Here is a 50,368-nt window from a genome sequence, read left to right as displayed (position 1 = left end):
AGACACACCCGCATCTGTTTCACAAGCGACCATATGATCGTCCGGGATGCGACACGTACCTTGCTTGGCGATCGGCGCTGGAGATTCGAGAGACAGTGCCGTGATAGTCTTCTCGATGCGACCTTTGCTCATGTTCACGCAGGTCATGAGGTCAGGTATTGAAAGTCCTTCCGGTGCCTCATTAAGAGCCCCCAGGACATCGTCTACCTCTTGGCGAGTTGGGAACGCGCTACGGATAAACCAGTCGGTAATTCCTTCTTCTTCATCTCCGCTCAAGAGCACGCCATATGCAGATTCCAGCGCTCTTCCTGCGCGCCCTACTTGCTGGTAATAGGCGACAACTGAGCCTGGCATCTGAAAATGGATAACGAATGCCAGATCCGGCTTGTCGTAGCCCATACCCAATGCGGTGGTCGCTACAAGTGCCTTAACCTTGTTCTCCTGCAGAGCCTGCTCTAGCTCCTCACGCCGATCACCTGTCTTACCTGTATAGGCCTCTACAGCAAAGCCCCGGGCCTTGAGCCAATCTGCCAGTTGATTGGCATCTCGGATAGTGAGTGTGTAAATGATGCCGTGCCCTGGAAGTGAACTGAGTTGCTGCGCGATCCAGGCCAGACGGACAGCCTGACTGGGCAAACGCATCGTTTGCAGCGTCAGAGAATCTCGATTCAGGTCGCCACGCAGCACCTTCATGTTGGGGCCGAGCACAGCCACAAGGTCTTCCATAACCCGATCGTTTGCTGTTGCCGTTGTGGCCAGCAGCCGCAGATTGGCTGGAAGCGTTCTGGCGATACGTTCCAGCAGTCGGTAGTGAGGACGGAAGTCGTGACCCCAATCGGAAATGCAATGGGCCTCATCGATAACCATCAGCGAAATCTGCCCTGCGATACCAGCTAGAACCTCTGTGTTAAACCAGTCGTTACCCAGCTTTTCTGGCGCTATCAGCAGAATGTCCACTTCGTTTCGACGCAGCTTGGCTTCAACCGATTTCCATTCATCCTGGTTATCGGAGTTGATGGTGGCGGCGCGAACCCCCATCCGTTCTGCCGCTGCGATCTGGTTTCGCATCAGCGCCAGCAGCGGCGAGATCAATAACGCCGGGCCGGCTCCAGCTTCCCGCAGCAACTTGGTCGCGATGAAGTAGACAAAGCTCTTACCCCACCCGGTCTTCTGCACGACCAGCAAGCGGCCTTTGCCTTCTACGATGTGACGAATGGCATCTTCTTGGCCGTCGCGGAAAGTGGCATCGGCGCGTCCGGAGCCGATCCGGAGCAGTTCCAGCGCGCGTTTTGGGTCGTAGGCCACCTTATCGCTCTCCCTTGTTTTGGTCGGGCGAGCGGTAGCCCGGCGCCAACACAGCGTTCTTGACGCCGTACAGCGCCAGGTGATCTTTCAGCCAGAGCCTGAATTCGTAACCGCGAAGACTGTGGTCCGGAGAGCAGTCCACACTCCACTGCCGCAAGATGTATCCAGCCGTGGCGGCACGCAGCTTCATCCGCAATGACCCACGAACCATGCCGTAGTCCATCTCCGTAATTTCAGGACGGGGCTGGTCCGGGTGCGGCACCATCTCCAGCTCCACGATTCGGGTCCATTGGATGTCCTGATCACTGCGCTCATGGGTCTGCACATCTGCATCCCTCATAAGGACCGGGCGCTTGATCCGGGTGATGACGAAATCCCGGAACTCCTGGGACTTCCGGTCGAAGGCGCGGACGTGCCAACGGAGGCCGTTGTCGATCAGCGCGAACGGGACGATCTCCCGCTCGGTGCGGCCACTGGAGATGGAGTGGTACTCGATGCCGAGCGGACACTCCTGATGGATCGCCCGGGTCACGCTCGCCAGCACATCCAGATCCGGATGCGTGAGCCGTGACGGGCTCTCGCTGGCCACCCACGCCTTGAGCCGCATCGGCTCACCGTCGCCAAAGCCCTGGGTCAGCCACGACAGCACTCGCTCCGGTGGAAAGTCGAAGACGGGCCGGAAGTCCGGCCCCAGGACGTAGGACTTGCCCTTGGGGTCGTAGTCGATGTTGCCCGGGGCCAACTCTTTGTACAGCGCCAGATCCCTGGATGCGGCGGCGGATTGGATGCCAAACCGCGAGACCAAGTCCTGACGGCGTATCTCCCCGATGAAGCGCACGCGCAACTCCACGAACGCGAGCCGGTCGCGTTGTGGCTGGGTCAGTTCTGCAAGTTGGTCTTTGGGCATTCCTGAGTGCTCTATCGGGTTAACGAATACTTGTGCGGGTTATTGCGGGAAGTATATAAGCTGCTCTAGAATGTGGCAACGCAATGTTTATGATTCTTGTATGCGTTGCATTGTGATTACCACATGACGGGCGGTGCCCGCACTTTGGAGCATGGGAGTGAAAGCAGACAAAGCCATCGCGACCTACCGGCGCATGCGGGCGCAGCCGCTGTGGCGTCTGCTTGCCTCGACTACCGGGCCTACCGTCATTGGCCTGCTTCAATCTCATCTGTATGAGGGCGAGCGAAGCCTCCCTGCCTCCATTTTTCACGAACGCATCGCAAGGGATCTGGAAGAGCTGCGCGCCCAAGGCGAAGACTTTCCCCAAACGGCACAGGCGTATGTCGCCAGCTGGCTCGCCGATGGGTACTTGGAGCGACGCTTCCCGGCTGGCGCTTCAGAAGAGGAATATGAACTCTCCACGGCGGCCGTCGAAGCCATTCGATTCGTCTCTGGCCTGGCGCAACCGCACTCAGCAGCGACTGAAAGCCGCCTGACGCTCGTCATCGAAGCCTTGGCACGACTTGCCGAGGACACCGACACTGACAAATTCCGCCGCATCGACCGGCTCATGGCCGAGCAAGCCCGCATCGACAAGGAGATTGACGCCATCCAGAAGGGGCAGATGCGCGTGCTGCCCCATACAACGGCGCTCGAGCGCACGCGGGAGATCATCACGCTGGCCGACGATCTGGCCGGTGATTTCCGCCGTGTCCGCGATCAGTTCGACCAGCTCAATCGCGATCTCCGTGAACGCATCATGGACAACGATGGCAATCGAGGGGATGTGCTGGATTCGCTGTTCGCCGGAATCGATTTGATTTCAGAGAGCGACGCCGGAAGGACTTTCTCTGCTTTCTGGCGCTTGCTTACGGACCCAGAACAGGCGGCCACGCTTGATCAGGCACTTGATAGCGTTATGTCGCGGGAGTTCGTGGAGCAGCTCGAGGCCAAGGAGCGACGATTCCTTCTGCGGCTAACGCGCACCCTTCTTGAGCAGGGCGGCATGGTTCACGAGGTGCTCCAGACCTTCGCGCGAAGCCTGAAGCACTTCGTCCAGAGTCGTGAATACCTCGAACAACGCCGACTCAATCACCTGCTGAAAGACGCTCAGCGCGCAGCACTGAGCCTGAAGGATGAAGTCAGGGCCACTGAGACCCTCCAGTACACGCTGGAACTCACGAGCAGTCGGTTGCGCTCCTTGTCTCAATGGGTGCTGCACGACCCATCCCTGCAAGCATTGCCTGGGCAGATGGCAGAAGGGGATGCGCCGCCAATCGACCTTGAGTCTGTGAGCGAACTGGTCGCACAGTCCGAGATCGACTTCCGAACACTGAAGGCCAACGTGCTGGCTGTCCTGGAGCAACGCTCCCAGGCATCGATTGCCGACGTGCTGGAGCAGTTCCCCGCTGCACAGGGGCTGGGCAGCGTCGTCGGCCTGCTGGCGTTGGGCAGTCGGCATGGGTTCAAAGCCGACCACAGTGAAACCGTAGGCTGGGTTGGAGGCGACGAGCAGCGTCGTAGCGCCCGAATTCCAAAGATCTTCTTTTTGAGGGAGCGGGCCCATGAACTGGTCTGAGAACGACGAAGCGGCAATCCCAGCCGAGGCACAAGCACCCGATGCTGCTCAGGCACCTGCCAACACCCTGTTCCTGGGCGACAGCGGCGAGTTGGCACTGGATACCCGGCGCGCCTTGGTGCAGCTGCTGGCAGGGCCGTCGCTCGATGGACGTCGACATCCAAAGCTCTGGCCGATCTTGGTAAGAGACGAAGCGGTGATACGTCGGCGTCTTGCCGAACTGTTTCTCGAACTGGTCATCGATCGGGATGTGCAAGTGGCCTTCACGCGTCAGGCAGATACCGGCGACCTTGAAGTGCCCCTCCTGCTGCGTCGCGCCCAACTGACGTTCATTGACTCCATTCTGTTGCTCCACCTTCGCCAGCGATTGACCCAGGCGGACTCGCAGGGGGATCGTGCCGTGGTGTCGACAGATGAGATCACGGAGTTTCTATCCCTCTATGAGCGCGCCGCCAACACCGACCGTGCAGGGTTCGTGAAACGAGTTCATGCCTCCATCGAGAAGATCAAGAAGCACAGCATCCTGCAGAAAATTCGCTCGAGTGAGGATCGCTTCGAGATTTCGCCGACGCTGAAGCTCCTCTTCTCGGCAGAGGAAATACAAGCGCTGACGCACCTGTATCAGCGAATGGCTGCCGGAGAAACGCCAGCGCAGCTGGTTCAGACTGAAGCTGATGAGGAGGCTGACCAATGATCTCGGAACCCCAAACCGCCTCCTTGTTTGCCCGCGAGCAGTTCCGGATGATCCGCCTGCAGGTTTACAACTGGGGTACTTTCTCCGGCCTGCACGACGTACCAATCAGCGAGCGAGGCTTTCTGTTTGTGGGTCGATCCGGCGCAGGGAAGTCGACGCTGCTCGATGCATTTTCGGCGTTGCTGACGCCACCTCGCTGGATCGATTTCAACGCTGCTGCGCGCGAGGCGGATCGCAGTGGCCGTGACCGGAACCTCGTTACCTACATACGTGGTGCGTGGGCTGAACAGAAGGATGGGGAGTCAGGCGAGATCGCGACCCGCTACCTGCGCGCGGGGACGACCTGGTCAGCCTTGGCGCTGACCTACCAGAATGCCCTGGGTCAGTCTGTGGTGCTGGTTCAGGTGTTCTGGCTGCGGGGCAATGCGAATGGCAGCGCCGACGTCAAACGCCACTACCTTGTCATGGAACGGGCCTTTGATCTGCGCGAGCTCGAGGACTTCGGCCAATCCAACTTCGACATCCGTAAGCTCAAGCAGTCCTTCCCGGAGGCATTCGCCCGCGACGAATTTCGTCCCTATTGCGAACGGTTCTGCCGTCTGCTCGGCATCGAGAGCGAAATGGCGCTGCGTTTGCTGCACAAAACCCAGTCGGCTAAAAACCTAGGCGACCTCAATACCTTCCTGCGCGACTTCATGCTCGACAAGCCCGAAACCTTCGAGGTAGCGGATCGCTTGGTCAGCGAATTTGGCGAACTCAATGCTGCCCACCAGGCAGTCGTCACGGCCCGCGAGCAAGTTCAAACGCTCGCGCCAGCGCGGGAGCAATATCAGCGCAGGGATTCGTTGATACTGCAGCGCAATGGCTTGGATGAGCTTCGGCTTGGCGTTGATGGCTACCGGGAAACCCGACGCATTGAGCTCCTCAAGGAGCACGTGGCATCCCTAGAGGTGCAAGCCAACGGCTCAGAGGGTGAAGTGAGGCGGCGTCAAAGTACCCTGGATAACCACGCCGCAATCTTGCGCGATTTGGAGCGACAGCACCGTGAGGCAGGCGGTGATCAGATCGAGCAATGGGAAGCCGAGAAACTGGGGCTGGAGGGCCAGCGCACAGATCGCCTGCGCAAACGCAGTCAGGCCGAAGATGCGTGCAAGAAGCTGGGATGGAGTCTCCCGGATTCGCCTCAAGCTTTCGCTGAACTGTTGGGCAACGCACGACAGGAGGTCGAAAACTGGGAGCAGCGCAGCAACGATAGCCGCGCCGAGCAGTTCCGCCTGGACAGAGAAAAGAAGGATGCCGAGACCGCGTTTTCGCAAGCACTGAAAGAGGTGCAGGCACTTCAGCGCCAGCCATCGAACATCCCAGCGGACATGCTGGAAATGCGTCGAGACATCGCTGCCGCCATCGGGATCTCGGAGTCGGCACTTCCCTTTGTTGGCGAACTCGTCGAGGTGAAGCCTGACGAGGCCGAATGGCAGGGGGCCATTGAGCGCGTACTGCACGGATTTGCGCTCTCACTCCTGGTAGACGAGCGCCAGTATTCGGCATTGGCCAACCACATCAACAACACCCATCTTGGCCAGCGCTTGGTGTATTACCGGACTGGCCGTCCGGAGACGTGGCAGGCCAAGCCTATCGGTGCTAACTCTCTCGTCCTCAAGCTGAACGTCAAGGATGGGACGTATGCCGATTGGCTCCAGGCCGAACTACGGCAACGCTTCGATTATGCGTGCGTCGACTCTATTCAGTCCTTCAGGAGCGCAGACCGCGCCATCACCCGTGAAGGCCAGGTCAAGCACAGCAAAACCCGACACGAAAAAGACGACCGTAGAAGTGTCGGGGACCGACGAAACTGGGTGCTCGGATTTGATAACCGGGAGAAGCTCGGGCTCTTTCAAGCTCAGGCGCAGGAGCTGGCTGACACCATTTCTCGCCTCGGCGGGGAGATCGACAAACTCTCCGAGCAAGACAAAAATCGTGCGACCCGAGCGATGCAGTGCCAGACTCTGGTGAATCTCCAGTGGCAAGAAATAGATGTGCTCCCATTACTGGATCGCATCTCCACCATTGAACGGCAGATCCGCGAAGCGCGGGAGGGCAATACCACCCTGCTGCAAATCAGCGAGCAGATCGGTGAACAAAAGAAGCTCGTTGAGGATGCTGATAAGGAGCTTCGCCAGGCAACACGCGCGCACGACTCGATTCTTGACCAGATCAAGACCAGCACCCAGAAACTGGAATCTCTCCTGCAGGACGCGTCTATCGTTCCATTGACGCCCCATCAGGTGTCGGGTCTCGACGAGCGCTTCGCCAAGCAGTCAGATGCAGTCCGGCTCGAAAACCTCGACAAGGTGACAACCTCTGTAGAACGCGCACTCAATGCGGAGATCGAAGAGGTCAACCGTGGGATTGGCGCATGCGAGAAGGAAGTAGAAGCGCGCTTTGCCGACTTCAAACGGCAATGGCCGATGGACGCGGGCGACATGGACACGAGCCTTGCCAGCGCTCCAGACTTCTTCGCCAAACTGGTTCGACTGGAGACGGATGGACTGCCCGCCTATGAGCAGCGATTCTTTGAATTGCTACAGAACCAAAGTCACCAGAATCTGGCTGCGCTTTCCACCTACCTGAACGATGCGCGTAAGGCGATCCTGGAACGGATGGATCTGGTCAACGACAGTCTTGGCCAGGTGCCCTTCAACCAGAGCGCCAATCAACGCACCTATCTCCACATCGACGCCAGTGACCGGCAGCTTGTCGACGTCAAGGAGTTCAAGCAAGAGATCCAGCGGGCGCTGAGCCATGCATGGACGGAGGATCGAGAGTTTGCCGAGGCGCGGTTCCTGGCCTTGCGACGACTTGTTGATCGACTCGCCAGTCAGGACCCCGAGCAAAAGCGCTGGCGTGAGACTGTGCTCGATGTTCGACAGCATGTCGAGTTCATCGGGCGGGAGATCGATGAAAGCGGCGTCGAGGTCGAGATCTACCGCAGCGGAGCAGGCAAGTCCGGCGGCCAACGGCAGAAGCTGGCCACCACGTGCTTGGCCGCAGCCCTGCGATACCAACTGGGCGGGAACGACCACGGCGTGCCGATGTATGCGCCCGTCGTTCTGGATGAGGCCTTCGACAAGGCGGATAACGAGTTCACCGCTTTGGCGATGAACATCTTTACCAATTTCGGATTCCAGATGGTGGTCGCTACGCCGCTGAAGTCCGTCATGACCCTCGAACCATTCATCGGTGGCGCTTGCTTCGTGGATATCAGCGATCGGCGCGTGTCAGGCGTCCTGCTGATCGAGTACGACGGTGATCGTCAGCGGTTGAAGCTGCCAGAGCACGCACGAGAGGAGTCTGGCGTTGAAGCTTCCTGAAGATGTTCGGCAGTTTCTTGCCCGTCGCTTTCAAAGCAAGCACCGCGAGTGGTTGATCGGTGATCCGGGTGATGGCCAATGGCCATTGGAAGTTACGCTCGGTGTGCCGACGGAGCAGGCTGCACTGAGACAAGTCGACGGCGTTCGTGCTTGGGTGAGCGCATGGCAAGGTTGGCAAGGAGTCGGCTCCTTGTCCTGGTGTGAGCGCCGGTGGAAAGCGCTTGGCGTTCAGCGACTACCGGAGAAGCTAGCGTTGGGTGGCCCAGAGGATGTGGCCATGTGGATTGGTGAGTCCGCACGATGGGAGCGTGCTCAATCTCGCTACCGAACGCTCACCGCTCGCTGGCCGGTACTGGCGCAGCAGTTGCCGAGGTATTTTGATGTTCTGGCGGACTATGGCGATGCCGATTTTCATCGGCTTGCAGAGATGCTGGATTGGATAGCGAACCATCCACAATCCGACCTCTACCCCCGCCAGCTGCCGGTGTCCGGGCTGGATAGCAAATGGCTCGATGGGCGCAAAGGGCTGCTGACGGATCTGGTGGCCGCAATTCAAGAGGACTCTTCCAGCGAACTGGATTTCTACCAGCGCTGCGGACTGAAAGCACCTCCACTCCTTGTGCGAATGCGGGTACTGGATCAGGCGTTGCGAGCCAGGGTCGGTGGCGTGGGTGACATCACTGCACCAGTGGAAAACCTGGCGGGTCTCAATTTGCCGGTCTCACATGTGTTTATTGTCGAGAACCTTCAAACGGGACTGGCAATGTCCGACATGCCGGGCGCTGTCGTGTTCATGCGTCTTGGCTATAACGTCGACGTGTTGGCCCGTTTCTCTTGGCTTGCCCGCGCAAAGTGCATCTATTGGGGTGATTTGGACACCCATGGATTTGCCATCCTGCATCGAGCCCGTTCATACGTTCCAGCGTTGCAGTCGGTGCTCATGGACGAAGACACCTTGCTGCAACACAAGACGCTGTGGGTGGATGAATCGGCGCAGCATCCTGCAACGGAACTGACGCTTCTGACGGAGCAAGAGCAGCAACTCTATCGGGATCTCAAGCAGCAGCGCTGGGGGCAAAACGTTCGCTTGGAGCAGGAGCGGATCGACTGGGCTACCGCATGGAGCGTGTTGCAGCGGGCATTGGCCTAAAGCCACTGGCCCGCAGTGGTTGCCTGCCGATGGCAGAACCTGATCAACGCAGCGCGTTCAGTACTTTTTCGGCTTCCGGCCAGGGCAACCGACGCTTGCCCGACTTCATTCGGTCAAGTGCCTTGAAGGCGTCGTCGACTGTAAGCAGTTGGTTCTCGATCATGGCGCACAGCAGCCCGATGGTGCCCATGACGTTGACCTGCTCCTTGTTGGCAACAATCCGCAAATTGGTGTCGCCGGTCAGCAAGGTACAGGTCTCCTGCTTCGCAAGCGCCAGTGCCAAGTAGTCGTTGTGACTGGGCTTGGGACCGTTTTTCGCGGGAAGCAGATGGTTGTGCTGGCCTGGCAACTGCTGGGCATACGCCACGAAGTCGCCGCTGACCTCCATGACCTGCAAGCCCAGGTCTTCAAGGCCCGGACTGCCCGGTTCAATTTCTTCGTAGTACAGCAGATCAGGGATGCCGAACTGCATCGGAAGCTGGAAGAGCGTCTCCATCAACGCTCCCGCTTCCATATCGATCAAGATGTTCGCATCACTGATGAGCAACCGCATCCGATGACTCCAGCTGGCGTTCTTTGTGGAAGCGCATCATCGGGATGCCCAGCAGTTCCGCCGCCTTGCCTTCGGAAATGTATTGCTCGGCCAAGGCGCGGTACACCAACTGATCAAACAGTCGGGGATGCTCTTTCGGCAGTGGTTCGCCAGGCTCGGTCTTACGCCAGCCCTTGGCCGAAAACCGCTTGAACATGGAGAGATGAGCTGCCTCGGTGATCACGCCACACTGTTTGGCGCGCTGCAGCCATCCGGTCATCGACAGACCGAACTCGTGCTTGAGCACATACAGCTCTTGCCATTCCAGCGCATGGCGTTGTGCCCCAAGCAACTGCAACACCGCGACACGCGGAGCCAGGAAGGCACCGGCGAACCGGTCGCAGGCTTTCTCTTCGTTGATCCCGTCAGCCAGTCGTCCTTCGAGCAGCAAGTGCCCCAGCTCATGCGCCAGCGTGAACCGCTGCCGATCACCGGGCCAGCGCTTGGAAACAGCCACGACCGGATACTCCCGGCCATCTTCGGTCCGTGCCTTGGCCGTCAAGCCAGAGAAGCCTGGGTTTTCTTCGTCGACCACGATGACCAGCAAGCCAAGGCCTTCGAGGGTGTCGGTGAGGTCAGCAATCGGATTCAGGCCCAACAGCCAAGCGTTGCGGACCGAATCCGAGAACGCATCGATCTCATCCAGCGAGGTGATGTGCTCAGGCAGATTCGCGGGCGGTGCAAACGCCGGGAACGGCAGTTCGGGAAATGCGCCGAGCAACTCCACGCGCTTCTCCACCAACTCGACGACCTTGATCTTCAGCGCATCCTGCGCCGTCTTGCCAAAGGTCGAGAGCTTGCGGAACTCGGGCTGCAGCAGTTCAACCGTATGCGTGCGAAAGAAGTATTCGGTCCGGATGCCGCAGGCGCGGGCCAGCTTGAGTAGCTGAGTCGACGACGGCGTCAGCAGACCCTTCTCGTACTTCTGGATGGCGGTGTGAGAAACACCCACCTGTTCGCCCAACGCACCCAGGGTCAGACCTGCCGCCAATCGTGCTTGACGAATGCGATCTGCAATCATGACGCCTCCTCGGGTTGGGTTTAAAACAACCGTCATCCTACCAAATTTTTAAACCAAAGAGAAGCCAGCCCGTCTCGGCGGCCGTGGCGTCAGTCGTGGGCGACTGCTTCCATGTAGGGGCGCATCACGGTGGCGACGCGACAATCCTGAGCGTAGCGCCACAGGTCGTCTGCGGACGCCTTGCGCGTCCTCCATGCGTCTTTCAAGGCCTCCAGCGCCACATCCAGACCGATCTTGTTGCGATGCTTGAAGCAATCGACCACGGTCTTGGCCGGGCTGTAGATCCGCGCCTTCACCCCGTTGCACAAGTGCTCCTCGACGCCTGCCAGATGAGCGCTACCGGCCATCTGAACCATCCGGATCGGCGGATAGTCGATCCGGGGTGAGTGGCTGCCGCGTGGCATGGCGATCCAGACTTGACGCGGTAGTTGGGTGGTCAGCCCGTGAAACTGGAGTGCTGTGAGCAGGCAGAACACGGCTTGTGGCACCCTGGTGGCGACAAGGGCAAGACTCTCAAATTCCGTCACCTGTGCGCCTGGCAGACGGTAAAGACCACGCCCGATCCGTTCCAGCAGTCCAGCTGCAGTCATGCGCGTCAGGATGACCCGGGGCGAGCCGATGGCGTCCAAATCGCTGGCACGCAGCAGCCCTCTCTGGCTGGCCAGATCAAGGATGCGCTGGGTGTGGGTCTCGGAGAGCATTGATGGAGTGTGTTCCATTTATTCTCCAATTTTAATTAATCAACGAAATATCGGAACGTAGGGCAACACACTTCGCCACGGCTCGCCCCAACTACGAGGCATCAGCATTCCCGTTCGCCGGGTACCGGCATGGGCGCAGGTGATGCATCTCCCAGAGGAAGAGCTCCTCGATGCTGAAGCGGATGACGTCACCGTTTGCGATCCGGTAGAACGGGATGCCGAGCCGCAGGCGTTCCTGATTCTGGTGAATCCAGTAACCGGGCAATCCAGTGATGTCGACCACCTCTTTGGCGGAGTAGAAAACCCGATCACGGCGTTCAGGCCGCTTCTGCATCATCTGCTCGATGGCGTCTTCACGTGCCGTGGGAGAGGATTCGGACAAAGGGCGTCCGGTAGGGGATTTCCAAGTGACCCGAGCCTTGCGCTCGAAGGCCTCGACCTCCATCAGAAGGTAACGGACAGATCTGTTGAGGTGCCAGGCGGGCGGGCCGATTCCTTCCGAGCGCCACTTTTGCAGCGTTTTGGGTGAGAGATTCCATCGCGAGGACAAGTGGGTTTCATCGAGGACCGGATACGTGATGACTGGCTCATCCGGGCTGGGCGCAACGCCATGCTTGTTGGCATCAACCTTGGGCTTCATCGCGCGCCTCCGTCAGCGCGGCCTCGGCCGCTTCAAGACTGCCGTACTGCGCGATGAGTGCGAAGGCCTCGCTCAAGTAGTACCGCTTTGGTTCGGGCGCTGCGGGCGCGGGAGATTCGACAACGGACTGCGCTTCGTTCAAGGATGGCAGCGGCACTTCGTGGGACATGCCCTGGCGGATCGCCTGCTCATATTGATCCGGCACGGTTTATTGCAGAGTCCCGATGCCGTTCAACTTGAGCCCGTCGAGGGGCTTCGACACCTCAGCCCGAGCAAGGTTTACGAATAAAGCCTGCCGGATCAATAGGTGACGATCTCATCGACTGGATAGCGGATGGCCTTTGAGAGCTTGATGTACGGCGGGCCGCGTTCTTCGCTGCGCCAGCGTTGCAGGGTCTTGATGCTGACGTTCCACCGACGTGCGAGCTCCGTTTCGGTGAAGGCGGGTACAGTTTGCATGGCATTTCCTTTCGTCGTTCGTGCCGGGCATTACGGCGACAAACGAGAGGAAAGCCAAGTTGCAGCCCCCAGATTCCCTGGCAGTTGCGGCAACTGCGAGGGCCAATCGGCCTCTCTGAACTTACAATCATGGGCATGTGCGGTTGCGCGAAATCCTTCCCCGGAATCGCGCGAGGGTCTCAAGGCTTCCGACCGGGGCTGAGAGACTGCTGATATGTGGGTTTGGTTTTCTGTTAAAATCCACCACCAAACTAAAAAAGCCCTTGATCTCTGGTCAGGGGCTTTTTGCATTGCGCCTTCGGCTGGGCACTCGCTCCAAGCCACCCTGTCAAAGCGCTCGCAATCGTGGCGCTTGCCGCGCACGTTTCCGTTTTCAAACTGCTTCAGGCCGGCGCAATTGGCGCGCTGGTCTGCATTCCCCCCGCTTCAAGATGGCTCTCCTGCAAGACGTCACCCTCGGCATCGACTTCGGTACCTCCAACTCGGCCATGTCCGTGCGCCAGGGGCAAGGCGCAGCGCGCATGATTTCGCTCGAAGGCGATGCACGCACTTTGCCCACCGCCCTGTTCTTCAACGCGGAACAGCACCGCACGCACTTTGGGCGGGATGCGATTGCGCAGTACCTGGAGGGCACTGAAGGCCGCCTGATGCGTTCGCTCAAAAGCCTGCTGGGCAGCGCGTTGCTGCAGGACAAGACGGCGGTGCACCAGCAGTTGATCAGCTACCAGGACGTCATCAGCCTGTTCCTGCGCATGCTGGCCCAGAAGGCGCAGGCCGATCTGGGCGGTATGCCGGGGCGTGTGGTGATGGGCCGCCCGGTGCATTTTGTGGATGATGACCCCGTGCGCGATCAGCAGGCCGAAGATGCGCTGCGCCAGGCCGCTGTGGATGCAGGCTTTGAAAACATCTCCTTCCAGCCCGAGCCGATTGCGGCGGCGCTGGACTACGAACAGCGCATTGACCACGAGGCAGTGGTGCTGGTGGTGGACATTGGCGGGGGCACCTCGGACTTCACCGTGGTGCGCCTGGGCCCAGGCCGCATGGGACGCGCTGACCGCCTGGACGATGTGCTGGCCACCACCGGCGTGCATGTGGGTGGTACGGACTTTGACCGCCGCCTGAGCCTGGAGCTGTTGATGCCGTTGCTGGGTTTTCGGCATCTGGGGCCGAGCGGGCGGGAGGTACCCAGCCGGGTGTTTTTTGACTTGTCCACCTGGCATCTGATCCAGTGGCTTTACTCACCCAAGGCGCTGCGCGACGCCCAGGCTTTGCGCACTGACTACGCCGACCAGCGATTGCATGCGCGCCTGATGACGGTGCTGAACGAGCGCTTGGGCCACAAGCTGGCCAATGCCATGGAGCAGGCCAAAATCTCCGCATCGGTGAGCCATGCAGATGCGCCCATCCCGCTGGACTGGATCGAGCCCGCGCTGGCGTCATGCGTTACGCCTGAGGGGCTGGAGCAGCACCTGGACAGCCCGCTGGCGCAGGTCGTGGCATGTGCACAGCAGTGCCTGCAGCGGGCGGGTCTTCAGGCGGCAGACCTGCACGCGATTTATCTCACCGGGGGCTCCTCGGCCTTGCGGCCTTTACGCGATGCGTTGCGCAAGGCGTTTCCCGACACCGCCCAGGTGGAGGGAGACTTGTTCGGGGGTGTGGCGATGGGGTTGGCTGTGGCCCCGTGATTTGCTATCAAAAAAGAAGCTGCTTGCGCTTGCGGGATAAGCGCTAGAGCCGCTTTTTGCTTAAAGCCTCATCGGCCATTGAGTTGACCGGCGCGCGCCTGCCGATGGGGCTCGGCCCATGCGCCTGTCTCGCTCAAGCGTTGTCGTCGCCTTCGCCATCGCCTTCGCGCTTCCATTCCAGCGCGGTGTCGTACAGGGCGTTGCGCGATGCACCGGTCACTTCGGCCGCCAGCCGCACGGCGGTTTTCAGGGGCAGCTCTTTGAGCAGCAGGCGCAGCACGCGCAGGCTTTCGCCGTTGCCATCGCTGGCCACCGCCACCGGGTGCAGCAGCACCACGAATTCGCCCCGCGCGCGTTGCGCCCCCCCTTCCAGCCAGGCCGTCAAAGCGTGGGCGGGCTGGGTGGTGATTTCTTCAAACTGCTTGGTCAGTTCACGGGCCAGGGTCACCGGGCGTTCGCCCAGCGGGGCCAGCGCCTGCGCCAGTTCCTGGATGCGGTGCGGGGCCTCCAGCAGCACCACGCAGCGCGGCTCGCCCGCAAGCACCTGCACCGCAGCGGCGCGCTCGGCCTGCTTGACGGGCAGGAACCCTGCAAACACAAATCCCCCCTGTTCAGCGCTGTGGGCCACGGCCCCTGCGGCGCTGAGGGCCGTGGTGATGCTGCTGGCTCCTGGCAGCGGCACCGAGCGCAGCCCTGCCTCGCGCACCGCCTGGGCCAGCCGGGCACCGGGGTCGCTCACGCCGGGCGTGCCTGCGTCGCTCACGTACGCCACGCGTTGCCCTTGCTGCAGCCGCTGCACCACCTGCAGGGCCGCCTCGGCTTCGTTGTGCTGGTGCACCGCCAGCAGCTGGTGTGCGCTTTTGTCAATGCCGTAGGCCCGCAGCAGCGCCTGGGTGTGGCGCGTGTCCTCGCAGGCCACCGTGTCTGCCAATTGCAGCACATGCAGGGCACGCAGGGTGATGTCAGCCAGGTTGCCGATGGGCGTGGCGACGACGTACAGGGCGCCCTGCGGATAATGCTGGGCGGCGGCTGCATCGCGTGCGGCGGCCAGTGCTGTTGCGAAAGATGCGCTCAATGAAATTCCTCGGAAAAAGGCCCGCCCCCACGGGCGCTGTGGCAAACGCCACCACCCGCCAACGCGGCAATGCTGCCGAAGACCAGGCGCTGGCGTATCTGCAGGCACAAGGCTTGCAGTTGCTGGAGCGCAATTATCGGACGCCGGGGCGCGGAGGGGGCGAGATTGATCTCATCCTGCGCGAGCGTGACGGTACGGTGGTGTTTGTGGAAGTGCGCAGCCGCAGCAGCAGTGCCTTTGGCGGTGCGGGCTCCAGCATCGGTGCAATCAAGCAGCAGCGGGTGGTGTTTGCCGCACGCCACTACCTGCTGCGCTACGCATCGCCGCCGCCATGCCGCTTCGATGCGGTCCTGATCGAGGGACAGGTGCAGTGGATCAGGGCGGCGTTTGATGCGCAGTAATCCCGCGTGGCAGATGCAGCGGCGTGCACCGTGCATCTCGGTGCTGTTGCAAGGTCTGGGGCGGCGGTAGCGCTGGCAGCCCATGCCCGGGGTGCGTTGCCGGCGGCGCGGGTACTGGTGCAGGCTGCAGGCTCTGGGGCTTGCTGCGAGGCAACCCTTTGCTACAAAAGCGATAACAAGCGGCGGGTATCATCGGGCCCTCATGCTTGAGCAACGCATCCAACAACACTTCATCGACAGCGCCGATCTGAAATACCAAGCGGCGCAAGTCTTGAGCCAACCCATCGCCGCCGCCGTCCATGCCATCCTGGCCTGTGTGACCAGCGGTGGCAAAGTGCTGGCCTGTGGCAACGGCCCCTCTGCCGCCGAAGCGCAGCAGTTTGCTGCGTTTTGTGTGGCGGGGTTTGAGCGCGACCGGCCCGAACTTGCGGCGATGGCGCTGACGGCAGACAGCACGCTGTTGACGGCTTCGGCCAGCGGGCCGGACATGTCTTCCCAGCAGTTTGCCCGGCAGGTGCGGGCCTTGGGCCAGGCGGGCGATGTGCTGCTGGCGCTGTCGGTGTCGGGCAACGACGCCAACTTGCTGGCCGCCACAGAGGCAGCCCATGAGCGCGACATGACCGTGATCGTCTTGTCGGGCCGCACCGGAGGCCGTTTGGCAGCCGTGTTGCGCGAGACAGATGTGTTGATCAACGTACCCCATGACCGCGCTGCGCGCGTGCGCGAGGTGCATGCCCTGGTGCTGCATTGCATCAGCGATGGCGTGGACGCCCAATTACTTGGTGACCAGGAGATTTCTTGATGAAGCAGACCTTGAACCGCACCCTTTGTTCTTTGCTGGCCGCCGCTGCGCTGGCTGCAGGCCTGTCGGCTTGCGCACCCCTGGTGGTGGGCGGCGCCGTGGTGGGCACCATGATGGCGGTGGACCGCCGTACCACCGGCACGCAGGTGGAAGACGAGGGCATCGAGCTGCGCTCGGCCAATCGCCTGAGTGAGCTGCTGGGCGACCGTGGTCACGTCAACGTGACCAGCTTCAACCGCCAGGTGCTGCTGACGGGCGAAGTGCCCAGCGCTCAAGACCGTCAACGGGTCGAGCAAGTGGTGTTGGGGGTTGAGAACGTCCGCTCGGTGGTGAACGACCTGGCGGTGATGCCGCCCAGCAGCCTGGGGCAGCGTTCCAACGATACTTTCATCACCGGCAAGGTGCGCGCCAGCCTGGTGGATGCCAAAGACCTGTCCGCCAGCGCCTTCAAGGTGGTGACTGAGCGCAACGTCGTCTATCTGATGGGGCGTGTGACACAGCGTGAAGCGCAGCGCGCGACCGAAATCGCCCGAGGCGTGAGTGGTGTGAGCAAGGTGGTGCGCGTTTTTGAAATGCTGACCGAAGACGAACTGCGCAACATCACTCCGGCCCCAGTGGTGCAAGACGCGCCTCCAGCGTCGACTCCCCGCAACTGATCGCTGGAGAGATGTGTTCGCCGGCCCCTGAGGGCGGCAGGGCGGCGAGCGTAATTTCATCTTTGGGGGAGGCACACATCCTCCGGGGTGGTGTGCCTGCAGGCTCCGCGCTTGCGGAAGTTCAGCGCGGGCCTTGGGGCTGATCTTTACTTGAGCCGCTTGATCAGGCTGGACGTGTCCCAGCGGTTGCCGCCCATTTTCTGAACGTCCGCGTAAAACTGGTCCACCAGCGCAGTCACAGGCAGGCGCGAGCCGTTGCGCTTGGCTTCATCCAGCACCAGCCCCAGGTCCTTGCGCATCCAGTCCACGGCAAAGCCGAAATCGAACTTGTCGTCCACCATGGTCTTGCCACGGTTGTCCATCTGCCAGCTCTGGGCGGCACCTTTGCCAATCACATCCAGCACCTGCTTCATGTCGAGCCCTGCGTTCTGCCCGAACGCAATGGCTTCGGAAAGCCCTTGCACCAGGCCTGCAATGCAGATCTGGTTGACCATTTTGGCCAGTTGACCGGCGCCGCTGGAGCCCAGCAAGGTGAAGGCGCGCGAAAACGCCATGCCGACAGGTTGCACTGCGGCAAATGCGTCGGCATCACCTCCGCACATCACCGTCAGCATGCCGTTTTGTGCACCGGCCTGGCCGCCCGAGACGGGGGCATCCACAAACTGCAAGCCCTGAGCCTTCGCGGCGGCATACAGCTCGCGCGCCACCTCGGCCGAGGCAGTGGTGTGGTCCACAAAGATGGCACCGGGCTTCATGCCTGCAAATGCGCCGTCAGTGCCCAGCGTGACCGAGCGCAGGTCGTCGTCGTTGCCGACGCAGCAAAAAACGATATCGGCGCCGGTGGCTGCTTCTCGCGGCGTAGCCGCACTGCGCGGCGCCGGGGTGGCGGCAAATTCCTTGCACCATGCCACGGCCTTGGCGGCAGTCCGGTTGTACACGGTCACTTCATGGCCGGCCAGGGCCAGGTGCCCGGCCATGGGGTAACCCATCACCCCGAGGCCTAGGAAAGCGACTTTGCGGTTGGCGATGGAATCGTAAGAGCGTGGGTTGGTGCTGGGCATGGTATGGCTCGGGAGGTCAAAGAAAAAACGCCTGCCTTGCGAACGGATTCCAAGGGCAGGCGCCGGGGTGGGGGCGTGGCGCGCCGCAGCGCAGGGGCTCAGACGATGGCGAAATGCTCGGTGCCCGAGGCCAGATCGGGTGACCTGGCGCGCTGGCTGTTGAGCTTGATCTGCAGGCGCAGGTCGTTCAGCGAATCGGCATTGCGCAGTGCGTCTTCGTAACTGATCACATTGGCTTCGTACAAGTCAAAGAGCGACTGGTCAAACGTCTGCATGCCCAGGTTGCGGCTCTTCTTCATGATTTCTTTGATTTCCGAGACTTCACCCTTGAAGATGAGGTCGGAAATCAGGGGCGTGTTGATCATGATCTCCACGGCCGCCGCACGGCCTTTGCCGTCCTGCTTTGCCACCAGGCGTTGCGACACCATGGCGCGCAGGTTCAGTGACAGGTCCATCAGCAGCTGAGCGCGGCGCTCTTCAGGGAAGAAGTTGATGATCCGGTCCAGTGCCTGGTTGGCACTGTTGGCGTGCAGTGTGGCCATGCACAAGTGTCCGGTTTCAGCAAACGCCACGGCGTGTTCCATGGTTTCGCGGTCGCGGATTTCGCCCATCAGGATTACGTCCGGGGCTTGGCGCAGGGTGTTCTTCAGGGCCGCTTCCCAGCTGTCGGTATCAAGCCCCACTTCGCGCTGCGTAACCACGCAGTTCTTGTGCGGGTGCACAAATTCGACAGGGTCTTCCACGGTGATGATGTGGCCGAACGAGTTTTCGTTGCGCCAGTCCACCATGGCCGCCAGGGTGGTTGATTTGCCCGAGCCTGTGGCACCCACCATGATGCACAAGCCGCGCTTGGTCATGGTGATCTCCTTGAGCACCTGGGGCACGCCCAGGCCGTCAATGGTGGGCAGCGTCAATGGAATCGTACGCAGCACCATGCCCACTCGGCCTTGCTGCACGAACGCATTGACCCGAAAGCGGCCGATGCCTGCGGGCGAAATGGCGAAATTGCATTCCTTGGTGCGCTCAAAGTCCGCCACCTGCTTGTCGCTCATGATGGCGCGCGCCAGTGTGAGCGTGTGGGTGGGGGTCAATGGCTGCGGCGATACCTTGGTCACCTTGCCATCGACCTTGATGGCAGGCGGGAACTCCGCCGTGATGAACAAGTCGCTGCCGTTGCGGCTCACCATCAACTTGAGCAGGTCATTGATGAATTTACTGGCCTGATCGCGTTCCATCCGAAATCCTCTCTGGCGTCATTGTCACCCGCTGGTGCGGATGTGATTTGTACTTCTTACGTGCCGTTATTTTTGGTAGTCGCTCAGGCGGGCACTGACCACACGCAAGCGCAGCGACAGTTTACGCGCCAGCAGGGCTACCAGGCTGGCCGCCAGTTGGGGGTCCTTTGACATCATTTCGTCCATGGCTTCAGCGCTGAGCACTGCAATTTCGCAGTCAGTCAACGTGGTGCAGGCCGAAAAGCGGATGCCGCTGTCCAGCAGGGACATCTCGCCCAGGATGTCGCCAGGGCGGGTTTCCGCCAGGCGCAGCTGCTCACCCCAGGGCTGAACGCGGTCCACCGCGATGGTGCCCGTCAGCAGCACCACCATGAAGTTGCCATATTCGTCTTGGCGAATCAGGTCGCGGTTCGATGGCACCGACGCAAACTCAAAGAAGCGCTCCATGCGCTCCACGGCGTCCTTGTCCAGGTGTGCCATGTACTTGTCTTTGGCCCACAAGCCTTGCAGCAGCTTGCCGCCCCGGCTGGCGGGTAGCCGCTTGGCGCCCACTTCTACTGCACGGGCTTCCCAGGGCACCAGCATGGAATCGTCCACGCCCTGGCCAGCGAACGCGGTGGAGAAGAGCATGGAGTCCGTGCTCTCGTCCTTGGGTTTGTTCACCAAGGTTTTAGAACGCAGAAGGCCAAGAATGCCTTTCATAAGTTGCTCCGGTCTGCGGCAGTTTGTGCCGCCAAGTGTGTTCGGGTGGGCTGGCGTGGGTGCCCATCAGCCTGGGAAGTTTTCTGGGATCTTGGCTTTGCTGCGCGCTTCAGCGGGGCTGATGATGTTGCGGCGCACCAGGTCTGTGAGGTTCTGGTCCAGCGTCTGCATGCCCACGCTGTTACTGGTCTGAATGGTCGAATACATCTGCGCCACCTTGGCCTCGCGGATCAGATTGCGGATGGCGCTGGTGCCCAGCATGATTTCGTGCGCAGCTACACGGCCAGAGCCGTCCTTGGTTTTGCACAGGGTTTGGGAGATCACGGCCTGCAGCGATTCCGACAGCATCGCGCGCACCATTTCCTTTTCTTCGGCGGGGAACACGTCAATGATCCGGTCGATGGTCTTGGCCGCGCTGGAGGTGTGCAGCGTGCCGAACACCAAGTGGCCGGTTTCGGCAGCCGTCATGGCCAGGCGAATGGTTTCCAGGTCGCGCATTTCGCCCACCAGAATCGCGTCCGGGTCTTCACGCAGCGCAGACTTCAGCGCTGCCGCAAACGACAGCGTCATCGGCCCCACTTCGCGCTGGTTGATCAGGCACTTTTTGGATTCGTGCACGAACTCGATCGGGTCTTCCACCGTGAGGATGTGGCCGTACTCGGTTTCGTTCAGGTAGTTGACCATGGCGGCCAGCGTGGTCGATTTGCCCGAACCCGTGGGGCCGGTCACCAAGACCAGGCCACGGGGCTTGAGGGCCAGATCGCCGAAGATCTTGGGCGCGTTGAGCTGCTCCAGCGTCAGGATCTTGGAGGGAATGGTCCGGAACACGGCAGCCGAGCCGCGGTTCTGGTTGAACGCGTTGACGCGGAAACGGGCCAGGCCTTCGATTTCAAACGAGAAGTCAACCTCGAGAAATTCCTCGTACTGCTTGCGCTGAGCGTCGTTCATGATGTCGTACACCATCGCGTGCACGGTCTTGTGGTCCAGTGCTTCCACGTTGATGCGCCGCACGTCGCCGTGGACTCGAATCATGGGTGGCAATCCCGCCGACAAGTGCAAGTCGGAGGCCTTGTTCTTGACGCTGAACGCCAGCAATTGGGTGATGTCCACGGGGCTCCCTCTATCGTTTGGTACGCTTGGCGGCCATTATGACCACGATTGCCAACAACCTCCAACAAGTGAACGACCGCATTTCCCAGGCGTGCCAGGCCGCTGGGCGGGCGCGCGAAGAGGTGTCTTTGCTGGCCGTTTCCAAGACATTTGGGGCCGCCGCAGTGGCCGAAGCCGCCGCTGCCGGCCAGCGGGCGTTTGGAGAGAACTACATTCAGGAAGGCGTGGACAAGATCCTGGCGCTGCGTGAGATCGTGCCGTATGCGTTGCAGTGGCACTGCATTGGCCCCATTCAGAGCAACAAGACGCGCCTGGTGGCCGAGCACTTCGACTGGGTGCACACGGTGGATCGTCTCAAAATCGCCCAGCGCTTGTCAGACCAGCGGCCCGCGCATCTGCCGCCGCTGAACGTTTGCATCCAGGTCAATGTGGATGGCGGCGACAACAAAGCCGGTGTGCCCCCCGAAGAAGCTTTGGAATTGGCCCTGGCCGTGGCAAAACTGTCACGGTTGCAGCTGCGCGGGGTGATGAGCATTCCCGAGCCTTATCCCGAATTCGCCGCGCAAAAGACAGTGCATGAGGCCGCCCATGCGCTGTTCGAGAGAATCCGGGTGGCTCTCGCGGCGCATGCAGATGTGCCCAGCGCTCCATGGGACACCCTGTCGATGGGCATGACCGCCGACCTGGATGCCGCCATCCAGGCGGGCAGCACCATGGTGCGTGTGGGCACGGGCGTCTTCGGTGCGCGCACCTACCCGGCTGCTTGAAAGAGACCCCGGCCGGTCAGCCCGGCAGCGTAAAGCGCGCCACGCAGTCGAGCGCAGCCTGTACGTCGGCAGCGTTCACATCCAGATGCGTGACCCAGCGCAGACGCGACTGGCCGCCATACAAACTGCTGGTCACACGGATCTGGTGCTGCGCCAGCCAGGCAGTGAATGCCGGTGCCACATCGGCCTGCACATCGGTGAACAGGATGTTGGTTTGCCAGGGGTGTACGGTGATGCGCCCGCGCAGAACCGGGTGGTTTTCACCCACGGCACGCAGGCCTGACGCCAGCGTGTGCAAATTGGCGTGGTCTTCTGCCAGACGCCTGACGTGGTGCTGCAGCGCGTAGTGGCCCGCCGCTGCCAGCACGCCAGCCTGGCGCATGCCACCGCCCAAAATCTTGCGCGTGCGGCGTGCCTGGCGAATAAAGGCCGCGCTGCCCAGCACCAGTGAGCCCACGGGCGCGCCCAGGCCCTTGCTCAGGCACACCGAGACCGAATCAAAGTGGCTGCACAGCTCGCGCGCTTCCTGGTACACATCGGTGCCGCGGCGTGCTGCATTGGCCGTGGCTGCATTGAACAGGCGCGCGCCATCCAGGTGCAGTGCCAGCCCGCGCTGGCGCGCCAGTTGGGCCACCTCGGCCACGTACTCGGGCGGTAGCACCTGGCCGCCGGTGGTGTTCTCCAGCACCACGAGGCGGGTGCGCGCAAAGTGCGGGTCGTCGGGCTTGATGGCGGCGGCGATGTCGGCCAGGCGCAGTGTGCCGTCGGGCTGGGTTTCGACCGGCTGCGGCTGGATCGAGCCCAGCACCGCCATGCCGCCCGCTTCCCAGCGGTAGGTGTGCCAGCTCTGCCCCACGATGGCCTCGTCACCCCGCTGGCAGTGGCCCCACAGGGCGATCAGGTTGGTCTGCGTGCCGGAGGGGGCGAAGAGCGCTGCTTCAAAGCCCAGCAGCTCGGCCGCGTGCTCCTGCAGGGCATTCACCGAGGGGTCGTCGGCAAACACATCGTCGCCCAGCGGGGCCTTGAACATGGCTTCCCGCATGGCTGGGGTGGGCTGGGTCACGGTGTCGCTGCGAAAGTCGGGCATGGCGGTCCTGCGGATAAAAAGGGCATCGTAACGCCCTGCGTACATCAGGGCTGGCGCAGGTCTTTTGCATTGACTGCGTGCTAAGCTGATCCGTCTAGCCCGCCCCGTGCCGGGGTGGCGTTCCTGTTGATGGAGAGGTTTACATGCCCGGACTGCTGCCCGATGTCGATCCCGATGGCCTGCTCGAATTCTCGGTGGTCTACACCGACCGCGCACTCAACCATATGTCCAAGCGCTTCACGGGCGTGATGCAGGACATTCTGGCCATGCTCAAAGAGGTCTACCACGCCCGCACCGCCGTGCTGGTGCCCGGCAGCGGCACCTTTGGCATGGAGGCCGTGGCGCGCCAGTTTGCCAACAAGCAAAAGGTACTCATCGTGCGCAATGGCTGGTTCAGCTTCCGCTGGAGCCAGATTTTTGATGCCGACACCGGCCTGGGCGGTGGCGCCGTGGTCTGCAAGGCGCGCCGCCAGGGCGAAGGCGCGCAGGCCCCCTGGGCACCTTGTCCGGCCGAGGAGGTGGCTGCCACCATCCGCGCTGAAAAGCCCAAGGTGGTGTTCGCCCCGCATGTGGAAACCTCCAGCGGCATCATCCTGAGCGACGACTACATCCGCACCGTGAGTGCTGCCGCACACGAAGTGGGCGCGCTGTTCGTGCTGGATTGCATTGCTTCGGGCGCGATGTGGGTGGACATGCAGGCCTCGGGGGTGGACGTTTTGATCTCCGCCCCGCAAAAGGGCTGGAGCAGTAGTCCCTGCTGCGCGATGGTGATGCTGAGCGAACGCGCCCGGCAAGCCATTGAAGGCACACAAAGCTCCAGCTTCGCGTGCGATCTGAAAAAGTGGATGCAGATTGCCGAGGGCTATGAAAAAGGCCAGCACGCGTACCACACCACCATGCCCACCGACGCACTGGTTCGCCTGCGCGACGTGATGGCGGAAACGCGGGCGTACGGCTTTGAAAAAGTGCGGCAGGAACAGATGGACCTGGGCGCCAAGGTGCGTGCCCTGCTGGAGTCGCGCGGCTTTCCCAGCGTGGCGGCAGACGGCTTCAAGGCACCCGGCGTGGTCGTGAGCTACACCAGCGACCCCGCCATCCAGAGCGGCAAGAAGTTCCTCGACGTGGGGCTCCAGACGGCTTCCGGCGTGCCCCTGCAGTGCGATGAGGGGCCAGACTTCAAGACCTTCCGCATCGGCTTGTTTGGCCTGGAGAAATGGCACAACGTGGACCGCACCGTGGGGCATCTGAGTGCCGCGCTCGACAAGGTCGCGGCCGCTTGATGCCTGGGATGCGCTGGATGGAGTTGCAGCCTCCGCATGCCAGATAGCGAGCGCGTTGAGTACCCCGCCGGGGTGGTGGAAACCCCGGCGCATGTAGCGCTGCGTCGTGCCAAGCGCCAGGCGCTGGCGCTGCTGCTGGTGGTCACGGCCGTTTTTGTGGCTACCAGCCTGGTGGAGCGCGGCCTGCTGCTCAACTGCATCAAGGCCATGGCTGAGGCGGCGATGGTGGGGGCACTGGCCGACTGGTTTGCCGTGGTGGCCCTGTTTCGCCGGCCGCTGGGGCTGCCCATACCGCACACGGCGGTGATTGCCCGCAACCAGGAGCGCATCGGGCGCAACCTGGGCACCTTTGTGCGCGACAAGTTCCTCGACGTGCCCTCGCTGGTGGCACTGATCCGCAGGCACGACCCGGCTGAGCGCCTCTCGCAGTGGTTGCTGGCCCCCGGCAACGCGGCCTTGCTGGGCCAGCAGGCGGTGCGCCTGGCATCCGCCGCGCTGGAGACGGTGCAGGATGCGCAGGTGGAGCGGTTTGTGCAGAAGGCGGTGCGCACCCTCATTGGGCAACTGGATCTGTCGCGCGCCCTGGCGGCGGTGCTGGGCACCCTCACGCACAACGGGCGCCACCAGGCGCTGCTGGAGGAAGTGCTGCACAAGCTCGTCGAGTGGCTGCAGAACCCCGAAACGCGGGAATGGGTGGCGCAGACCATCGTGGCCTGGCTCAAGAAAGACCACCCCCGCACCGAGAAGTTGCTGCCGACAGACTGGCTGGGCGACAAAGGCTCTGCCATGCTGGCCCGGGCGCTGGAGACCCTGATGTCCGAAGTGGCCGCCAACCCCCAGCACACGCTGCGGGCCCAGTTTGACGGCGCGCTGCAGCGCTTTGTCGAACGCCTGCGCCACGACCCCGAGTGGCTGCGCAAAGGCGAAGAAATCCGCACCTATCTGCAAACGGATCCGACCGTGGGTGAGTATGCGAAGACGCTGTGGGTGGACCTGCGGGCCGCATTGCAGCGCGATCTTGCCGACGCCGATTCCGTACTGGCGCGTCAGGTGGTCAAGCTGGGCGTGTGGTTGGGCGAATCGTTGGCGGCCGACCCGGCGCTGCGCCAGTCCTTCAACACGCGAATGGAAGGCTGGGTGCAAGGACTGGCGCCGGACGTGTCGCAGTTTGTGGCGCAGCACATCCAGGACACGGTGCAGCGCTGGGATGCCGAGCAGATGTCGGCCTTGATTGAGTTGAACATTGGCAAGGACCTGCAGTACATCCGCATCAACGGCACCGTGGTGGGCGGGCTGATTGGCTTGGTGCTGTTCGGGCTGTCTCATGCCCGCGAGATTGCGCGGGCCGTGGCCGGTGGCTGAGTGGCTGTAAAGCGGTTGCTATTAAAAATATAGCTGCCAGCGCTTGTTGAATAAGCGCTGGAGCCACTTTTTATCACTTAAAAAAGCCGAAACACCAGCGGCATCAACACGGCTGCCAGCACCACCTGCAGGCCCAGTGCCAGCCCGGCATAGGCTCCGGCATCGGCATTCACCTGCATGGCGTGGGCGGCGCCAATGCCGTGGGAGGCCGTGCCCAGCGCAAAGCCGCGCAGGGCCATGCCCTCAGCGTCGGTGGGCAGGCGCATCAGGCCAAACAGCCAGCGGGCCGACAGGGCACCCACCATGCCGGTCAGTGCGGCAAACACCGCCGCCAGCGCGGGCACGCCGCCAATCTGCGCGGCCACCCCCATCGCCACCGGGGCCGTGACGGATTTGGGGGCGAGGGACATCAGCACATCCCCCGGCAGGCCCAGCGCCCAGCCCAGCCCCACGGCGCTGGCTGCCGCTGCGGTGCCCCCTGCCAGAGAGGCCAGCACCAGCCGCCCCCAGCGCGCGCGCAGGGCGGCCCGGCGCTGCCACAGCGGCCAGCCCAAGGCCACGACGGCGGGGCCCAGCAAGAAGTGGATGAACTGCGCGCCCGCAAAGTAGGTGGGGTACGCCGTGCCGGTGGCCAGCAACACCCCCGCCAGCACCGCCACCGAGAGCATCACCGGGTTGGCCCATGGGGCATGCCCGGCACGCAGTGACACCGCCTGTGCCAGCACGTACACAGCCAGTGTTGCCGTCAATCCGAACAGAGGGGCCGACGACAGGTAGACCCAGAGTTCAACGAAGTTCTGCATGCTCATTCACCTTGGGCTTCCAAAGCCGCAGTACCCCTGCCGTGACGGCCATGCCCACCCAGGTAGACACCACGATCACCGCCACCAGCTGCAGGCCGTGCGCACTCAGCAGGGCCAGATGCGTCATCACCCCCACGCCCACGGGCACGAACAACAGCGACAGGTGGCTCAGCAAAAAACCGGCCGCCGGTGCCACAGCCGCCTGCACGGGAGACCAGCGCAGAGCCAGCAGCAAAAGCACCATGCCCACCACCGGGCCTGGCACGGGCAATTTCAGGAAGTGGGAAAGTGCCTCGCCTCCCGATTGCATGAGCAACAAGAACGCCAAACCTTGCAAGGGTCTCATGGGCAAGCGTCAGAACCGGGGCAGGTCGGGGTGCTTGATCTGCCCGCCGCGCACCAGCATCTTTCCGTATTCGGCGCACCGGTTCAGCGTGGGAATCACCTTGCCGGGGTTGAGCAGACCGGCTGGGTCAAACGCGTGCTTGAGCCCGAACATCTGCGCGTTTTCCTCGGTGGTGAACTGCACGCACATGCTGCTGAGCTTTTCCACGCCCACTCCGTGCTCGCCTGTCACCGTGCCGCCCATGGCCACGCTGGTCTCCAGGATGTCGGCGCCAAACAGCTCGCAGCGGCGCAGCTGGTCCGGGTCGTTCGCATCGAACAGGATCAGCGGGTGCAGGTTGCCGTCGCCCGCGTGGAACACGTTGGCGCAGCGCAGCTGGTACTTCTTCTCCATCTCGGCAATGGCCAGCAGGATGTCGGCCAGGCGCTTGCGCGGGATGGTCGAGTCCATGCACATGTAGTCGGGGCTGATGCGGCCGCTGGCGGGGAAGGCGTTTTTGCGGCCGCTCCAAAAGCGCAGGCGTTCGGCCTCGTCCTGGCTCACGCTGATGGCTGTGGCGCCCGCCGCGCGCAGCACCTCGCTCATGCGGCCAATTTCCTCTTCCACCTCTTCGGGCGTGCCGTCGCTTTCGCACAGCAAGATGGCTTCGGCACTCAGGTCATAGCCTGCGTGCACAAAGTCTTCCACGGCGGCGGTCATGGGCTTGTCCATCATCTCGAGCCCGGCGGGGATGATGCCCGCCGCAATCACGGCCGCCACGGCGTCGCCGGCTTTGCGCACATCGTCAAAGCTGGCCATGATGCAGCGCGCCAGCTGGGGCTTGGGCACGAGCTTGACGGTGACTTCAGTGGTCACGGCCAGCATGCCCTCGCTGCCGATCACGGCGGCCAGCAGGTCGTAGCCGGGGGTGTCCAGCGCCTCGCTGCCAAATTCCACGGGCTCGCCTTCCACCGTAAAGCCCTTCACCTTGAGCACGTTGTGCACCGTGAGCCCGTATTTCAGGCAGTGCACGCCGCCCGAGTTCTCGGCCACGTTGCCGCCGATGGTGCAGGCGATCTGGCTGCTGGGGTCGGGCGCGTAGTAGAGGTTGTATGGCGCCGCCGCCTCGCTGATGGCCAGGTTGCGCACGCCGCACTGCACCACGGCCGTGCGGCTCTCGGGGTTCACTTCCAGAATGCGGTTGAACTTGGCCAGCGACAGCGTCACGCCCATGGCATGGGGCATGGCCCCGCCCGAGAGGCCCGTGCCCGCACCGCGGGCCACCACGGGCACCTGCAACTGGTGGCAGGTGCGCAGCACGGCCTGCACTTCGTCGTACGTTTCGGGCAGGCACACCACCAGCGGGCGCTGGCGGTAGGCGGTCAGGCCGTCACATTCGTAGGGGGTGGTGTCTTCAGCGTTCCAGAGCAGGGCGTGGGCGGGCACCACGGCAGACAGGGCCTGCACCACACGGGATTGCAGCGCCTGGCGCTCGGCGGGGGAGGGGTGGGGTGTTTCGGTGATCACTTGCGCACTGTAACGCGGTGTACCGCTGCTTGGGAGAGGTCCCGTTTTGAAGTTTTGTCACGCGCCGTGTGACAAAAGCGCGCGGGGCCTTCAGTCGCCTACTAAAGCGTGGCCTTGAGCCACTGCGCAAACGCCGAACACTCCCAGCGCTCCATCGCACCGGTGCGCCAGCACAGGTAGTGGGCGTGGGGGCTGGGGGCTTCGATGGGGAACAGGCGCACCAGCGTGCCGTGGTCCAGCCAGGGCGCGCCCAGCTTGAGGCGCACCAGGGCTACGCCCATGCCGGCAGCGGCTGCGTCGCACATCAGGCCAATGTCGTTGAACTGCGAACCCTCGCTGGGCTCCGCCCAATCCAGGCCGCTGACCGAAAACCAGGTGCGCCAGGGCTCCAGCGGGCTGCGCAGCAGGGGCAGGCCCTCAAGGTCTTCCGGGCGCTCGAAAGGGCCGTGTTCGCGCACAAACGCGGGCGATGCCAGCGGCGTGACCACGTCGCGTGCCAGTTCGATGTGCTCCACATCGGCATAGTGGCCGGGGCCAAAGCGCACCATGAGGTCGGCGTCCTCGGCCACCACGTCTAGCAGTGGAATGGACACCTGCAGCGCCAGGTCGATTTCAGGATACGCCTCGGTGAACTGGCGCAGCCGGGGGATGAGGATGGTGCGGGCAAACGTGGGTGTGACGGCTAGCTTCAGCCGCCTGCGCCCTGGCGCCGAGGCCGCGCCCGGAAAGCGCTGCAGCGCGCCCAGTCCCTCGCGCACATGGGCCAGGTAGGCGCTGCCTTCGGTGGTGAGCGAAAAATCTGCCCGGCCAAACAGCCGCACGCCCAGAATCTGCTCCAGCTGCTTGACCCGGTGGCTCACCGCGCTGGGCGTGACGCACAGCTCGTCCGCCGTCAGCGTCACGCTGCGCAGGCGGGCCAGTGCCTCAAAAGTAAGCAGGCACTGGATTGGTGGGATGCGCCGTGCGTTGCCTGCCTGGAAGGCCAGTGCGCTGCTGCTCACCGGGGGCTGGGCCATGCGGTGGGGTGTTGCGCCGCTGCTTAGCGGAAGACCACGGTCTTGTGGCCGTTGAGCAGCACGCGGTGTTCGCTGTGCCACTTCACGGCGCGGGCCAGCACCTGGCTTTCGGTGTCTCGGCCCCGGGCTGTCAGGTCTTCTACCGTGTCGGTGTGGTCTGCGCGGGCCACGTCCTGCTCAATGATCGGGCCTTCGTCCAGGTCCGCCGTCACGTAGTGGGCCGTGGCGCCGATGAGCTTCACGCCCCGGTCGTGCGCCTGGTAGTAGGGCTTGGCGCCCTTGAAGCTGGGCAGGAAGCTGTGGTGGATGTTGATGGCGCGGCCTGCCAGCTTGCGGCAGAGGTCGTCGCTCAAGACCTGCATGTAGCGGGCCAGCACCACCAGTTCGGCGCCTTCGGCCTCGATGATCTCGAACTGCTTGGCCTCGGCCTGGGCCTTGGTGGCCGCAGTCACCGGGATGTGGTGGAACGGCACGTTGTAGCTGGCGGCCAGTTGGTAAAAATCGCGGTGGTTGCTGATGATGGCGCGGATGTCCACCGGCAGCAGGCCGGATTTCCAGCGGAACAGCAGGTCGTTGAGGCAGTGGCCTTCCTTGCTGACCATCAGCACCGTCTTCATCGGCTCGGCCGTGGTGTGCAGGCTCCAGCGCATCTGGTGGGGCTCGGCAAAGGTGGCCAGGCGGGCCTTCAGGGTGGCGTGGTCGTGCTGGTCGCAGGCAAATTGCACGCGCATGAAGAACAGGCCCGTGGCGTTGTCGTTGTATTGGGCAGCTTCTTCAATGTTGCCGCCGTGTTCCATCAGGAACCCGGACACGGCGTGCACCAGCCCCAGTCGGTCGGGGCAGGAAAGGGTAAGAATGTAGGCTTGGGTCATAGGCGCCCGATTGTCGCAGCACCGGCGCCAGTTTGCTGCGCAAGGCCTATGGTGGGCGCTCGCCAATGGCGGCCTTTTGCGCTGCGTCACTGCAATTGCTGGCGCAGTGTCTCGCAGTGGTCGGGCCCTTCGCGCCAGGGGGAAGCCCACACCAGGTCGGCATCGGCCGGAACGGTGCGCTCAACCGCCTGGGCCATCGCGTCGTCCGCCGGGGCGGGTGTTCCATCACTGGGTGGCGGCGCCTTGTGCTGCATGGCGATCACGATGCGCGCAGTGAGGTCTTTGGGGAGGTGCACTGGCACCCCCGCTGTGCGCAGCACATGGCCGGCGCCGGTGATCAGCACCGTCGTCTGGCCATATTGCCGCTGGGCCTCTACCAGGACCTGGGCCATGCTCTTGTCGCGGGCAATCTGGATGCGCGCCATGGCGGGCACCTGGGTTTCCGCCAGCAGGCGGCAGTGCCCCTGGCGAATGGCCTCGCGCTGGCGCTCCAGGGCGGGGGGCGTCAAGACCAGGTCCAAGGTGTCATCGCGCATCGCACTGCGGTTTTGTGTGCGGGGCAGGTTGCCCCCCAGCACCGGCACACCAGCCCGCACGGCTTCCATGATGGCCGGGGCATAGGCGGCCCAGGGCCAGGCCGCGTCGTTCCAGCGCAAAGCGTTCTGCACCTGGGCGGGCGTGGCATCTGCCGGCAGGGCGGCAGTGCTGGTGCCACGTTCTGCCATCTCCAGCACCACGGCCCCCAACTGGTTGCGGATGGCCAGCCACTGCACGGCAGCGTGCTGCATGCGCTGGTGCTCTGGGTCGTCGTGCTGCTCGCCCAGCAGCAGCACCTCGGCGGGCAATACGGTGCGCAGCACCAGGGGCCATTGCTCCCCCTCGGCCACCGGAGGGCGCTGGGCGCAACCTGCCAGGGTCAGGCCCATCAGCAGGGCCAGCGCGGGGCGGCGCGTTGAAAGAGGGAGGAGAGGCAGACGGAAGAACATGAAGCGCATGCGCAAATGCTAAGCGGTTGCTTTGGTGGATGTGCGGGTGTATGGTCTTGATCCTGGTCAAGACTTACTGGGCAGCCCATGCCTACACTGCGCCGATGCGAAATTCCCCATCCCTCACAACCAAGCTGCTGGCGATGGGTGCAGGCTTCCTGCTCGTGGCCCTCAGCTCCATTGGCCTGACCCTGTGGGTGACCTGGAAGCTGGAAGGCGGTGCCGCGGCCGTGAACGAGGCGGGGCGGCTTCGCATGAACATGCTGCGCATGGTGATGGTGCTGCAGACCGAGCCGGTGCAGGCCGTGCAACAGCATGCCAAAGAATTTGACGCCAGCCTGGAGCTGCTGCGCACGGGCGACCCGTCCCGCCCCCTGTTTGTGCCCTGGAGCGATGAAACCCGCCCCCGCTTCGACGCCATCCGACTCAACTGGGCCCAGCTGCAGCAACAGTGGACGCAGGAGCCGCGCCCTAGCCGGGACCAGGCCCTGGCGCAGGCCGACCACTTCGTCAGTGAGGTGGACCGCTTTGTGGAAACCATTGAGGTCCAGATTGCGGGCTGGACGGCCGCGCTGCACCTGTTTCAGCTGTGCATGATGGCCCTGGCCATTGCGGCGGCGGTGACCTTCATGGCCGTGAGCTACCTGCTGGTGATCAACCCCGTGGCCCGGCTGCAAGGCGCGCAGGCGCGTCTGCGCCAGGGTGATCTTTCTACCCGCTTGCCGGTGGACACCGATGACGAATTCGGCCAGCTGTCTGCTGGCTTCAACCTGATGGCGCATGCGCTGCAGGCATCGCATGAGGGGCTGGAGCAGAAAGTGCAGGAAAAAACGGCCAGCATTGCCGTGCAGAACCAGCGGCTCGAAGCCCTGTACGCAGTGAGCGCCCTGGCCTCGGATGCGGCCAGCCTGACGGAGCTTGCCACTGCGTTTGTGCGCCAGGTCCGGAAAGTGGCCGGGGCCGATGCGGTGGCCGTGCGCTGGTCAGACGAAGCCAACGAGCGCTATGTGTTGCTGGCCAATGACGGCCTGCCCCGGGCCATGGCGGAAGAGGAACATTGCCTGCACACGGGCTCTTGCCATTGCGGCCAGCCCCAGGAACAGGCGCGCACCCGCGTCATCCCCATCACCCCCACATCCATGGTGGCGCTGCCCCATTGCCGCGAAGCCGGGTTTGAGACGATGGTGACCATTCCTGTGCAAATGCAGCAGCGCGTGCTGGGCGAGGTAGATCTGTTCTTCCGCTTCCCGGTGGCGTTGAACGATGATCTGCGGGAGTTGCTCGAAGCCATGACGCGCCACCTGGCCAGCGCCATGGAAGGCTTGCGTGCCACCGCGCTGGAGCGAGAGGCCGCCGTGGCGCAAGAGCGCAGCCTGATCGCGCGGGAGCTGCACGACTCCATCGCGCAGTCGCTCGCCTTCCTCAAGATCCAGACCCAGCTGCTGCGCGATGCCGTGGCCAAGGGCGACGCCGCCAAGCGTGATCGCAGCATCGATGAACTGGATGTAGGCGTGCGCGAGTGCTACAGCGATGTGCGCGAGTTGCTGGTGCACTTTCGCACCCGCACCAGCGAGGAGGACATCGAGGCTGCGCTGCGCGCCACGCTGTCAAAGTTTGAGCACCAGACGGGCATGGCCACTTCGCTGTCCATGGCAGGCCACGGCGTGCCCCTGCCGCCCGATGTGCAGATCCAGGTGCTGCACATGGTGCAGGAAGCCTTGTCGAATGTCCGCAAGCATGCCAAGGCGACGCGGGTGGAACTGCGGGTGGAACGCCATCCGCGCTGGCGCTTTGAAGTCCAGGACGATGGCATAGGCTTTGAGGTAGAGCAGGTTCCGCCCGATTCCTTGCACGTAGGCCTGGGTATCATGCGCGAGCGCGCCCAGCGCATTGGCGCGGTGGTGCAGGTGCAGTCGCACCGCGGGCAGGGCACACGCGTGTGCATCGAGCTGCCCAGCAGCCCCAGGCCACCCGCACCAGTCAGTGTCACCGCCAGCCCGGCCCAGGCCGCGCCTGTGGCTGCCGCGCCCATCGCCCCCCATTCGCCCGCCCCCCTTCAGGAGCTATTGACGTGACCCAGCCCGCTGCCGCCGCCCCCGTGACCTTGCTGGTGGTGGACGACCACACCTTGTTCCGGCGTGGCCTGATCGCCCTGCTGGGGCAGGACGCCGGCCTGCATGTGGTGGGTGAGGCAGGCGACGCCGCCGAGGCCTTGAGGCTGGTGCCCACCTTGCAGCCCGATGTGATCTTGCTGGACAACCATCTGCCCGGCGTGATGGGTGTGGACGCCATTCGCGGCTTGCGTGAAGTGTCTCCACGCTCGCGCGTGCTGATGCTCACGGTGAGCGAAGACTCGCAAGACCTTGCTGCGGCGTTGCGCAACGGCGCCCAGGGGTATCTGCTCAAAACCATCGACGGGGATTTGCTGGCGCAGGCCATTCGCCGCGCCGCGCAGGGTGAGCCTGTGGTCAGCCCGGAACTCATGGGCAAGCTGGTGGCGGCCTTCCAGTCGCAAGGGGCGCCTTCGGCGGCCAGCGCCGCGCCTGCGCCGGAGGTGGCCGAGGCTTCTGGCAGCGCCGCGTCTGACAGTGGCACCCCCCTGTCCCCGCGCGAAGAAGAAGTGCTGCGCGAGATTGCGCGCGGCATGAGCAACAAGGAAATCGCGCGGGTGCTGGACATCGCCGAGACCACGGTGAAGATCCATGTCCAGCACATCCTGCGCAAGCTCGGCCTGACCTCGCGCGTGCAGGCGGCGGTGTACGCATCCGACCGCCAGCGCGCGGAATAGCGGCCACGCGCCGATCTTTCATTCCTTGGCGATGAGCCCCTGCGGGGGCTCTTTTCTTTTTTGCTATCAAAAAAATAGCTGGTGGCGCTTATCTGTAGGCGCTTTCAGCCCATTTTTGCTTGAAATTCAGATGTGCCACATCTTCGTCACGGTGGCGTTCTACAACCAGCGGTGCGGTCAGCCCCTTCGGCGGCGGGCGGGGTAGTAGTTCTTTCGAACGATGCGCTTGCACCCTGACTACTACCTCTGCCGTGCTGCACATGGTCTAGCGAAGGATGGGCAAAACCCTCGGTAACGCGGACGATACCTCCCATACGAAAGAGAGGAACAGCGCAATGGTTAACGAAACCCTGCCCCAGGGCGCAAGCCCCCAGCGCACGCGCCAGGCTTGGTCGGTGCTCATCGTGAGCACCTTCGCCTTCACCGTCTGCTTCATGGTCTGGATGATGTTCGGTGTGATCGGCATCCCCATCAAGAAGATGCTGAACCTGAATTCCACGCAATTCGGTCTGCTCATGTCCATGCCCGTGCTCACCGGCTCGCTTGTGCGCGTGCCGTTGGGCATCTGGACGGACAAGTACGGCGGCCGCATCGTGATGGCCGCTGTGATGGCTGCCACCGTGCCCGCCATCTGGATGATGGGCTACGCCACCGAATACTGGCACTTCCTGACCATCGGCCTCTTTGTGGGTCTGGCGGGCGGCTCCTTCTCGGTGGGCACCCCTTACGTTGCCCGCTGGTTCCCCAAGAATCGCCAGGGTACGGCCATGGGCGTGTACGGCGCAGGCAACTCGGGCGCAGCCGTCAACAAGTTTGTTGCGCCGGTCATCCTGGTGGCCTTTGGCTGGACCATGGTGCCCCAGGTGTACGCCGCCATCATGCTGGGCACGCTGGTGCTGTTCTGGCTGTTCAGCTACAGCGACCCCGCCCATCTGGTGCCCAGCAACGTCAAGTTCACCGACCAGCTCAAGGCGCTGAAGGACCCCAAGGTGCTCAAGTACTGCCAGTACTACAGCATCGTGTTCGGTGGCTATGTGGCCCTGTCGCTGTGGATGGTGCAGTACTACGTGGGAGAGTTTGGTCTGGACATCCGCGTGGCCGCCTTGCTGGCTGCCTGCTTCTCGTTGCCCGGCGGCGTGCTGCGCGCCATCGGCGGCATGCTGTCTGACAAGTACGGCGCCCACAGCGTGACCTGGTGGGTGATGTGGGTGAGCTGGATCTGCCTGTTCCTGCTGAGCTACCCCCAGACCGATTTCACCATCGCCACCGTCAACGGCCCCAAGACCTTCCACATCGGCCTGAACGTGTACGTGTTCACCGGCATCATGTTCCTGCTGGGCATTTGCTGGGCGTTTGGCAAGGCCAGTGTGTTCAAGTACATCAGCGACGACTACCCCCAAAACATCGGAACCATCAGCGGCATCGTCGGCCTGGCCGGTGGCATGGGCGGGTTCGTGCTGCCCATCATGTTCGGTGCGCTGATGGACCTCACCGGCATCCGCTCCAGCGCTTTCATGCTGATGTACGGCGTGGTGTGGGTCTCGCTCATCTGGATGTACTTCACCGAAGTGCGCCGCGCCCCTGTCATGGGTGCGCAAGGTGCCGCGCAAGCCGGCAGCCGCTGATTTTTTCGAAGGAAACCTCACCATGTCTGCCACCACCACCAGCGGGCGCCAGGGGCGTCTGCTCACCATCTGGGCACCGGAGGACAAGTCCTTCTGGGAGCGCGAGGGCGAAGCCATTGCCAAGCTCAACCTCTGGATCTCGGTGCCCGCGCTGTTCCTGGCCTTTGCCATCTGGCAGGTCTGGAGCGTCGTCGCCGTGAGCCTGCCGGGCCTCGGTTTCAAGTATTCGACCAACCAGCTGTTCTGGCTGGCGGCCGCGCCCGCGCTCTCTGGCGCTACCCTGCGCATCTTCTACTCGTTCATGGTGCCCCTGGTTGGTGGCCGCCGCTGGACGGCGATCTCCACCGCCTCGCTGCTGATCCCGGCCATCGGCATTGGTTTTGCGGTGCAGGACAACACCACGGCCTACCCGACCATGCTCATCCTGGCGCTGCTGTGCGGGCTGGGTGGCGGCAACTTCAGCTCCAGCATGGCCAACATCAGCTTCTTCTTTCCGAAGGAGCGCAAGGGCTCGGCACTGGGTGTGAATGCGGGCCTCGGTAACCTGGGCGTGTCGGTGGTGCAGTTCCTGAGCCCTCTGGTCGTCACGGCCGGCATCTTTGGAGTTTTGGGGGGTGAACCCCAGACCATCGTCAAGAACGGCCAAACCATGCAGGTGTGGACGCAGAACGCCGCCTTCATCTGGGTGCCATGGATTGCCCTCACGGCCCTGGCCGCCTGGTTTGGCATGAATGACATTGCCGACGCCAAGGCTTCGTTCGCTGCGCAGGCCGCCATCTTCAAGCGCAAGCACAACTGGCTGATGTGCGTGCTGTACCTGGGCACCTTCGGCTCGTTCATCGGCTATGCCGCAGGTTTTCCGCTGCTCATCAAGAGCCAGTTCCCCAACATCAACCCCCTGGCCTATGCCTGGCTGGGCCCGCTGGTGGGTGCGGTGATCCGCCCCTTTGGTGGCTGGCTGGCCGACAAGCTCGGCGGCGCGCGCGTCACGCTGTGGAACTTCATCGTCATGGCCATTGCCGTGGTGGGCGTCACGGTGTTCCTGCCATCGGGCAGCAACGAAGGCCAGTTTGGCGGCTTCTTCGTGTGCTTCCTGGTGCTGTTCCTCACCACCGGCATCGGAAATGGTTCGACCTTCCGCATGATCCCCGTCATCTTCCTGACCGAAGCCATGCGCGGTGTGGACAAGAACAACGCCGCCGCAGTGGCCCAGGCCAACAAGGAAGGCAACACCCTGGGCGCTGCCACGCTGGGCTTCACGGCTGCGATGGCTGCGTACGGCGGGTTCTTCATTCCCAAGAGCTACGGCAGCTCCATCGCGCTCACCGGCAGCCCCCATGCCGCGCTGTGGACCTTCTTCGCGTTCTATCTCGTGTGCATCGTGATTACCTGGTGGTACTACGGCCGCAAGAACGCCGAGATGCCTTGCTGAGCCGACCCACAGAACCGCACAGAACAGACAAGACAAGGAGCCCCCGATGAGCCATTTTCTCGATCGCCTCACGTACTTCTCGCAACCCCGCGAGACATTTGCACAAGGCCACGGCGAAACCAACGGTGAAGACCGCACCTGGGAAGACGCCTACCGCGACCGCTGGGCGCACGACAAGATCGTGCGCTCCACCCACGGTGTGAACTGCACGGGCTCTTGCTCGTGGAAGATCTACGTCAAGGGCGGCATCGTCACCTGGGAAACCCAGCAGACCGACTACCCACGCACCCGCCCCGACCTGCCCAACCACGAACCCCGTGGCTGCGCACGCGGCGCCAGCTACAGCTGGTACCTGTACAGCGCCAACCGCGTGAAGTACCCCATGGTGCGTGGCCGCCTGCTCAAGCACTGGCGCGCTGCCATTGCCCTGGCCAAGAGCCCGGTGGACGCCTGGGCCAGCATCGTCGAGAACAGCACTTCGCGCAGTGACTGGCAAAAGCAGCGCGGCCTGGGCGGCTTCGTGCGCAGCACCTGGGACGAAGTCAACCAGATGATCGCTGCAGCCAATGTGTACACGATCAAGAAGCATGGCCCCGACCGCATCATCGGCTTCTCGCCCATCCCGGCGATGTCGATGATTTCGTACGCAGCCGGTTCGCGCTACCTGAGCCTGATTGGCGGCGTGTGCATGAGCTTCTACGACTGGTATTGCGACCTGCCCCCCAGCAGCCCGCAAACCTGGGGCGAGCAGACCGACGTGCCCGAGTCGGCCGACTGGTACAACAGCTCGTACATCATTGCCTGGGGCTCCAATGTGCCCCAGACGCGCACGCCCGACGCGCACTTCCTGACTGAGGTGCGCTACAAGGGCACCAAAGTCGTGTCCATCACGCCCGACTATTCCGAAGTGGCCAAGCTGGGTGACTTGTGGATGCACCCCAAGCAGGGCACCGATGCGGCCGTGGCCATGGCCATGGGCCATGTGATCCTGAAAGAGTTCTACTTCAAGGACGGTGGCAAGGGCCGGAGCAGCTACTTTGACGACTACGCCCGCCGCTACACCGACCTGCCACTGTTGGTGGTGCTCAAGGAAAAGACGCTGCCCGACGGTCGCAAGGCCATGGTGCCTGACCGCTACGTGCGCGCCAGCGACTTCCCCAACAAGCTCGACCAGTCGAACAACCCCGACTGGAAGACCGTGGGCTATGACGAGCTGGGCCAGGTCACGCTGCCCAATGGCTCCATCGGCTTCCGCTGGGGTACGGACGGCCGCCCCGACCAGGGCCTGTGGAACCTGGAGAACAAGGACGCCCGCACGGGCAATGACGTCAAGCTCAAGCTGTCGGTGATCGAAGACGGCGAGCAGCCCCACGACGTGGCTGACGTGGCCTTCCCTTACTTTGGCGGCGTGCACGCCCCCAACTTCACCGCCAATGACCAGGGCGGTGACGTGATGGTGCGCCGCGTGCCCGTGAGCCATCTGGAGCTGGATGGCCATGAAGTCCAGGGCCGCGTGATGGTGGCCACGGTGTTCGACTTGCTGGCAGCCAACTACGGCATCGACCGTGGCCTGCCCGGTGAAGAGCCCGGTGGCAGCTACGACGCCGACCGCCCCTTCACCCCCGCATGGCAAGAAAAGATCACCGGTGTGCCGCGCGAGCAGATCATCACCGTGGCCCGCCAGTTTGCCGACAACGCCCACAAGACGCATGGCAAGTCCATGGTCATCATCGGCGCGGCCATGAACCACTGGTACCACAGTGACATGAACTACCGCGGCATCATCAACATGCTGATGCTGTGCGGCTGTATCGGCCAAAGCGGTGGCGGCTGGGCGCACTATGTGGGCCAGGAAAAGCTGCGTCCCCAAACCGGCTGGACTGCTCTGGCGTTTGCGCTGGACTGGATCCGCCCACCCCGCCAGATGAACAGCACCAGCTTCTTCTACGCGCACACCGACCAGTGGCGCTACGAAAAGCTGGGCATGGAAGAGATCCTTTCGCCGCTGGCCGACGCCCGCGCCTACCACGGGGCCCAGATCGACTACAACGTGCGCGCCGAGCGCATGGGCTGGCTGCCTTCCGCGCCCCAGCTCAAGACCAACCCCATGCAGGTGGCCAAGGACGCTGCTGCGGCGGGCATGGATGCGAAGGACTACGTCGTCAAATCGCTCAAGGACGGCAGCCTGACCATGAGCTGCGAGGACCCAGACCACCCAGACAACTGGCCGCGCAACATGTTCGTGTGGCGTTCCAACATCCTGGGCTCGTCGGGCAAGGGGCATGAGTACTTCCTCAAGCACCTGCTGGGCACCACGCACGGCGTGCAGGGCAAAGATTTGGGCAAAGACGAAGCCAAGCCCGAAGAAGTGCAGTGGCACGCCAATGCGCCTGAAGGCAAGCTGGACCTGCTGGTCACGCTGGACTTCCGCATGAGCACGACCTGTTTGTATTCGGACATCGTGCTGCCCACGGCCACCTGGTATGAGAAGAACGACCTCAACACCAGTGACATGCACCCCTTCATCCACCCGCTGTCCACCGCGGTGGACCCAGCCTGGCAGGCCAAGAGCGACTGGGAGATCTACAAGGGTTTCGCCAAGGCCGTGAGCGAGGTCAGTGTGGGCCACCTGGGCGTGGAAAAAGACGTGGTGCTCACCCCCATCATGCACGACACGGCTGGCGAAATGGCCCAGCCCTACGGCGTGAGCGACTGGAAGAAGGGCGAGTGCGAACTCATCCCCGGCAAGACTGCGCCGCAGATCACGGTGGTCGAGCGCGACTACCCCAACCTGTACAAGCGCTTCACGGCTCTGGGCCCATTGATGGACAAGGTGGGCAACGGCGGCAAGGGCATTGGCTGGAACACGCAGACTGAAGTCGGCCAGCTGGGCGACCTGAATGGCCGTGTGAAGGAAGAGGGCGTGACCAAGGGCATGCCCCGCATCGTGACCGACATCGACGCCACCGAAGTGGTGATGATGCTGGCGCCTGAGACCAACGGCCACGTGGCCTGCAAGGCCTGGGAAGCCCTGGGCAAGCAGACCGGCCGCGACCACGTGCACCTGGCGCTGCACCGCGAGGACGAAAAAATCCGCTTCCGCGACATCCAGGCGCAGCCGCGCAAGATCATCAGCTCGCCCACCTGGTCGGGCCTGGAGAGCGAGAAGGTTAGCTACAACGCGGGCTACACCAACGTGCACGAGCTGATCCCATGGCGCACCCTCACCGGACGTCAGCAGTTCTACCAGGACCACCCCTGGATGCGCGACTTCGGCGAAGGCTTTGTGAGCTATCGCCCCCCCGTCCACCTGAAGACGCTGGAAGAAGTCGAAGGCAAGAAGCCCAACGGCCACCGCGAGATTGCGCTGAACTTCATCACGCCGCACCAGAAGTGGGGCATCCACAGCACGTACAGCGACAACCTGATGATGCTCACGCTGAACCGGGGTGGCTCGGTGGTGTGGCTGAGCGAAGACGACGCGAAGGTTGCGGGCATCGTGGACAACGACTGGGTGGAGCTCTTCAACGCCAACGGCGCCATTGCGGCCCGCGCGGTGGTGAGCCAGCGCGTGAACCCCGGCATGGTGATGATGTACCACTCGCAAGAGAAGATCATCAACACGCCCGGCTCCGAGATCACGGGCACCCGTGGTGGTATCCACAACTCGGTCACGCGCATTGTGCTCAAGCCCACCCACATGATCGGTGGCTACGCGCAGTACAGCTACGGCTTCAACTACTACGGAACCATCGGCACCAACCGCGACGAATTCGTGCTGGTGCGCAAGATGGACCGCGTGGACTGGTTGGACGACGAAGTGTCTGAAACCGGCGCCCACGCCTGAAGCCGAAGACAAGGAGAAACACGATGAAAATTCGCGCACAAATCGGCATGGTGCTGAACCTGGACAAGTGCATTGGTTGCCACACCTGTTCCGTCACCTGCAAGAACGTCTGGACCAGCCGCCCTGGTGTGGAATACGCCTGGTTCAACAACGTTGAGACCAAGCCCGGCATTGGCTACCCCAAGGAATGGGAAAACCAGGACAAGTGGAACGGCGGCTGGGTGCGCAACCCGGACGGCTCCATCGCCCCCCGCCAGGGCGGCAAGTGGAAGCTGCTCATGCGCATCTTCGCCAACCCCAACCTGCCGCAGATCGACGACTACTACGAGCCCTTCACGTTCGACTACGACCACCTGCAGGCTGCGCCGGAAAGCAAGGCCGCCCCCACGGCCCGCCCGCGCAGCCTGATCACCGGCAAGCGCATGGAGAAGATCGAGTGGGGCCCGAACTGGGAAGAAATCCTGGGCGGCGAGTTCAGCAAGCGCAGCAAGGATAAGAACTTCGACGAGGTGCAAAAGGACATCTACGGCCAGTTCGAGAACACCTTCATGATGTACCTGCCGCGCCTGTGCGAGCACTGCCTGAACCCGGCGTGCGTCGCATCGTGCCCCTCGGGATCTATCTACAAGCGCGAGGAAGACGGCATCGTGCTGATCGACCAGGACAAGTGCCGCGGCTGGCGCATGTGCGTGAGCGGCTGCCCCTACAAGAAGATCTACTACAACTGGCAATCGGGCAAGGCCGAGAAGTGCATCTTCTGCTACCCCCGCATTGAGGCGGGCCAGCCCACCGTGTGCTCGGAAACCTGCGTGGGCCGCATCCGCTACCTGGGCGTGCTGCTGTACGACGCAGACCGTATTCAGGAAGCTGCCAGCGTGGAACGCGACCGCGATCTGTACCAGGCCCAGCTCGACATCTTCCTGGACCCTAATGATCCAGACGTCATCAAGCAGGCCCGCATTGACGGCATTCCCGACAGCTGGATGGAAGCCGCCCGCAACAGCCCGGTCTACAAGATGGCTGTGCAGTGGAAGGTGGCCCTGCCACTGCACCCCGAGTACCGCACGCTGCCCATGGTCTGGTACGTGCCACCCTTGTCGCCCATCACGGCCGCTGCCAACGCGGGCCATGTGGGTGTGAATGGCGACATTCCAGACGTCTCGCAACTGCGCATTCCGGTGCAGTACCTGGCCAACCTGCTCACGGCTGGTGACACCGGCCCCGTGGTGCGAGCCCTGGAACGCATGCTGGCCATGCGCACCTACCAGCGCGACAAGCACGTCGAGCAACGCCAGAACCTGGCCGTGCTGCAGCAGGCGGGCTTGTCGATGGCCGAGGTGGAGGAGATGTACCACGTGATGGCGATTGCCAATTACGAAGACCGCTTCGTGATTCCTACGGCCCACCGCGAGTACGCCGAAAACGCGTTCGACATCCGTGGCGGCTGCGGCTTCTCGTTCGGCAACGGCTGCTCCGATGGCGCGACCGAAGTCAGCATGTTTGGCGGCAAGAAGCCACGCACCATCCCGATCAAGGCCACGGTATGAAACACCCCCTGAGTCGCTTCGCGCCTTCCCCCTCAAGGGGGACGACGGCCTTTGCTGCGGGGCGGCCCTTGCTGGCCGTCCTCGCGATACCGCTGAGCCGGTTTTGCAGGTCGCGGACATTGTCCAGCGCCGTAGAGCACTGAAAGGAACCACCATGTTCAAGAAGAACCCGACCTCTTTGCGACTGACGCTGCGCGCACTGGGCTACCTGCTGAGCTACCCCGATGCACAGCTGCGCAGCGTGATGCCTCAGCTCGTCGATGCCCTGCGCTCCGAAGGCGCCTTGACCAGTGAGCGCATGTCTGAAATCGAAGCCGTGTGCCAGCACCTGGCGGCGCTCGACCCCCTGGAAGTCGAAGCCCGCTATGTGGACAACTTTGACCGGGGCCGCCAGACCTCGCTGCACCTGTTTGAGCATGTGCATGGCGACTCGCGCGACCGTGGCCCGGCGCTCATCGATCTGATGCAGACCTACGAAAAGGCGGGCCTGCAATTCAACGCCGACGAGCTGCCCGATCACCTGCCCGTGGTGCTGGAGTTTGCCTCCACCCAGCCGCCCGAAGTGGCCAAGGAATTCCTGGGCGAGATGGCCCACATCCTCAATGCGCTGTTCAGTGCGCTGGTGGCTCGCAACAGCCCCTACGCCAGTGTCATCGCCGCCGTGCTCGAAGTCTCGGGCCAGCGCGTGCAATCGGTGGCGCTGACCCCCGAGCCCGAAATGGACGAGGTCTGGGCGGAGCCCGAAGCGTTTGGGGGTTGCAGCACCCAGGGTCAGTCCAAGCCTGACCAGCCGCAACCCATGCATTTTGTTCGTACCCCCCGCGCCGAGCGGGCACCAGAAGGAGTCTCCGTATGACCGCCTGGCTTGATACCCTGTTGTTTGGCATCTATCCCTATATTTGCCTGGCCGTGTTCTTCATTGGCAGCTGGGCGCGGTTTGACCGCGACCAATACACCTGGAAGAGCGACTCCTCGCAGCTGCTGCGCACCGGCAGCCTGCGTTGGGGCAGCAACCTGTTCCACATCGGCGTGCTGTTCCTGTTCTTCGGTCACACCTTCGGCATGTTGACGCCCCACGTGGTGTACGAGCATTTCATCAGTGCTGGCAACAAGCAGTTGATGGCCATGGTCTCCGGCGGTATCGCTGGCGTGCTCGCCTTTGTGGGCGTGACCATCCTGCTGCACCGCCGCCTTTCAGACCCACGCATTCGCGCCACCTCCAAGACCAGCGACATCGTTCTGCTGTTCCTGCTGTGGCTGCAACTGGCGCTGGGCCTGGCCACCATTCCGCTGTCTGCGCAGCACCTGGATGGTTCCATGATGATGAAGCTGGCCGAGTGGAGCCAGCGCATCGTGACCTTCCGCAGCGGTGGCGTGGAGCTGCTGGCTGATGCGGGCTGGATCTTCAAGACCCACATGTTCCTGGGCATGAGCATCTTCCTGATCTTCCCGTTCACCCGTCTGGTGCACGTGTGGAGCGGTTTTGGCACGCTGGCCTATGTGCTGCGTCCCTACCAGGTGGTGCGTGCGCGCCGCTTGAACCTGCCCGCAGGCCACATGCAGTCGCAAGACCGCCGCGCCTGAAGCCCACTGTTTCCCCTGGATACCAAGGAGCACACCATGAGCGGATGTGGAACCGGGGGCTGCGGCTGCAGCTCCACCGAAAAGAGCACTGCGGCCCCGGCCAGCACATTGACCCCTGCGCAGGCTGCGGCCTATGAGGCTCTGGCGGCATCCATGGTCGATGCCCCTGTGCAGTTGGCGCCTTCATCCGCGCCCAGTGCCGGGGCTGCCCCTGTGGCTCGCATCAACGGCGTGCCGTTGAACACGCCCAGCGAATGGCTGGACGAGGAAACGCTGCGCCAGCGCGCCTGCACTGAATTGCTGCGCCAGGCGGCGCAGCAGGCAGGCTTGCTGTCTGCCGACGATGCTCCGGGCGTCGAAGGTGCCACCAGTGCGGAAGCATCGAATGCCATTGAGCAATTGCTCGACCGCGAGCTGAACATCCCCGAACCCTCGCTAGAGGCTTGCCGCCGGTACCACGAGGCCCATCCCGCCGCCCACGCGCAAGGCGAACGCGCCCATCTGCGCCACGTGCTCTTTGCCGTCACGCCAGGCGTGGACGTGAAGCAGCTGCGTCTGCGGGCCGAAGCCCTGTTGATCGAGCTGCGCTGTGCTGATGATGGTGGCGCCAAGTTCGCGCAAGCGGCTGCTCAGTGGTCCAACTGCCCCAGCGGCCAGCAAGGCGGTGACCTGGGCTGGCTCACGCGGGCCGACTGTGCCCCCGAATTTGCCCGCGAAGTCTTTGGCGGAGCCGAAGTGGGCGTGCTGGCACGCCTGGTGCACAGCCGCTTTGGCCTGCATGTGGTGGAAGTGGTAGCCCGCGATCCAGGCCAGCAGCCTTCCTTTGAGGAAGTGCGCCAGGCCATCGCCCTGACCTTGCGCCAGCAAGCCTGGGTGAACGCGCTGCGCCAGTACCTGCAGGTACTGGCCGGTGGGGCCACCGTCGAAGGAGTGGTCCTGGACGCCGCCGACACACCCTTGGTGCAGTAGCTCTTGCGGATGACACCATGCCTGATGAACTGCTAGACCGCCTGCGTCGTTTTCACAACGATGCTTTTCCGCAGTACCGCGAGCAGTTCCAGAACCTGGTGGATGAGGGCCAACACCCCACCACCCTGTTCATCGGCTGTTCGGACTCGCGTCTGGTGCCCTATCTGCTGACGGGTGCCGGGCCGGGGGAACTGTTTCTGGTGCGTAACGTCGGTGCCTTTGTGCCACCGTACGACGGCTCGCATGGCCACCACGGCACTACGGCCGCCATCGAGTTTGCCGTGCTCAACCTGCAGGTGCGCCGCATCATCGTGTGCGGCCACAGTCACTGTGGGGCTATCAAGGCGATGTATGGTGAGGTCTCGCCCGAGGCCCCCAACCTCAACCGCTGGCTGGATCTGGGGCGTGAGGCCTTGCTGCCGGTGCAGCCAGGCCCCGAGGCCCTGCGCCGCACAGAACAGCGGGCCGTGGTGCTCCAGCTGGAACGGCTGATGGAGTACCCCATGGTTCGCAGTCGCGTGCAGTCAGGGCAGATCAGCCTGCACGGCTGGCACTACGTGATTGAAGATGGGGAAGTCCACGTTTTTGATGTGCAGACGGGCGGTTTTGTGCCCGCATCGCGTGCCGACAACAGCGGCACCGGGCCCTACCACCCCTATGTGGAGCATGACGGCCAGGTGCTGCTGGACTAGCCTTTGCCGCCCCGGCGTGTTGCCAGGGTGGTGGGGCGTTGCTTTTACCCCTTCTTGATGGAGCGCAAGGCCGCCGATTAGGAACCTTGAATCATTCCGAGCCATGAAGCGCGAAACTCCCCCCTCTCTGACCCCCTCCATCTCCCCCCTGCAGCCCATCAGCCTGGATGTGCTGCGCGAGAAATACCTCAAACCCGGCGAGAGCAGCGTCGAAGACCTGTACAGCCGCGTGGCCCGTGCCCTGGCCTCTGTCGAGGCCCCGGCCCTGCGTGAAAAATACGAAGCCCTGTTCCTGGCCAACCTGCATGCGGGTGCCATCGGCGCCGGTCGCATCATGAGTGCAGCGGGCACAGACATCCAGGCCACGCTCATCAACTGCTTTGTGCAGCCCGTGGGTGACTGCATTCAGGGCGTGGACGAAGAAGGCTACCCCGGCATTTACGAAGCCCTGCGCGAAGCGGCCGAAACCATGCGGCGCGGTGGCGGCGTGGGCTATGACTTCTCGCGCATCCGCCCACGCGGCGCTGAAGTCAAAGGCACCCACTCCATGGCGTCGGGGCCCTGCAGCTACATCAATGTGTTCGACCAGTCCTGCTCCACGGTCGAAAGCGCGGGCTCGCGCCGTGGCGCGCAGATGGGCGTGCTGCGCATCGACCACCCCGATGTGAAGGAGTTCATCACCGCCAAGCGCACGCCCGGCCGCTGGAATAACTTCAACGTGTCGGTGGGCGTGTCCGATGCGTTCATCGAAGCCGTTCAGGCCGATGCCCCGTGGGAGCTGGTTCACCGCGCGCGGCCGGGCGTAGCCCTGCAGGCGCAAGGCGCCCACCAGCGCGCTGATGGGCTGTGGGTGTATTCCACCGTGCCCGCGCGCGAGTTGTGGGACACGATCATGAAATCCGCCTACGACTTTGCCGAGCCCGGCATTTTGTTCCTGGGCCGCATCAACGAGGACAACAACCTCCACTACTGCGAAGACATCGCCGCCACCAACCCCTGCGGCGAACAGCCGCTGCCGTCGTACGGCTGCTGTGACCTGGGGCCCATCATCCTGACGCGTTTTGTGCGCAACGCTTTCGGGCGGGGCGGTGCCGCAGCGTTTGACTTTGAAGCCTTTGAACGGGCCGTGGCCTTGCAAGTGCGTGCGCTGGATAACGTGCTGGACGTCACCTTCTGGCCCCTGCCGCAGCAGCGCGACGAGGCCATGGCCAAGCGCCGCATTGGTGTGGGCTTTACCGGTATGGGCAACACGCTGGCCATGCTGCAACTGCGCTACAACGCACCCGAAGGCCGCGCCATGGCCGCCCGCATTGCCGAGCGCATGCGCGACGCGGCGTACGAGGCATCGGTGGCGCTGGCCCAGGAAAAGGGCGCGTTCCCCAAGTTCAATGCAGATGGCTACCTGGCCCCTGGCACCTTTGCCAGCCGCTTGCCTGCGGCTCTACAAAAAAGCATTCGCAAGCACGGCATTCGCAACAGCCACCTGCTGTCCATCGCGCCCACCGGCACGGTGAGTCTGGCCTTTGCCGACAATGCCTCCAACGGCATCGAGCCACCGTTTTCGTGGATGTACAAGCGCAAGAAGCGCGAGGCCGATGGCAGCACCAGCGAATACGCGGTGGAAGACCATGCCTGGCGCCTGTACCGCGACGGAGGCGGCGACGTGAACGCGCTGCCCGACTACTTTGTGTCGGCCCTGGCCATGTCGGCCCAGGACCACATCGCCATGATGGAAGCCGTGCAGCCCTTCGTGGACACGGCCATTTCCAAGACCGTGAACATCCCGGCCGACTACCCCTACAAAGACTTCAAGGACCTGTACCTGCAGGCCTGGCGCGCACGGCTCAAAGGCCTGGCCACCTACCGGCCCAACGCCATCCTGGGCTCTGTGCTGGAAGTGAGCACGCCCGCCCCGGCACCTGCCGCCACAGCCCCGACGCCTGCGCCCGTAGCGCCCGTGGTGGACCCCATGCGCACCGTGATTGAAAGCCGCCCCAAGGGTGGCCTATCGGCCGTGGCCGAGAAGGTCGAATACTGGACGCAGGAAGGCCACAAGACGCTGTACATCATCGTCTCGTTCCTGCCCGTGCCCACAGGCGTGGGCAACCACACGGTGGACCGCGCCATCGAATTCTTCATGCCCGTGGGACAGAGCGGCGAGTCGCAGCAGTGGATCACCTCCAGCATGCGGCTGCTGTCGCTCGCAGCGCGCGGCGGCTTTCTGGAGCGCGCTCTTTCGGACATGCGCAAGGTGGCGTGGGACCGCGGCCCTGTGCGCCTGGGCACGCACCAGCGCGCCGATGGCGCCATGGTGCCCATGTGGCATGACTCGGAAGTGGCTGCCATCGCCTTTGCTGTGCAAAACATTCTGGCCCGCCGCGTGGCCGAGCCGCAGCAGCAATCCCTGCCGCTGGACGAGCCTGAAGCGCCCGCTGGCATGCCGCCTGCCATGGCAGGAAAGAAGTGCAGTGAATGCGGCGCGCACGCCGTGATCCGCAAGGACGGCTGCGACTACTGCACCCAATGCGGCCACCTGGGTAGCTGCGGATGAATACGCCTCGCCCCACCATCCCGCTGAAGGTCGCGTCAGGCAAGCCCTCGAAAGAGGCCCTGGCGCAACTCGACAAGCACTGGCGTGTGCAGTACCTCATGCTGGCGCCCCATCGGCTGAGCTTCTTCCTGGCCATGGTGGTGCTGGTGGCGTCTGCGCTGTGGTGGGGCGCGGTGCAGGTGGACCGCGCCACGGGCTGGCTGGGCTTGCCCTATGCCTCGGGCTACGCTGTTTCACCCACGCTGGTGCATTCGGCGGTGATGGTGCTCGGCTTCATTCCGCTGTATTTCGCCGGCTTCCTGTTCACCGCTGGCCCCAAGTGGCTGGGGGTGGATCCATTGCCAGTGTCCGCCGTGCGGCCCCCGTTGTTTCTACAAACCATTGGATGGCTCTTGTGGCTGGCCGGGGCGCATTTGCACGCCGCTTTGGCCCTCGCCGGTCTGGCGCTGGCGTGCGCCGGGCTTGCATGGATGACGGTGCAGTTCTGGGGCCGGGTGCACCTGAGCCAGGCGGAAGACCAGCTCCATGCCCGCGTGATTGGCTTTGCCTGCGTGCTGGGCACTTTGAGCGCGGCGGGCGTTTGGGTGGCCATGCTGCTGCAGGCCCATGCGCTGGCCCGGGTGTGGGTGTTTTGCGGCCTGTGGGGCTTTGTGGTGGTGGTCTACGTCACGGTGGCGCACCGCATGATTCCTTTCTTCACCTCCAGCGCCATGCCGCTGGTGCAGGCCTGGCGTCCGTTCTGGGTGCTGTGGCTCATGCTGGCCGCCGCGGGCATGCAGGTGCTGGCTGCGTGGCTGGAGTGGGGCGGCATTGCCGCCAGCCCGGCCGGGCCCGCATGGGCGGTGGTGCACGGCACGCTGCAGGTGCTGGTGGGCGGTGTTCTGGTGTGGCTGGCGTGGGTGTGGGGCCTGGTGCAAAGCCTCAAGAACAAACTGTTGGCCATGCTGCACATCGGATTTTTGTGGCTGGGTGTCGCCTTCTTGCTGGGCGGCCTCGCGCAGTGGCTGGCGGTGGGTCTGGGCGTTGGTAGCCTGGGCCTGGGTGCGCTCCATGCGTTGTCGATGGGCTGCTTGGCGTCGCTGATGCTGGCCATGGTCACGCGGGTGTCGTGTGGCCACGGCGGGCGGGCTCTGGTGGCCGACCGCATCGTGTGGTCGCTGTTCTGCCTGCTGCAGCTGGCCACCTTGCTGCGCATTGCAGCCACCTTGCCAGTGTGGCCGGCTGGAGCGTTGCCTTGGTTGCTGCTGGCCAGCGCCAGCGTGTGGCTCATCACCATGGGGGTGTGGGGTGGGCGGCTGGCGCGCTGGTATGGCCGCTTGCGCCCCGATGGGCGCCCCGGCTGAACCCTGGACGAAAGGATTTCCTCATGTCTGTCTTCCCTTGGCCTTTGGATCCCGTGCGCGGCGGCGGCCGCAGCAGCACCGGGGCGCTCAAACATGCCATGATCGAACACATGCCCAGTGCCGATGACACCGCCGGTCTTGCAGCGGCGTTGATCCAGTCCCGCCAGACCATCTTGCCCAAGCGCCTGGGGGCGCCGGGCCCCAACGTGGCCGAGCTGGCCGCCATCCTGCAGGCGGCTGCCCATGCGCCCGACCACGGCCAGCTCACGCCCTGGCGCTTTGTGCTGGTGCCCGACACCTCGCGCACGCTGCTGGCCGATGTGTTTGCCGAGGCCCTGCTGGAGCGTGACCCCGATGCCGCCCCTGAACAGGTGGAGCAGGCGCGCGAAAAGGCCTACCGTTCCCCCGTGTTGCTGCTGGCCATTGTGGATGGCGAGCGGGGCGATGCCGACATTGAGCTGGCCGAGCGCATGGTGTCGGCCGGTTGCGCCATTCAAAACATGCTGCTCATGGCCACCGCCCAGGGGTACGGCTCGGCGCTGACCAGCGGCAAGGCCCTGAAGGCTTCGAGCCTGCGGGCGCTGTTCCGGCTGGCGCCGGGCGAGCAGGCGTTGTGCTTTGTGAGCATTGGCACCGTGGTAGCCCGCAAGGGTGGGCGGCTACGGCCCACGGCCAGCAGTTACGTGAGCACGCTGGACGAACACCGGGGCATACTGCCCGGCTTCTAAGAACCTTATATGGACGCCCCGAATAAGCCAAGCCCTCACTCACTGCTGCCAA

44 protein-coding genes are annotated in these 50,368 nt (G+C 63.4%); 24 read left to right on the top strand and 20 right to left on the bottom strand.

Annotated features, from left to right (window positions below; genetic code table 11):
* Positions 1 to 1,305 (bottom strand): RecQ family ATP-dependent DNA helicase (locus IHV84_RS15640; RefSeq protein ID WP_198847549.1); only part of this gene is annotated, 1,305 nt, incomplete at its 3' end.
* A 1-nt stretch (position 1,306) separates the two neighbouring features.
* The gene (locus IHV84_RS15635; protein ID WP_198847548.1) at positions 1,307 to 2,212 is read right to left on the bottom strand and encodes a YafY family protein; all 906 of its coding nucleotides are present in this window, start codon (positions 2,210 to 2,212) and stop codon (positions 1,307 to 1,309) included.
* Positions 2,213 to 2,363: 151 nt separating this feature from the next.
* On the opposite strand from IHV84_RS15635, the gene IHV84_RS15630 reads away from it, so the two are divergent.
* The 4 genes from IHV84_RS15630 to IHV84_RS15615 are packed head-to-tail and all read left to right on the top strand — an operon-like array spanning position 2,364 to position 9,045.
* The gene (locus tag IHV84_RS15630; RefSeq protein WP_233100056.1) at positions 2,364 to 3,830 is read left to right on the top strand and encodes a DUF3375 domain-containing protein; all 1,467 of its coding nucleotides are present in this window, start codon (positions 2,364 to 2,366) and stop codon (positions 3,828 to 3,830) included.
* Complete coding sequence (locus IHV84_RS15625; RefSeq protein WP_198847547.1) at positions 3,817 to 4,524, top strand: DUF4194 domain-containing protein; 708 nt, start codon at positions 3,817 to 3,819, stop codon at positions 4,522 to 4,524. Before IHV84_RS15630 ends, IHV84_RS15625 begins: the two co-directional genes overlap by 14 nt.
* Positions 4,521 to 7,895: an ATP-binding protein gene (locus IHV84_RS15620; RefSeq protein ID WP_198847546.1), complete on the top strand. Its 3,375-nt coding sequence runs from the start codon at positions 4,521 to 4,523 to the stop codon at positions 7,893 to 7,895. Before IHV84_RS15625 ends, IHV84_RS15620 begins: the two co-directional genes overlap by 4 nt.
* On the top strand, positions 7,882 to 9,045 hold the full coding sequence (locus IHV84_RS15615; RefSeq protein WP_198847545.1) for a Wadjet anti-phage system protein JetD domain-containing protein: 1,164 nt from the start codon (positions 7,882 to 7,884) through the stop codon (positions 9,043 to 9,045). Before IHV84_RS15620 ends, IHV84_RS15615 begins: the two co-directional genes overlap by 14 nt.
* A gap of 43 nt (positions 9,046 to 9,088) precedes the next feature.
* Here the strand turns inward: IHV84_RS15615 and IHV84_RS15610 are convergent, their stop codons facing one another.
* From IHV84_RS15610 to IHV84_RS15585, 6 genes are all read right to left on the bottom strand, one after another.
* Entirely contained in the window at positions 9,089 to 9,598 is a 510-nt protein-coding gene (locus tag IHV84_RS15610) for a PIN domain-containing protein (RefSeq protein ID WP_198847544.1), read from the bottom strand.
* Positions 9,579 to 10,658, bottom strand: a complete 1,080-nt coding sequence (locus IHV84_RS15605; RefSeq protein ID WP_198847543.1) for a helix-turn-helix domain-containing protein — start codon at positions 10,656 to 10,658, stop codon at positions 9,579 to 9,581. The genes IHV84_RS15610 and IHV84_RS15605 overlap by 20 nt, the downstream gene beginning before the upstream one ends.
* Positions 10,659 to 10,747: 89 nt before the next feature.
* A complete protein-coding gene (locus tag IHV84_RS15600) occupies positions 10,748 to 11,359 on the bottom strand; it encodes an AbiEi antitoxin N-terminal domain-containing protein (protein WP_198847542.1) in 612 nt (203 codons plus the stop codon).
* 91 nt (positions 11,360 to 11,450) lie between these two features.
* Positions 11,451 to 11,999 (bottom strand): hypothetical protein, encoded by a 549-nt coding sequence (locus IHV84_RS15595; RefSeq protein ID WP_198847541.1) that lies wholly within the window; start codon positions 11,997 to 11,999, stop codon positions 11,451 to 11,453.
* The gene (locus IHV84_RS15590; RefSeq protein WP_198847540.1) at positions 11,983 to 12,204 is read right to left on the bottom strand and encodes a hypothetical protein; all 222 of its coding nucleotides are present in this window, start codon (positions 12,202 to 12,204) and stop codon (positions 11,983 to 11,985) included. The genes IHV84_RS15595 and IHV84_RS15590 overlap by 17 nt, the downstream gene beginning before the upstream one ends.
* A 95-nt stretch (positions 12,205 to 12,299) precedes the next feature.
* Positions 12,300 to 12,458 (bottom strand): helix-turn-helix domain-containing protein, encoded by a 159-nt coding sequence (locus tag IHV84_RS15585; protein WP_198847539.1) that lies wholly within the window; start codon positions 12,456 to 12,458, stop codon positions 12,300 to 12,302.
* Between the two features lie 431 nt (positions 12,459 to 12,889).
* Here IHV84_RS15585 and IHV84_RS15580 point away from each other — a divergent pair, with 431 nt between their 5' ends.
* Positions 12,890 to 14,143 carry an Hsp70 family protein gene (locus IHV84_RS15580; RefSeq protein ID WP_198847538.1) on the top strand — a complete coding sequence of 418 codons (1,254 nt, stop codon included), beginning with the start codon at positions 12,890 to 12,892 and terminating at the stop codon, positions 14,141 to 14,143.
* 133 nt (positions 14,144 to 14,276) lie between these two features.
* Here IHV84_RS15580 and rsmI read toward each other — a convergent pair whose 3' ends face one another.
* The gene (gene rsmI / locus IHV84_RS15575) at positions 14,277 to 15,218 is read right to left on the bottom strand and encodes a 16S rRNA (cytidine(1402)-2'-O)-methyltransferase (protein ID WP_198847537.1); all 942 of its coding nucleotides are present in this window, start codon (positions 15,216 to 15,218) and stop codon (positions 14,277 to 14,279) included.
* Here rsmI and IHV84_RS15570 point away from each other — a divergent pair.
* The 3 genes from IHV84_RS15570 (at position 15,218) to IHV84_RS15560 (ending at position 17,077) form a co-directional block, all read left to right on the top strand.
* Complete coding sequence (locus tag IHV84_RS15570; protein WP_198847536.1) at positions 15,218 to 15,619, top strand: YraN family protein; 402 nt, start codon at positions 15,218 to 15,220, stop codon at positions 15,617 to 15,619. The genes rsmI and IHV84_RS15570 overlap by 1 nt on opposite strands.
* Positions 15,620 to 15,821: 202 nt before the next feature.
* Positions 15,822 to 16,421, top strand: a complete 600-nt coding sequence (locus IHV84_RS15565; protein ID WP_198847535.1) for an SIS domain-containing protein — start codon at positions 15,822 to 15,824, stop codon at positions 16,419 to 16,421.
* The gene (locus IHV84_RS15560; RefSeq protein ID WP_198847534.1) at positions 16,421 to 17,077 is read left to right on the top strand and encodes a BON domain-containing protein; all 657 of its coding nucleotides are present in this window, start codon (positions 16,421 to 16,423) and stop codon (positions 17,075 to 17,077) included. Before IHV84_RS15565 ends, IHV84_RS15560 begins: the two co-directional genes overlap by 1 nt.
* A 146-nt stretch (positions 17,078 to 17,223) precedes the next feature.
* Here IHV84_RS15560 and IHV84_RS15555 read toward each other — a convergent pair whose 3' ends face one another.
* The 4 genes from IHV84_RS15555 to IHV84_RS15540 form a co-directional block, all read right to left on the bottom strand.
* Positions 17,224 to 18,138: an NAD(P)-dependent oxidoreductase gene (locus IHV84_RS15555; RefSeq protein WP_198847533.1), complete on the bottom strand. Its 915-nt coding sequence runs from the start codon at positions 18,136 to 18,138 to the stop codon at positions 17,224 to 17,226.
* A 98-nt stretch (positions 18,139 to 18,236) separates the two neighbouring features.
* Positions 18,237 to 19,373: a PilT/PilU family type 4a pilus ATPase gene (locus IHV84_RS15550; RefSeq protein ID WP_044397335.1), complete on the bottom strand. Its 1,137-nt coding sequence runs from the start codon at positions 19,371 to 19,373 to the stop codon at positions 18,237 to 18,239.
* A gap of 66 nt (positions 19,374 to 19,439) precedes the next feature.
* A complete protein-coding gene (locus tag IHV84_RS15545) occupies positions 19,440 to 20,075 on the bottom strand; it encodes a Crp/Fnr family transcriptional regulator (RefSeq protein WP_198847532.1) in 636 nt (211 codons plus the stop codon).
* 66 nt (positions 20,076 to 20,141) lie between these two features.
* On the bottom strand, positions 20,142 to 21,185 hold the full coding sequence (locus IHV84_RS15540; protein WP_044397331.1) for a type IV pilus twitching motility protein PilT: 1,044 nt from the start codon (positions 21,183 to 21,185) through the stop codon (positions 20,142 to 20,144).
* A gap of 38 nt (positions 21,186 to 21,223) precedes the next feature.
* Here IHV84_RS15540 and IHV84_RS15535 point away from each other — a divergent pair, with 38 nt between their 5' ends.
* Complete coding sequence (locus tag IHV84_RS15535) at positions 21,224 to 21,952, top strand: YggS family pyridoxal phosphate-dependent enzyme (protein WP_198847531.1); 729 nt, start codon at positions 21,224 to 21,226, stop codon at positions 21,950 to 21,952.
* Between the two features lie 16 nt (positions 21,953 to 21,968).
* Here the strand turns inward: IHV84_RS15535 and ltaE are convergent, their stop codons facing one another.
* Entirely contained in the window at positions 21,969 to 23,039 is a 1,071-nt protein-coding gene (ltaE, locus tag IHV84_RS15530) for a low-specificity L-threonine aldolase (protein ID WP_142085651.1), read from the bottom strand.
* 143 nt (positions 23,040 to 23,182) lie between these two features.
* Between ltaE and IHV84_RS15525 the strand changes: the two genes are divergently transcribed.
* Positions 23,183 to 24,319, top strand: coding sequence for an aminotransferase class V-fold PLP-dependent enzyme (locus tag IHV84_RS15525; RefSeq protein WP_198847530.1), 1,137 nt, complete (start codon positions 23,183 to 23,185; stop codon positions 24,317 to 24,319).
* 36 nt (positions 24,320 to 24,355) lie between these two features.
* On the top strand, positions 24,356 to 25,681 hold the full coding sequence (locus tag IHV84_RS15520) for a DUF445 domain-containing protein (protein ID WP_198847529.1): 1,326 nt from the start codon (positions 24,356 to 24,358) through the stop codon (positions 25,679 to 25,681).
* Positions 25,682 to 25,758: 77 nt separating this feature from the next.
* On the opposite strand, the gene IHV84_RS15515 is transcribed toward IHV84_RS15520, so the two are convergent.
* The 6 genes from IHV84_RS15515 to IHV84_RS15490 all read right to left on the bottom strand — a co-directional run bounded on the left by IHV84_RS15515 (position 25,759) and on the right by IHV84_RS15490 (position 31,219).
* On the bottom strand, positions 25,759 to 26,484 hold the full coding sequence (locus IHV84_RS15515) for an LrgB family protein (protein ID WP_044397321.1): 726 nt from the start codon (positions 26,482 to 26,484) through the stop codon (positions 25,759 to 25,761).
* Positions 26,468 to 26,830: a CidA/LrgA family protein gene (locus IHV84_RS15510; RefSeq protein ID WP_198847528.1), complete on the bottom strand. Its 363-nt coding sequence runs from the start codon at positions 26,828 to 26,830 to the stop codon at positions 26,468 to 26,470. Before IHV84_RS15510 ends, IHV84_RS15515 begins: the two co-directional genes overlap by 17 nt.
* Positions 26,831 to 26,839: 9 nt before the next feature.
* Entirely contained in the window at positions 26,840 to 28,336 is a 1,497-nt protein-coding gene (locus IHV84_RS15505; RefSeq protein WP_370541303.1) for an FAD-linked oxidase C-terminal domain-containing protein, read from the bottom strand.
* A 101-nt stretch (positions 28,337 to 28,437) separates the two neighbouring features.
* A complete protein-coding gene (locus tag IHV84_RS15500; protein ID WP_067512390.1) occupies positions 28,438 to 29,352 on the bottom strand; it encodes a LysR substrate-binding domain-containing protein in 915 nt (304 codons plus the stop codon).
* 23 nt (positions 29,353 to 29,375) lie between these two features.
* A complete protein-coding gene (gene purU, locus IHV84_RS15495; protein WP_044397315.1) occupies positions 29,376 to 30,224 on the bottom strand; it encodes a formyltetrahydrofolate deformylase in 849 nt (282 codons plus the stop codon).
* Between the two features lie 86 nt (positions 30,225 to 30,310).
* Positions 30,311 to 31,219 carry a ChaN family lipoprotein gene (locus IHV84_RS15490; RefSeq protein WP_198847527.1) on the bottom strand — a complete coding sequence of 303 codons (909 nt, stop codon included), beginning with the start codon at positions 31,217 to 31,219 and terminating at the stop codon, positions 30,311 to 30,313.
* Between the two features lie 95 nt (positions 31,220 to 31,314).
* On the opposite strand from IHV84_RS15490, the gene IHV84_RS15485 reads away from it, so the two are divergent.
* The 13 genes from IHV84_RS15485 to IHV84_RS15425 all read left to right on the top strand — a co-directional run bounded on the left by IHV84_RS15485 (position 31,315) and on the right by IHV84_RS15425 (position 50,316).
* Complete coding sequence (locus IHV84_RS15485) at positions 31,315 to 33,285, top strand: type IV pili methyl-accepting chemotaxis transducer N-terminal domain-containing protein (RefSeq protein WP_198847551.1); 1,971 nt, start codon at positions 31,315 to 31,317, stop codon at positions 33,283 to 33,285.
* Positions 33,282 to 33,998 (top strand): response regulator, encoded by a 717-nt coding sequence (locus IHV84_RS15480; protein ID WP_370541302.1) that lies wholly within the window; start codon positions 33,282 to 33,284, stop codon positions 33,996 to 33,998. The genes IHV84_RS15485 and IHV84_RS15480 overlap by 4 nt, the downstream gene beginning before the upstream one ends.
* Positions 33,999 to 34,333: 335 nt before the next feature.
* Positions 34,334 to 35,623, top strand: coding sequence for a nitrate/nitrite transporter (locus IHV84_RS15475; protein WP_198847526.1), 1,290 nt, complete (start codon positions 34,334 to 34,336; stop codon positions 35,621 to 35,623).
* 22 nt (positions 35,624 to 35,645) lie between these two features.
* A complete protein-coding gene (locus IHV84_RS15470; protein WP_198847525.1) occupies positions 35,646 to 37,055 on the top strand; it encodes a NarK family nitrate/nitrite MFS transporter in 1,410 nt (469 codons plus the stop codon).
* Positions 37,056 to 37,101: 46 nt separating this feature from the next.
* The gene (locus tag IHV84_RS15465) at positions 37,102 to 40,902 is read left to right on the top strand and encodes a nitrate reductase subunit alpha (protein WP_198847524.1); all 3,801 of its coding nucleotides are present in this window, start codon (positions 37,102 to 37,104) and stop codon (positions 40,900 to 40,902) included.
* Between the two features lie 23 nt (positions 40,903 to 40,925).
* Positions 40,926 to 42,449 carry a nitrate reductase subunit beta gene (gene narH, locus IHV84_RS15460; protein ID WP_198847523.1) on the top strand — a complete coding sequence of 508 codons (1,524 nt, stop codon included), beginning with the start codon at positions 40,926 to 40,928 and terminating at the stop codon, positions 42,447 to 42,449.
* Between the two features lie 154 nt (positions 42,450 to 42,603).
* Complete coding sequence (gene narJ, locus IHV84_RS15455) at positions 42,604 to 43,305, top strand: nitrate reductase molybdenum cofactor assembly chaperone (protein ID WP_066690176.1); 702 nt, start codon at positions 42,604 to 42,606, stop codon at positions 43,303 to 43,305.
* The gene (narI, locus tag IHV84_RS15450) at positions 43,302 to 44,033 is read left to right on the top strand and encodes a respiratory nitrate reductase subunit gamma (protein ID WP_198847522.1); all 732 of its coding nucleotides are present in this window, start codon (positions 43,302 to 43,304) and stop codon (positions 44,031 to 44,033) included. The genes narJ and narI overlap by 4 nt, the downstream gene beginning before the upstream one ends.
* Before the next feature lie 153 nt (positions 44,034 to 44,186).
* Entirely contained in the window at positions 44,187 to 45,002 is an 816-nt protein-coding gene (locus IHV84_RS15445) for a peptidylprolyl isomerase (RefSeq protein ID WP_233100058.1), read from the top strand.
* A gap of 17 nt (positions 45,003 to 45,019) precedes the next feature.
* Positions 45,020 to 45,694 (top strand): carbonic anhydrase, encoded by a 675-nt coding sequence (locus IHV84_RS15440; protein WP_066690171.1) that lies wholly within the window; start codon positions 45,020 to 45,022, stop codon positions 45,692 to 45,694.
* Positions 45,695 to 45,797: 103 nt separating this feature from the next.
* The gene (locus tag IHV84_RS15435; RefSeq protein ID WP_198847520.1) at positions 45,798 to 48,245 is read left to right on the top strand and encodes an adenosylcobalamin-dependent ribonucleoside-diphosphate reductase; all 2,448 of its coding nucleotides are present in this window, start codon (positions 45,798 to 45,800) and stop codon (positions 48,243 to 48,245) included.
* Entirely contained in the window at positions 48,242 to 49,588 is a 1,347-nt protein-coding gene (locus IHV84_RS15430) for an NnrS family protein (protein ID WP_198847519.1), read from the top strand. The genes IHV84_RS15435 and IHV84_RS15430 overlap by 4 nt, the downstream gene beginning before the upstream one ends.
* A 23-nt stretch (positions 49,589 to 49,611) precedes the next feature.
* Positions 49,612 to 50,316, top strand: a complete 705-nt coding sequence (locus tag IHV84_RS15425; protein WP_198847518.1) for a nitroreductase family protein — start codon at positions 49,612 to 49,614, stop codon at positions 50,314 to 50,316.
* Positions 50,317 to 50,368 lie beyond the last annotated feature (52 nt).

Origin of the sequence: Acidovorax sp. IB03, assembly GCF_016406015.1 — a bacterium.
GTDB lineage: Bacteria > Pseudomonadota > Gammaproteobacteria > Burkholderiales > Burkholderiaceae_C > Acidovorax > Acidovorax temperans.
Note: the sequence above shows the minus strand (reverse complement) of the source record. Positions and strands in the feature narration are given on the sequence as shown.

What these genes read in the sequence shown, in the direction of transcription:
- IHV84_RS15435 (WP_198847520.1), top strand. Translation starts at nt 45,798, where the DNA reads ATGAAGCGCGAAACTCCCCCCTCTCTGACCCCCTCCATCTCCCCCCTG.
- IHV84_RS15440 (WP_066690171.1), top strand. Translation starts at nt 45,020, where the DNA reads ATGCCTGATGAACTGCTAGACCGCCTGCGTCGTTTTCACAACGATGCT.
- IHV84_RS15545 (WP_198847532.1), bottom strand. Translation starts at nt 20,075, where the DNA reads ATGAAAGGCATTCTTGGCCTTCTGCGTTCTAAAACCTTGGTGAACAAA.
- IHV84_RS15565 (WP_198847535.1), top strand. Translation starts at nt 15,822, where the DNA reads ATGCTTGAGCAACGCATCCAACAACACTTCATCGACAGCGCCGATCTG.
- IHV84_RS15430 (WP_198847519.1), top strand. Translation starts at nt 48,242, where the DNA reads ATGAATACGCCTCGCCCCACCATCCCGCTGAAGGTCGCGTCAGGCAAG.
- IHV84_RS15585 (WP_198847539.1), bottom strand. Translation starts at nt 12,458, where the DNA reads ATGCAAACTGTACCCGCCTTCACCGAAACGGAGCTCGCACGTCGGTGG.
- IHV84_RS15510 (WP_198847528.1), bottom strand. Translation starts at nt 26,830, where the DNA reads ATGAGACCCTTGCAAGGTTTGGCGTTCTTGTTGCTCATGCAATCGGGA.
- IHV84_RS15470 (WP_198847525.1), top strand. Translation starts at nt 35,646, where the DNA reads ATGTCTGCCACCACCACCAGCGGGCGCCAGGGGCGTCTGCTCACCATC.
- IHV84_RS15580 (WP_198847538.1), top strand. Translation starts at nt 12,890, where the DNA reads ATGGCTCTCCTGCAAGACGTCACCCTCGGCATCGACTTCGGTACCTCC.
- IHV84_RS15610 (WP_198847544.1), bottom strand. Translation starts at nt 9,598, where the DNA reads ATGCGGTTGCTCATCAGTGATGCGAACATCTTGATCGATATGGAAGCG.
- IHV84_RS15595 (WP_198847541.1), bottom strand. Translation starts at nt 11,999, where the DNA reads ATGAAGCCCAAGGTTGATGCCAACAAGCATGGCGTTGCGCCCAGCCCG.
- narH (WP_198847523.1), top strand. Translation starts at nt 40,926, where the DNA reads ATGAAAATTCGCGCACAAATCGGCATGGTGCTGAACCTGGACAAGTGC.
- IHV84_RS15620 (WP_198847546.1), top strand. Translation starts at nt 4,521, where the DNA reads ATGATCTCGGAACCCCAAACCGCCTCCTTGTTTGCCCGCGAGCAGTTC.
- IHV84_RS15500 (WP_067512390.1), bottom strand. Translation starts at nt 29,352, where the DNA reads ATGGCCCAGCCCCCGGTGAGCAGCAGCGCACTGGCCTTCCAGGCAGGC.
- IHV84_RS15520 (WP_198847529.1), top strand. Translation starts at nt 24,356, where the DNA reads ATGCCAGATAGCGAGCGCGTTGAGTACCCCGCCGGGGTGGTGGAAACC.
- IHV84_RS15570 (WP_198847536.1), top strand. Translation starts at nt 15,218, where the DNA reads ATGAAATTCCTCGGAAAAAGGCCCGCCCCCACGGGCGCTGTGGCAAAC.
- narI (WP_198847522.1), top strand. Translation starts at nt 43,302, where the DNA reads ATGACCGCCTGGCTTGATACCCTGTTGTTTGGCATCTATCCCTATATT.
- IHV84_RS15425 (WP_198847518.1), top strand. Translation starts at nt 49,612, where the DNA reads ATGTCTGTCTTCCCTTGGCCTTTGGATCCCGTGCGCGGCGGCGGCCGC.
- IHV84_RS15555 (WP_198847533.1), bottom strand. Translation starts at nt 18,138, where the DNA reads ATGCCCAGCACCAACCCACGCTCTTACGATTCCATCGCCAACCGCAAA.
- narJ (WP_066690176.1), top strand. Translation starts at nt 42,604, where the DNA reads ATGTTCAAGAAGAACCCGACCTCTTTGCGACTGACGCTGCGCGCACTG.
- IHV84_RS15535 (WP_198847531.1), top strand. Translation starts at nt 21,224, where the DNA reads ATGACCACGATTGCCAACAACCTCCAACAAGTGAACGACCGCATTTCC.
- IHV84_RS15560 (WP_198847534.1), top strand. Translation starts at nt 16,421, where the DNA reads ATGAAGCAGACCTTGAACCGCACCCTTTGTTCTTTGCTGGCCGCCGCT.
- IHV84_RS15485 (WP_198847551.1), top strand. Translation starts at nt 31,315, where the DNA reads ATGCGAAATTCCCCATCCCTCACAACCAAGCTGCTGGCGATGGGTGCA.
- IHV84_RS15445 (WP_233100058.1), top strand. Translation starts at nt 44,187, where the DNA reads ATGGTCGATGCCCCTGTGCAGTTGGCGCCTTCATCCGCGCCCAGTGCC.
- IHV84_RS15525 (WP_198847530.1), top strand. Translation starts at nt 23,183, where the DNA reads ATGCCCGGACTGCTGCCCGATGTCGATCCCGATGGCCTGCTCGAATTC.
- IHV84_RS15630 (WP_233100056.1), top strand. Translation starts at nt 2,364, where the DNA reads ATGGGAGTGAAAGCAGACAAAGCCATCGCGACCTACCGGCGCATGCGG.
- IHV84_RS15625 (WP_198847547.1), top strand. Translation starts at nt 3,817, where the DNA reads ATGAACTGGTCTGAGAACGACGAAGCGGCAATCCCAGCCGAGGCACAA.
- IHV84_RS15550 (WP_044397335.1), bottom strand. Translation starts at nt 19,373, where the DNA reads ATGGAACGCGATCAGGCCAGTAAATTCATCAATGACCTGCTCAAGTTG.
- IHV84_RS15635 (WP_198847548.1), bottom strand. Translation starts at nt 2,212, where the DNA reads ATGCCCAAAGACCAACTTGCAGAACTGACCCAGCCACAACGCGACCGG.
- IHV84_RS15515 (WP_044397321.1), bottom strand. Translation starts at nt 26,484, where the DNA reads ATGCAGAACTTCGTTGAACTCTGGGTCTACCTGTCGTCGGCCCCTCTG.
- ltaE (WP_142085651.1), bottom strand. Translation starts at nt 23,039, where the DNA reads ATGCCCGACTTTCGCAGCGACACCGTGACCCAGCCCACCCCAGCCATG.
- IHV84_RS15600 (WP_198847542.1), bottom strand. Translation starts at nt 11,359, where the DNA reads ATGCTCTCCGAGACCCACACCCAGCGCATCCTTGATCTGGCCAGCCAG.
- purU (WP_044397315.1), bottom strand. Translation starts at nt 30,224, where the DNA reads ATGACCCAAGCCTACATTCTTACCCTTTCCTGCCCCGACCGACTGGGG.
- IHV84_RS15475 (WP_198847526.1), top strand. Translation starts at nt 34,334, where the DNA reads ATGGTTAACGAAACCCTGCCCCAGGGCGCAAGCCCCCAGCGCACGCGC.
- IHV84_RS15490 (WP_198847527.1), bottom strand. Translation starts at nt 31,219, where the DNA reads ATGCGCTTCATGTTCTTCCGTCTGCCTCTCCTCCCTCTTTCAACGCGC.
- IHV84_RS15605 (WP_198847543.1), bottom strand. Translation starts at nt 10,658, where the DNA reads ATGATTGCAGATCGCATTCGTCAAGCACGATTGGCGGCAGGTCTGACC.
- IHV84_RS15465 (WP_198847524.1), top strand. Translation starts at nt 37,102, where the DNA reads ATGAGCCATTTTCTCGATCGCCTCACGTACTTCTCGCAACCCCGCGAG.